The sequence below is a fragment of the Streptacidiphilus sp. MAP12-33 genome, from assembly GCF_041261265.1.
Classification (GTDB): domain Bacteria; phylum Actinomycetota; class Actinomycetes; order Streptomycetales; family Streptomycetaceae; genus Streptacidiphilus.
On sequence record NZ_JBGCCA010000049.1, the window covers coordinates 1 to 57,671 of the forward strand.

Sequence of the window (57,671 nt, forward strand, 5' to 3'; positions counted from 1 at the left end):
CGAGCGGGGCCGCAAGCTCAGGCTCGGACGCGAGGGCGAGCGGGGCCGCAAGCTCAGGCTCGGACGCGAGGGCGAGCGGGGCCGCAAGCTCAGGCACGGACGCGAGGGCGAGCGGGGCCGCAAGCTCAGGCTCGGACGCGAGGGCGAGCGGGGCCGCAAGCTCAGGCTCGGACGCCGCCGCAGGCGCGGCCCCGACCTCGACGTCGGCCCTGGCCCCCGCCCGGGGCTGGGCCACGAACGCAGGCGCGAGGGCGCCGAGGATCAACCGCACCGTCGCCAGTGCCGGACCGGCCTGGGTCAGGTCCAGCTCCGCGGCGAAGCCGCGCGGCGCCTCGCCTGCGGCGGCGCTCGCCGTCGCGTCCCGGCCGCCGGCCCGCAGCAGCTCGCCGACGCTGCGCCGGACCCCCGCCTCCAACCGGGAGAAGGTGCGCCGCAGCAGCGGCAGCACGTCGGGGAAGGCGGCCGCCGGGATCGAGGTGATCCAGGCGTCCAGGAGCCCGAGCAGCCGCTGGTCGTGCACCAGGAGCGCGCCACTCCCGGCGAGGAAGCCGTCGACCCAGGCTGCTCCCTCGGCCGGCGGCACGCCCGGCGTGAGGGCCAGGGCGAGCTGCCGCGCCACCTCCTCGTCGGACAGACCGCCGTCGTCCAGCAGCAGCCGGGCCGCCCTCCCCCGCACCACAGCAGCCGCCGACTCACGCGCCACCAAGGCACGCAGGCACGTCTCCCACCGCCTCCGGATGCTGTCCGCCCCGCCCTCCGCCACCCCCGCGGCCTGCGCCTCCGAGTCCTGCTCCGCCTCCCACGCCGCAGCCGAAGCCGAAGCCGAAGCGAGCAGGCCGACCGCCGCGTGGGTCGCGGCGACATGCTCGGCGAGTGTCTGCGCGGCCGCCGCGTCCAGCGACCCGGCGGCCGCCGGAAGGCCGATGCAGATGCGCGTCGCCAGCGAGTGCGCCAGCTCGGCGAGCAGCTCCGAGCCCGTCGCCCGGACGTCTCCGTAGCGCAGGGAGCGGACCAGCGCCGGCAAGGCCTCCGCGAGGTGCGCGACGTCGGTGTCCAGCGCGGCCCGGTCCGCCAGGCAACTCAGCACCACCGGCAGTGCCTGCGGCAACCGGGCGAGCAGGCAGCGCTCCGCGAGCGCGGTGACCTCGCCGAGCTGCCGCGCCTCGACCGCCCGAGCCGCCGTCCGGGCCGTCGCCGCGGCCTCGACCGTCGTGCCCCAGACCCCCGCCTCGGCCACCCGCACGGCCAGCTCCGGCTCCCAGGCGAGCTCCCAGGTCTCCCGGAACGTGCCCGTCGAGCGGGTCTGGGACGCGGCGGGTACGGCCCAGTCGACGCCGAGCAGCGCCAGCCGGTGCAGCAGCCGACTCCGCTCCGCGTCGAGCTCCTTGCGCAGGTCGAGGTCGAGGACGCGCACCCGCGCCTCGGGCTTGAGGCGCAGCGAGCGCTGACACCGCGTCAGATCCCGTTGCAGCGGGACCGCGGGCGCGTCCTCCGGCACCTGGCCGAGCGCGTCGCCGACGATCAGTCGCTCCTCGATCAGGCGCAGCGGCACGTCCGAGCCGTCACAGAGGACGGCCCGCGCGGCGTCGATCGTCTCCGTCAGGCCCGGCAGCGGGCGCCCGCGCACGGCGGCCAGCGTCGTGGCGAGCCGCACCGCCTCGATCACGTGGGCGGAGGAGACCGGTTGGTCCTGCTCGCGCAGCAGCGCGGCCATCCTGGTGAACCACGCCTCGACGACGTGCCGGCCACCGGCGTCGAAGAGGTGCTGGTACCAGCCCGGCGAGGCCACACCGGCCCCGTAACCGGTCTGCTGCGAAAGGCGCCGATGCGTCCACGGGACCCAGGTGACCTCGACCGCCGCCCTGGGCATCCCGCGCAGCACCGCGTTGTCCGCGCCGACCGGCACCTTCTCCGCGAGGGCCGGCACGTGCCAGGCCCCGCAGACCACCGCGATCCGCTCGAACCCGGCCCGCGACGCGGCCCGTATCTGACGTCGCATCCACGCCTCGCGGCGGGCGTCGTCCGGTGTCTCGGGGGCGTTCTCGCGCAGGGCCGTCATGGCCTCCGCGAGCACCCGGAACGGAGCGAGGGCGTCCGGTGCCCGTGCGGCCGCGTCCGGTGCTCCGGGCACCGCCCCCACGTCCGGCCCGATGTCCGACCCCTCCCCGCTCGCACGCGCCTCGTGGCCGACATGCTCGACCACGTCGTCCCACCAGCGTTCGGCGTCCTCCTGTCCTGCCGCGCGCGCGAGCTCGGCGATGGGATCGAACCGCTCCGCCTGCCACCGCTCGGCCTGCGACTGCTCTCGCTGGGACCGCCCTGCCGGGGACCCCTCTACCTGAGACCGCTCCGCCTGGGACTGCCCTGCCTGCCGCTGCTCCACCGGACCCTCGCGGTCCTCGTCGTCGCTGGTGACGGGGGCAGGCACGGGTTCGGCAGTGGACGGGCTCCCGGTCGGCGCCTCGGCTGCGAGGGCGAACGTGTGGGCGGCCGGCAGGTCGATGAAGCGGACCGGAATCTCGGCGTCGAGCGCGTACCGCAGCGCGACCCACTCCGGCGAGAACGCCGCGAAGGGCCAGAACGCGGCACGGGCGGGCTCGTCCACCACATGCGCGAGGAGTGCGACCGGAGGCGTCATCTCCTTGCTCGCGGCCAGCCGCAACAGGCCGTCGGCCTCCGGCGGCCCCTCGATCAGCACGGCGTCCGGCCGGAACTGGGCGAGCGCGGCCCCCACGGCGCGCGCCGACCCGGGCCCGTGGTGCCGCACGCCGAGCAGAGCGACCGTCGTCCCCCGTCCGGTTGCCACCCTTTCCCCTTTCGCAGCCGCCACGTCAGCAACCCCCGTTCTCACAGCGCCGCCGCATCGCGGCAGCCCCGGTAGAAGTCCTTCCAGTCGGCCCGCTCGCGCACCACGGACTCCAGGTACTCCTGCCACACCAGCCGGTCCGTCGCGGGATCACGCACCACCGCCCCGAGCAGACCCGCGGCCACGTCCGCCGCCCGCAGCTGCCCATCGCCGAAGTGGGCCGCGAGCGCCAACCCGCTGGTGACGACCGAGATCGCCTCGGCGGTGGAGAGCGTGCCCGAGGGGGACTTGAGCTTGGTCCGCCCGTCGGCCGTGACTCCTTCGCGCAGCTCGCGGAAGACCGTCACCACCCGCTGGATCTCCGTGAGCGCGCTCGGCAGCTCCGGCAGGTCCAGCGAACGCCCCAGCTCCGCGACGCGGCGGGCGACGATCGCCACCTCGTCGTCCAGCGTGGCCGGCAGGGGGAGCACCACCGTGTTGAACCGGCGGCGCAGGGCCGAGGAGAGCTCGTTGACACCCCGGTCGCGGTCGTTGGCGGTGGCGATCAGGTTGAACCCGCGCACCGCCTGCACCTCCTCCCCCAACTCCGGTATCGGCAGCGTCTTCTCGGAGAGGATGGTGATCAGGGTGTCCTGCACGTCGGCCGGGATGCGGGTCAGCTCCTCGACCCGCGCCGTCTTGCCCTCGGCCATCGCGCGCAGGACCGGACTCGGCACCAGCGCCGCCCGGCTCGGGCCCTCGGCGAGCAGCCGCGCGTAGTTCCAGCCGTAGCGGATGGCCTCCTCGGGAGTGCCGGCCGTGCCCTGGACCAGCAGCGTGGAATCCCCGCTGACGGCCGCGGCGAGATGTTCGGACACCCACGTCTTGGCCGTGCCCGGCACACCGAGCAGCAGCAGCGCCCGGTCCGTGGCCAGCGTGGTCACCGCGACCTCGACGATCCGGCGCGGTCCTACGTACTTGGGCGTGACGACCGTGCCGTCCGGCAGGGTGCCGCCGAGAAGATAGGTGGAAACCGCCCAGGGCGAGAGCCGCCAGCGCTCCGGACGCGGCCGGTCGTCCGCCGCGGCGAGCGCCGCGAGCTCGACGGCGTACGCCGTCTCGGCGTGCGGCCGCAGCACCGCGGCTGTCTGCTCGGTCCCGGGAGAGGACGGGGACGTGGACAGGGACGTGGACATAGGTCTCCTCAGGGAGGAAGGCACCAGGGCGTCAGGAAGAAGGCAGGTCAACGTCATCGGAAGGGCGCTCTCGGTTCGGAGCGCCGCCTGCGAGAACCACTCTGCACCGTGGGTCTGACAATCCCGGTCGAGAGGTGCGAGCCGGGGGCGGACCGGTCGCGACACCGACCGCGTTGTCAGTGGCGCGCCGTAGCGTCGACCACATGAACGATCGCTGGACCACCGATCACGTTCTCTCCCTGGCTCCTGACGCCGCCTCACAGAAGGCCGGGGCCAAGCTCTCCGGCCCCGGCCCCTGGGTGGAGGCGGGCGCCGGCGCAGAGGCGGTCTGGGGTGCCTGCAAGGGCAGCGGGTCGCGGCCGTACCAGACGGTCGTCGCCCTCGACGAACCCGCGTACCACTGCTCCTGCCCGAGCCGGAAGTTCCCCTGCAAGCACGCGCTCGGGCTGCTGCTCCTGTGGTCCACCGGACCGCTGCCCGGCGAGCACGCGGGCCAGGCGGCAACGGCACCGGAGTGGGCCGAGTCCTGGCTTTCGGGTCGCCGCCGCCGCGCGGCCCGGTCGGGGGCCGCCGATGCGGCCCCAGGCGAGGGCGCGGCCGGCGCCGAGGCGTCCGCTCTGGTCGCGGGGGCCGCCGGGATCGCTGCCGGCGATGTTGCGGGGGCCGCTGGTGCGGCACCTGAGAGCGTGGGGGCCGAGGGCGTGGGGGCCGAGGGCGCGGGGGGTTCGTCCGCGACCGCCGGTCGCGACGGGGCGGCGGCCGCCGCCCGGCGAAAGCGACGCGAGGACCGGGTCGCCTCCGGCGCGGAGGAGCTGCTGGCGCGCCTCTCCGACCAGATACGCGGCGGCCTCGCCGAGGCCCCGGCCCGTGGTTACGCGTTCTGGGACGGCGTCGCCGCCCGCATGGTCGACGCCCAGGCGCCCGGCCTCGCCTCCCGGGCCCGCGATCTGGGCGCGCTGCCCGCCTCGGGCGCGCAGTGGCCCGCCCGGCTGCTGGAGGAGTACGCCCTGCTCCATCTCCTGGCCACCGGATACCAGCGCCGTGACGCGCTCCCGGGGCCGCTGGCCGCGACGGTCCGCTCACGCGTGGGCTTCACCGTCGACAGCGCCGAGGTGCTGCGGAGGAGCCCGCTGGTCCGCGACCGCTGGCTGGTCCTCGGTTCCCGGGACGGCGCGGACGACCGGCTGACGACGCGTCGCCTCTGGCTGCGCGGCACCGAGTCCGGGCGCGACGCACTGCTGCTCTCCTTCGGCCGCCCGGGCGTCTCCCCCGAGCTCGCCCTGCCGACCGGCCTGGAGCTGGACGCCGAGCTCGCGTTCCATCCCGGCACCCCCGTCCTGCGCGCCGCCCTCGGCGCCCGTCACTCGGCCCCGTCCCGCCCGACGTCCCCTCACCCGCCCGGCACCTCGATCGACACGGCGCTCGGCACCTACGCCGCGGCACTGGGCGAGGACCCGTGGCTGGACTCCTGGCCCGTCGTCATCGCCGAGGCGACGCCGGTCCCGACCGAGAACGGTTGGCAGCTCGTCGACGCCACCGGCGCCGTCCCGCTGTTCACCCCCTCGCCGTGGCGCCTGCTAGCCGCCTCAGCGGGGCGTCCTGTCACCGTCTTCGGCGAATGCGGCCACCGGGGCTTCCACGCCGTCACCTGCTGGACCGGCACCGGCCACCCCCTCACGCTCTGACGCCTGCGCTCCCGTCCCTCCTGCCCGTGCCCGTCCTAGAGGGCCTCGCCTCCGCCGCAGGGACGTCCCGGGGCTCGACAGGTCTCTCCCCCGACAGCCATGGGGCCGCCGACTCCCGTGCTCCCGGCGGGCCGCCCTCCGCCCCGAAAGGACCGCCGTGACAACGATCAGGGTCACCTGGACCGATCTCGTCGAGGACGCACTGCTCGGAACCAATCGGCGACCGAGCCCCGACCTGCTCGACCGGGCCGCCGCAGCGACGCTGGCCCGGCGCGGCGGGCTGCGGCCCGCACCCGCGCCGCCGCTCCCGGTACCGGCCCCGCAGGACGACCGTCCGCCGCTGCCCGAGGCCGCCGCCCGAAGGCTCGCCGCGCTCCTCGCGGAGAACAGCAGCGAGTTGCTGCCCCAGTGGCTGGCCACCGCCCGGGCACGCGGCTTCGCCGCCCCGGCGGAGCTGCTTCCGGCCCTGCTCGACACCGCCCGGCAACGCAGCGACCTGCGCGGCGACGCCGTGGCCGTGGCCGGCCCGCGCGGCCGCTGGCTCGCCGCGCTCAACCCGGAGTGGCGTTACGTCCTGCGCATCGCCGCCCCGCAGAGCGACGCCACCCCCAGTGCCCCCGCAGCAGCCGCCGTCCCCCCGGACCCACCGAACCCGGATGCGGTCTGGCAGGAGGGGCTCTTCGCCGAGCGGGTCACCCACCTGACCCGACTGCGGCGCGTCGATCCAGCCGCCGGCCTCACGTTGCTGCGCTCGACGTGGGCCACGGAGCGCGCCGAGGACCGGCTGCTCTTCCTCGACGCCCTGCAGGACGGGCTCTGCCTGGAGGACGAGCCGTTCCTGGAGGCCGCGCTCTCGGACCGGGCGAAGAACGTCCGTGCCACCGCCGCCGAGTTGCTCTCCACCCTTCCGGGGTCCGCACTCGCCACGCGCATGGCCGAGCGCGTGCGCCACTCGGTCGCCGTCGGCCCGGACGGCGCTCTCGAGGTCGAGCCGCCGTCCGCCTGCGACGCCTCGATGCAGCGGGACGGGATCGCCGCGACCTCACCCACCGGGCGCGGCGACCGTGCCTTCTGGCTGGGTGAGATCGTCGCGGCCGCACCGCTCTCCTGCTGGTCGGCGCTGATCGACGCGGCCGGGACGACGACCGCCACGAGCACGGGCACGAGCACGCCCGCGCCCGATCCGGAGAGGTCTGGCACGACGAGCACCCCCGAGCAGATCCTCGACCGGGCGGCCGCTCCGCAGTGGAGCGACGAGCTGCGCGAGGGCTGGGCACGGGCTGCGGTGCGTCAGCACGACGCGGCGTGGGCGCGGGCACTCCTGGCCGAACACCCGGACGGTGCCGTGGGCCGGGCGGTGCCCGGCGGCGCGCCGTCGCGACTGCTCTCCGTCCTGCCCGGAGCCGAGCGGGCCTCCTGGACGGCCCGCTTCGTCGCCCGCCAGGGGCTGGCGGACGCGTTCCAACTGCTCGTCACCTGCGCGGCACCCTGGCCCGAGGATCTGTCCGGGGCCGTGCTGGACGCGCTCGCCAAGGCCGCCGACGCGGGCTCGTACCCGTGGAGCCACAGCGGCGTGCTGGGCGTGGCCGAGCGATCACTGCCGTGCTCGGCCGCCGCGCGGATCGACGAGCTCGCCGCGGGGGCGTCCTCCGCCTGGGCGGAGGTGCTCACCCGGCTCTCGTCGACCCTGCGCACGCGCGAGGCGATGCTGGCCGAGCTGGCGTAGCCGCCGTCCGGAAAACGAACGGACACGGCCCGCGCCGGACCAGTGGGATCACCGGACGTCGCGGGCCCAGCCGCGGGGCCCCAGCTGCAGAGGGCCGAGCCCCCGGGGGCCCAACCGGAGAGGGCCGAGCCGTGGGGCCCAGCCGGAGAGGGCCGAGCCGGAGGAGTGGGTCAGGCCGTCGCGCCCGCGCGCAGGTTGGTCTCGACCCAACTCACGACGTCACGGGTGGGCGTGCCCGGGGTGAAGATCTCGGCCACGCCGACCGCCTTGAGCTGCGGGATGTCGTCGTCAGGGATGATGCCGCCGCCGAAGACGACGATGTCGGCCGCGTCGCGCTCCCGCAGCAGCTCGACGATCTTGGTGCACAAGGTCATGTGCGCGCCGGAGAGGATCGACAGGCCGATGCCATCGGCGTCCTCCTGGATCGCGGTGTCGACGATCTGCTCAGGGGTCTGGTGCAGGCCCGTGTAGATGACCTCCATGCCGGCGTCGCGCAGCGCCCGCGCGATCACCTTGGCACCACGGTCATGGCCGTCGAGGCCAGGCTTGGCGACGACCACGCGGATAGGGCCCGAGACGCCCATCTTCTGCCTCCTGCGTCATTGCAGCTGCTGCGTTAACCGGCGTTACCACCCGGTGGTGGAACGTTATCGCCAGTGGGCCCGAATCGCCGTTTCGCCCACCCAAGGGAGGGGAGAATCACATCGATTCGCCTGTTCACCCACCCGTTCTCCGATCGTCCCCCACACGTTCGCCCGTCATTCCTCGGTCAGTTCTTCTCGCCGTCCGTCCGTCGTTCACTGCGCGTGGGGTCGTTCCGCGTCCAGCCTCGAGGCCGACCACCGTGCCTCGGCCCTGGACCTTCCGTGGCGCGCAGCGGGGAGCCGCACACCGCCGCGTGCCTGTCGTCGTGCCGCGCCGCCGTCCACGCGCCCGTGCCCCGGCACGGCGAGCGCGTCCGTGACCCGGTCGGACACGTCCGCCGCCCGCTTCCGCGCCGCCACTCCCCTCGATCAGTCCACAGGGGAGGTCGCCGCCGTGAGTGTCCCGTTCCGTCGCGCCGCCGCGCTGGCCCGCGGCATCGGCCTGGAGGGCGCCGCCCTCACCGGCCATCTGCTGCTCTACCCCGGCGGCGTCGCCCCCGAGCGGCGCCCCTCGCGGGCTGACCGGCACTGCGCGCACCCACCGGGCACCGAACACGGGCCGGTGCTGCTGGTGCACGGGCTGTTCGACAACCGGGCCGTCTTCACGGTGCTCCGCCACCACCTGCGCCTCCAGGGTCTGGAACACGTCCACGCGCTGAACTACAGCCCGTTCTGCCTGGACGTGCCGCGCGCCGCAGTACTGGTGGGCCGCCAGGTCGAACGTCTGCGACGCGTCTACGACGGCGAGCCGGTGACGCTGGTCGGCCACAGCCTCGGCGGTCTCATCGCGCGCTACTACGTGCAGCGTCTCGGCGGCAGCGCCTCGGTCCGTTCCGTGGTCACCCTGACCACCCCGCACCACGGCACGGAGGCGGCCCGCCTGCTGCAGCCCCTGCCGATCGTGCGGCAGCTCCGGCCGGACAGCGCGGTCCTGGCCTCCCTCGACGAACCGGCCCCGGGCTGTCGCACGCCCTTTCTCTGCTTCTGGGGAGATCTCGACCCGCTGATCGTGCCGGTCCGCAACGCCGCGCTGCGGCATCCGGATCTGCGAGCCGAGAACGTGCTGGTCCGCAATGCCGGCCATCTTTCCGTCCCCGTTCACCCGGAGGTGCTCACACGGGTTCACGCGTGGCTCGCCGGATCTCAAGATCCCTGCAATACAGGTGGTATGACCAGTAGTCAGATCGCCTGATCGGGCAAATGGTATGCGAGGGACAAAAGGCGGGATCTCTTGTTTCCTGTCGCCGTCTGGGGATACAGTCACGGTCACTTTCCCCGCTGTCGAGGTGGTTAGGATCCCGTGACCGCTGACACCAGTTGGTACGGCCAGCAGACCCTGGTTCACCCCGACTACAGCCACCAGCCGTACACGGCGTACGGGGATCCCCACGCGGGCCAGGAACAGTACGGCTACGCCACCCACGGGGACCCCTACGCCCCCTACGCGCAGCCGTACGCCGGTGTCCACCAGACGCAGCCGTCGTACCAGCACGGCGGCTGGCCGGAGTACTACCCCCAGCAGCCCGAGCCCACCCTGGTCGCCGAGTACGCGGGCTACACGCCGCACACGAGCCACCCGGGCGACGCCGGCTACTACGGATACCCCGACTACGGCTACAGCGCCTACGAGACCGTCACCGACGTCTCCTTCCCCGTCGTCCCCGAGCAGATCCCGTGGGACCTGGCCGCGACCACGTCCCTGCCCGAGTTCGAGACCGCCGGCTTCCCGGACGCGACAGAGGCGTTCTGGGCCGGCGCCGAGGCGGAGCCGGCAGTCGTACCCGAACCCCAGGCCCGCGCCGAGGCCGAACCGGCCCCCGCGCCGGCGGCCGACCCGGACGAGGGCTGGACCGCACGCAGCTCGCGGCGACGCCCCGCCCGTCGCCGGTCGGCCGTGCTGACCATCGCGGTGCCCTCGGTGGCCGTCCTCGGAGTGGCCGGAGCCGCCGCAACGACCATCGGCCCGCTGCGGGCGCACCACACCGCCACCACGGCCTCGGCCGACACCTCCGCACAGGCCAAGGCCCAGGCGCTCTCCGCGCAGGAGACCCGCGACGCGGCCGAACGCGCCGCCCGCGACCAGGCCCGCACCGCCCTGCAGCTGCGCAACGCCGCCGCCCGCAAGACTGCCGCCGAGGCACCCGTCTACACCCTCCCGATCGCCTACCACACGGGGCTGAGCGCCCTGTTCGGACAGGCCGGGACGCACTGGATGCAACTGCACACGGGGATCGACTTCCCCGTGCCGGAGGGCACGCCCGTCCACGCCGTCACCGGCGGCACGATCACCACCGAGTGGAACCCCTTCTACGGCTACATGGTCAAGCTCACCGCGCCGGACGGCACGGTCACCTGGTACTGCCACCTGAGCTCGTACCGGGTGCGCAGCGGCCATGTGAAGGTCGGCGACATAATCGCCTACTCCGGCGACACCGGTAACTCGACCGGCCCGCACCTCCACTTCGAGGTGCACCCGGACGGCGGCCCGGCCGTCGACCCGCTGCCGTGGCTGCTGGCCAGGGGTCTGGACCCGCGCTGAACGCGGGCCCAGGCCGGCTCCTGTGCCGCGCTCCGGGGTACTACAGCTTCTCGACCGGCGCGTAGCGCAGCAGCAGCTGCTTGGTGCCCTCGGCGCCGAAGTCGATGGTCGCCTTCGCGTCGTCGGCCGGACCGGCGACCGAGACGACCGTGCCGAGGCCGAAGCGGTCGTGGGTGACCCGGTCTCCCACCGCCAGCGTGATCACCGGGCGGTCCTTCATCCGCCCCGCGCTCTTGCCCCAGCCCGCCGCGGGCGACGAGCGCCGCGCGGAACCCGAACCACCGAAGCCCGAACCGCCCGACCCGGACCCGGACCCGCCGGAGCGGCTGCCGAAGCCCGCGGGCCCCGCCGCGCCGGCGGTGCGGCGCTCATCCACCAGCGTCGTCGGGATCTCCTCCAGGAACCGGGAGGCCGGGTTGTAGGAGGGCTGCCCCCAGGCGCTGCGCAGCACGGCCCGTGAGAGGTAGAGCCGCTCACGGGCGCGGGTGACGCCGACGTAGGCGAGCCGGCGCTCCTCCTCCAGCTCCTTGGCATTGGTCATCGCCCGCATGTGCGGGAAGACGCCGTCCTCCATGCCGGTGAGGAAGACCACCGGGAACTCCAGGCCCTTGGCGGTGTGCAGGGTCATCAGCGTGATGACGCCGCGGCCCTCGCCGTCCTCGTCGGGGATCTGGTCGGAGTCGGCCACCAGGGCGACCCGCTCCAGGAAGCCCGGCAGCCCCGGCTGCGTCACCGGCTCCCCGTCGGGGCCCTCGACCGGCTCCTCCTGCTCGAACTCCAGAGCCACGGCGGCGAGTTCCTGGAGGTTCTCGACGCGGGTCTCGTCCTGCGGGTCGGTGGAGGCCTGGAGCTCGGCCAGGTAGCCGGTCTCCTCCAGCACCGCCTCCAGGATCGCGGCGGGCCCGGCCCCCGACTCCACGACGCCGCGGAGTTTGGCCATCAGGTCGTTGAACTTCCGCACCGCGTTGGCGGACCGCGCGGCCATCCCGTACGCCTCGTCCACGCGCAGCAGAGCCTGCGGGAACGAGATGCGCTCCCGGCTCGCCAGCGCCTCGATCATCGCCTCGGCGCGATCGCCGATGCCGCGCTTGGGCACGTTGAGGATCCGGCGCAGCGGCACCGCGTCCTCCGGGTTGGCCAGCACCCGCAGGTAGGCCAGGACGTCCCGGACCTCCTTGCGCTCGTAGAAGCGGACACCGCCGACGACCTTGTAGGGCAGGCCGACCCGGATGAAGACTTCCTCGAAGACACGGGACTGGGCGTTGGTGCGGTAGAAGACCGCGACGTCACCGGCCTTGGCCTCGCCCTTGTCGCTCAGCTTGTCGATCTCGTCGGCGATGAACTGGGCCTCGCCGTGCTCGTCGTCCGCGACATAGGAGACGATCTTGACGCCCTCGGCGCCGGCCGTCCACAGGTTCTTCTTGCGGCGGTTGCTGTTGCGCTCGATGACCGAGTTGGCCGCGCTCAGGATCGTCTGCGTGGAGCGGTAGTTCTGCTCCAGCAGGATCGTGGTCGCGTTCGGGTAGTCCTCCTCGAAGTCGAGGATGTTGCGGATCGTCGCGCCGCGGAAGGCGTAGATCGACTGGTCCGCGTCACCGACGACGCAGAGCTCCGCCGGGGGGATCTCGGCGAGCTGCGCCTCGGCGGGGTTCACGAACTCGCCGTCGACGGTCTTCTTCGGCCCCTGGCCGCTCGCGCCACCGGTGAGCTCGCGCACCAGCATGTACTGGGCGTGGTTGGTGTCCTGGTACTCGTCGACCAGGATGTGCCGGAACCGGCGGCGGTAGTGCTCGGCTGCGTCCGGGAAGGCCTGGAGCAGGTTGACCGTGGTCATGATGATGTCGTCGAAGTCCAGCGCGTTGGCCTCACGCAGCCGCCGCTGGTAGAGCGCGTAGGCCTCGGCCAGCTTGCGCTCCATGGGGTTCTCGGCCTTGGCGGCGTAGGACTCCTCGTCGATCAGCTCGTTCTTGAGGTTGGAGACCTTGGCGCTGAAGGACTTCGGCGGGAACTGCTTCGGGTCGAGGTCGAGATCCCGGCAGCACAGGGCCATCAGCCGCTGCGAGTCGGCGGCGTCGTAGATCGAGAAGCTGGAGGTGAAGCCGAGGCGCTTGCTCTCCCGGCGCAGGATGCGGACGCAGGCGCTGTGGAAGGTGGACACCCACATGGCCTTGGCCCGCGGCCCGACCAGAGCCTCGACCCGCTCGCGCATCTCGCCCGCGGCCTTGTTCGTGAAGGTGATCGCCAGGATCTCGCCGGGCTGGACGTGGCGCGCGGCCAGCAGGTGGGCGATCCGGTGGGTCAGCACGCGGGTCTTGCCGGAGCCGGCCCCGGCGATGATGAGCAGCGGGGATCCCGCGTGCACCACGGCCTCGCGCTGCTGCGGGTTCATCCCGTCCAGCAGCGCCTCCGGGTCGATGACGGGGTGCGCGGCGCCGTTGCGGTAGTAGGTCGCGGGCACCGGCTCCGCCGGGTCGAAGGTCCGGAAGAGCCCGTCCGGGATCTCCTCCTCGTACGCGCCGCCCGGGTAGCCGTCGCCCTCGTACGCGTCGCCGAACGCCGGGCCGTCGTCGCCCTCGTAGGGGGGCGCGTCCTCGGCGGGCGCTGCGGGGGCGGGGACATCCAGGCCGGGCAGGGGGATGTCGTCAAAGAGGCTGCTCATCACCCACGAGTCTAGGACGCCCGACCGACACCCCGGGACGGCTTCACCCGACCCGGGTCCTGAGCTCGGCCAGCAACCCGTCACAGCCCGCCTCGCAGAGCCGCAGGACCTCCTCGAAGCCCGCCAGATCGCCGTAGTAAGGGTCGGGGACGTCGAGGTCGCCGATGCCGGCGGCGGGGTCGTAGGAGCGCAGCAGCCGGATCTTGGCCGTCTCTCCGGGTGTGCGGGCCAGCCTGCGCAGCGCCCGCTCGTGGCCCTGGTCGAGGGCGACGACCAGATCGATCCCGCGGAACCACTCCGCGTGGAACTGGCGCGCGACGTGATCGCTCCCGTATCCGGCCTCACGCAGCACCCGGACCGCCCGCTCGTCGGCGGGATCGCCCTCGTGCCAGGAGCCGGTGCCCGCGCTGTCCACCACGACCAGGCCGTCCAGCCCGGCCTCGGCGAGGCGTTCCCGCATGACGTGCTCGGCCATGGGCGAGCGGCAGATGTTCCCGGTGCAGACGAAGCAGATGCGCATCACCCAGCCCATGATCCTCTCCCGTGCCGTCGGCGGCGTCGATGGGGAGCGGTCGGAAAGTCATGCGACAAGCCCTGCGACGGCCCCTACCGTCGCGGTATGGAAGACAACCGAAGATTGATCCGGACCTCGAAGTTCCTCTCCCGGGTGCTGCGGCACGATCCGGGTCTGATCGGGGTGACCCTGGACAAGGCCGGCTGGGTCGGCGTGACCGAGCTGCTCGATGCGGCGGCCGCGCACGGGCGTACGCTCTCCCGCGCGGAGCTGGAACGGGTCGTCGCGGAGAACGACAAGAGGCGTTTCGCGTTCAGCGGGGACGGGCTGCGGATCCGGGCCAGCCAGGGGCACACCGTCCCGGTGGACCTCGGCTACGAGGAGGCCGCGCCCCCGGCTGTGCTCTTCCACGGCACCCACCCGGGCGCCGTGGACGCCATCTGGCGCGAGGGCCTGCGGCCGATGCAACGCCATGCCGTCCACCTCTCCCCGGACCGGGCGACGGCCGAGCGGGTGGGCGGTCGGCGGGGGCGTCCGGTGGTGTTCACCGTCGACACGGGGGCGATGGCGGCCGCGGGGTTCGCGTTCCGGGTGAGCGCCAATGGGGTATGGCTCACGGAGCGGGTCCCGCCGGAGTTCCTCGGCGGGGGCTGAGCCACCTGGCCGACCCGGCACCGCGGCGCCCGGCGGCAGTCACCGACTCCACGTCCGATGCTCGAACCCGTTCACGAAGCACGGTGCGATCGTCGGATTGATTTACTGATCGGTCGTCAAACGATCTATTTTCGCCCCCTTATGGCCACGATGGTGTGATCGGAACGGTCCTCTCCGTCTACTTCCGACCAGCCTCGTCAACCGCCGGGCGAACACCACCCGCCGGGGTCTAGCGTCGCCCTCCGACCACTCCTCCCGGCGAAGGGAACGCCCTCGTGGCGTCGCATCGAAAACCCCGGACCTCACCGCTGGCGGGCCCCGCCGCCCGCACCGCCGCCACCCTGGCGACAGCGGCAGCGGCCTCCGTCGTCGCGCTGGCCCAGCCGGGCCAAGCCGACCCAAGGCCCACCGCCGGCCAGGTCAAGGCGCAGGTCGACGCGCTGTACCAGCAGGCGGAACAGGCCACCCAGCAGTACGACGGCGCCGCCGCGGCCGCGCGGACCCTGCAGGCCCAGGCGGCACAGCTGCAGCAGGAGGCAGCCGCCACCGACGACCGGCTCAACACGCTGCGCGGCCGGCTCGGCGGCATGGCCGCGCTGCAGTACCGCAACGGCACCCTCGACCCCGAACTGCAGCTCCTGCTCTCCGCCCACCCGGACGACTACCTGCAGCGGGCCGGGGACCTCTCCCAGGCCCTGGCCTCCCAGACCGGCCTGGTGCACGAGGTCGAGGCCCAGTCGCGCGCACTCGACGCGCAGCGTACGGCCGCCCAGGCCAAACTCGGCGCGCTCCAGACCGAGCAGCAGCGCCTGGCCTCGGCCAAGGAGCAGATCCAGCGCAAACTCGCCGCCGCCCAGCAACTGCTGAGCAGCCTGGACGCCGCCACCCGGGATTCCGTCACCGCCGCCCTCAACGGGACGGGTGCCCCCGGCACCCCGGGCGCCACTGTCCAGCCCCCGCCCGGGCTCGGCTCCGTCGTCGCCACCGGCCGCGCCGCCCTCGCCGTGGCCTTCGCCCGTGCCCAGGTCGGCAAGCCCTACGTCTGGGGCGCCACCGGTCCGGACTCCTACGACTGCTCCGGCCTGGTCCAGGCCGCCTGGGCCGCCGCGGGCATCGCCCTGCCGCGGACCACCTACGAGCAGATCAACGCGGGCCACCGGGTCACGATCGCCGACCTGCAGCCGGGCGACCTGGTCTTCTACTACGCCGGAGTCAGCCATGTCGCGATGTACGTGGGCGGCGGCCAGATCATCCATGCTCCGCACCCCGGCGCGTCGGTGGAGTACGCCCCGGTCGGCGAGATGCCGATCGTGGGGGCGGTACGCCCGGATTGACGCCGCCCCGGCGCCCGCCCGGCCCTAGGGTCGAGGTATGACGACACCTCGTCCCCATGGGAGCGGCCGTTCGGCCGCGATACCCGTCACCATCGTCCACGCGTGCCTGCGCGAAGGCGGCGGCGGCAGCCCGACCGCCGTCGTCCCGGAGACCGGTGACCTCGCACTCGACGACGCGGCCCGGCGCCGGATACCCGCCCTCGTCGGCACCTCCCATGCCGTGTTCCTCTCGGCCGGGCCGGACGGCGGCACCGCCGTGCGCTTCTTCACCGCCGAGGGCGAACTGCCCGCGTGCGGCCACGGCACGGTCGCCGCCTTCGCCTACCTGGCCGACCGTGCGGGCACGCCGACCTACCGGGCCACTTTGACCGCCACCCACGGCGGACACACCCTCCGAGGTGAGGCGTCCCTCCACGAGGGCCTCGTACGAGCCGAGTTCGAGGTCGGGTCGGTGGCGCTGCGTGAGCCGACCGCACAGGAGCTTGGCCTGCTGCTGCCCGCCCTCGGCCTGCCGCTGGTCGCGGCCGCCCGTATCGCCACCCTCGGGCGGCCACGCCTGCTGGTCCGCCTGCCGAACCGAGGCGCCCTCGACTCCCTGGCTCCCGACCTGCCCGCGCTGGAGGAGGCCTGCCGCAGCCTGGACCTGCTCGGCTGCTACGCGTACACGGCCTTGCCGGCCGCAGGCCGGCGTTATGCCGCCCGGATGTTCGCACCCGCCATCGGCGTCCCCGAGGACATCGCCAACGCCAACAGCACGGCCTGCCTGGCCGCCCTGCAGCACGCCAACGGCGGCCCCGGCACCGGACTCACCGTCGACATGGGCGACCGGCTGGGCAGCCCCGCCACGATCAGCGCGAGCCCCGTCCCGGCGCCCACTGCGTCCTCGGCGGCTGCTCCGCCGACGAGCACGCCGCTCATCCGCGTCGGCGGCCTCGCGCGGGTCGAGACGCCCTCCCCGCTCGGCTGACGGCGCACGCCTGCGTCGGCCCCACGCGACCTGTGGCTCGGGTCAGTTGCCGTAGCTAGCCGGGGTCGAACGCTTGAGGGAGGCCGTCCGCCCGCGCGATCATGGCCCTGCTGAAGCTGCGCATGGCCGGGGGGACGATGGACGCAAACGTGGTCGCGCTACTCGTGGCGGTGGTCGGGATGCTGGGCACCCTCAGCTCGCCGATCGTCGGCCAGCGCCTCGCCGCACGCTCCCGGCAGGAGGAGCGGGAGGCCCAGCACCGCGACGCCGTCGACGCCCGGGTGCACCTGCGGTCGGAGTCAATCCTTCAGGAGAAGAAGGCCGCCTACGTCGCCTTCAACGGTGCCGCGCGCCGCTACCGCGCCCAGCTGATGACGCACCTCCACGCGGTGCACGAGGGGACTTTGGGCGAGCCGGACCGGACGGAACTCACCGAAACCCGTCGCACCTACCTCTCGGCGCTCGCCGAGGTCCAGATCGTGGCCCCGGACGAGGTGCTCGCCTCCGTCGAGGAGGTCATGACCCACCTCTCCTCGGCCTTCGACTCCATCAAAGCGCTGGAACGTGGCACCCCCAAGCCCGGCAGCTCGTTCGTGGAGGTGCGGGACAGGCTGCTCTCCGTCTGGGGGCTCTGGCACGCCATGCGCCGGCTCATCCGGATCGACCTCGGCCTGGAACCGGCCGACGCCGCCGCACCCGCCGAGCCGGCCGGAACCGCCGTCACACCAGACGTCGGGCCGTCGCCCAGCGAGTGAGCTCGTGACGGTTGCTCAGCTGGAGCTTGCGCAGCACCGCGGAGACATGGCTCTCGACCGTCTTGACCGAGATGAAGAGCTGCTTGCCGATCTCCTTGTAGGCGTAACCGCGCGCGATCAGCCGCAGTACCTCCCGCTCGCGCTGGGTGAGCCGGTCCAGGTCCTCGTCGACCGGCGGGGTGTCCGTGGCGGCGAAGGCGTCCAGGACGAACCCGGCCAGGCGGGGCGAGAAGACCGCGTCCCCGTCCCGGACCCGGAAGACGGCATCCACCAGGTCGGTGCCGGTGATCGTCTTGGTGACGTACCCACGGGCACCCCCGCGGATCACCCCGATCACGTCCTCGGCCGCGTCCGAGACGGACAGTGCCAGGAACTTCACGCCCTCCAGCGAGGCGCAGCGCCGCAGCACCTCGACGCCCCCGCCACCGGGCAGGTGGACGTCGAGCAGGACGACGTCGGGCATGGTGCTGGTGACCACGGAGACGGCCTGTTCGACGTCGGCGGCCTCACCGACGACGTCGACGTTGGTGCGCTCGGTCTGGCCGATCTCCGCACGGACACCGGTTCGGAACATCCGGTGGTCGTCGACGAGCACGACCCGCGCCGTGGGCTTGTCCATGTTCGCGCCGCTCATCCGCTCGCCCTCTCCATCTCCAGCTCGACCTCGGTGCCGCCCGCGGGGGCCGGACGGACGCGGGCGTGCCCGCCGTTGCGCTGCATCCGCCCGATGATCGAGCCACGCACGCCCATCCGGTCCTCCGGGACCGCGTCCAGATCGAAGCCGGGTCCGCGGTCACGGACGAACACCCACACCGTACTGCCCTCAACCTCCGCGTAGACGGAGACGGGCTCCCCGCCACCGTACTTGGCGGCGTTGACCATGGCCTCCCGGGCGGCCTGCAGCTGGGCGGCGAGCTTCTCGTCCATGGGGGCGTCCCCCACGCAGATCACCTCGACTGGGACCCCGTGGAGATCCTCCACCTCCGCCGCGACCTTGCGGACGGACTCGGCGAGCGTCTCCGGGGCGCCCTCGTCCTTGGAGGGGTCACCGGAGCGGTAGAGCCACTGGCGCAGGTCCCGCTCCTGGGCCCGGGCCAGGCGGGCAACCTCCTTGGGGTCGTCCGCGTGGCGGAGGATGAGGGTGAGTGTGTGTAGTACCGAGTCGTGGATGTGCGCAGCCACCTCGGCCCGCTCCTGGGCCCGGATGCGCTCACGCCGCTCGGCGGTCAGGTCCTGCCACATCCGCAGTAGATAGGGGCCGGCCAGCAGCAGCACCCCGGCCAGCACGACCAGGACCGCCTGCATCACCTTGCCGAACTCCGCCAGGGAGCCGGAGACCACCAGGAAGCTGATCACCCCGCCGGCGACCAGCACCACCCCCGCGCCCAGCCGCAGCGTCACCGCGCCCCGGCTGCTGTCGTCCAGCGAGAACCAACGCGCCCAGCGGGCGTCGTCGGCCTGCCGCCAGACCAGGGCCAGCCCGGCCCCGAAGATCAGCACCGGCCAGAAGTACGGATCGTCCTGGCCCGCGGTCAGGACGTTGACCAGCACCAGCACCCCCGCCAGCACGGCGGCCAGCACCAGCAGCCGGCCGCGGTCCCGCGCCCCGGGGCCCGGGCCACCCATCGCCTCGGGTGCGCCCTCGGGCTCTCCCCGGAAGAACTGCTGCAGTGCGGCCCGGGGACGTCGCAACGCGCCCCGCCGCCGCTCGCCACCGGTGGTCTCGGGCGACCCCGCCGGACGCCCCGCGACCCCGACCCCTCCGGCCCGGCCCATCGGCACCACGAACCAGAAGGCGGCGTACAAAACCAGCCCCAGACCCTGACCCAGCGTCAGCACCACGAAGGCGGCCCTCACCCAGAGCACTGGGATGCCCAGGTGGGCGGCGAGGCCACTGGCCACGCCACCGACCACGCGCCCCTCGGGGCGGCGGTAGAGCTTGCGGACCGGCGCCGCGGACGACGCGGCCGGATCGGTCCGCGGTTCCGGGCGGTCGGGGGTGAGGTCGCTGGTTGCCACGGACCGATCGTCACACGGCTCGCGGGCGAAAAGCATCAGGGTCGACCCCGAAGGTCGCCCTGGTTCCAGGTCGGCCCTGTGTCAGGGTTGGGCTCAGGGTTCGACCAGGGAGATGCCGGATGGGCACAGCAGCCGACGGCCTGCAGGATGGGGGCATGGACGCGACCACCAGCACGCACCCCCAACCGGACGGCGACTTCGTCCCGGACGGCGGCCAGGAGCCCGAGCGCTCCCGCCCGCCGCTCGAGCGCAGCGCCAGCCACCGGGTGGTGACGGGTGTCTGCGGCGGGCTCGGACGCCGGCTGGACATCGATCCGCTGGTCTTCCGCGTCGTCATCGCCGTGCTCTGTCTGTGGGGCGGTGTCGGGCTCTTCATCTACGGCGTGGCCTGGTTGATGATTCCGATGGAGGGCACGGGCAAGAACGAGCTGCAGCGCCTGATGTCGGGCCGGGTGGACGGACAGTCCCTCGGTGCGGTGCTGGTCACCGTGCTCGGCACCGGGATCTTCTTCTCCTACATGGGCGCCAAGGACCATGTGTTCCCGCTGCTGCTCATCGCGGCGCTGGCCTTCGCGGCTCTGCGCTACGACCCCAAGCGGCACCAGCTGCCGCAGCGCGAAACGGCTCCGCCGGTCGCGCCCGAGCCGCCCCCGGCCGCACCGAACTGGTGGCAGCGGCCCGATCCGCTGCTGAGGACCGCCGAAACGGCGGTCCCGGCCGACGAGGTCTCCCCGACCGATGCCGTGCCTGCGAGCGGGGTGCCCGACTGGGCGTACCCCGGGCAGTTCGAACCACTGCCCTTCCCCGCACCCGACCCAGGTGCACCCGACCCGGGTGCCGCCCGGTCCGCCGATCCCCGCCGGGTCCGCGGTCCCTGGGGCCTGCTCACGGTGCTGCTCGCAGCCGGCACGGCCGCCGCCGTCTACGGCGTCGGGAAGGCCCATCACGAGGTGAACGCCCTGGCCGTGCTGGCCTCGGCCCTCGTGGTCATGGCGCTGGGGCTCGCACTCAACGGGTTCCTCCGCCGGCGATCGACCGGCCTGACCGTGGTGGCGTTGCTGCTCTCGCTGGCCACGGTCACGGTCGGCGCCGCCCCCTGGCAGCACTGGTCCCACACGACGTGGGCCCCGGTCTCGGCCACACAGCTGCAGACCGACTACTCGCTGCGCTTCGGGGACGCCACCTTGGACCTGACCCAGGTCCGGCCCACCGCGGGCCAGACCGTCTCCGCCCACGTCAGCCTCGGAGCCGGGACCTTGCAGGTCCTGCTGCCGGGCACGGGGCCGGACGGTCCCGAGGTCAAGATCCACGCCCAGACCGGGGCGGGTCAGCTGCGGCTGCCCGACGGCACGAGGGTCTCGGGCGTAGGGGATTCGCACTCCATCGACCTCAACCAGGGTGGGGCGGCCGCGCACGGCACCATCCAGTTGGATCTCCAGATCGGTCTGGGACAACTGGAGGTGGTCCAGTGACGCCGCCGCCCGCACCCCGCCGGGTGCAGCTCTTTCCGGTGCTCGCCGGTCTGGTCCTGCTCGTCGTCGCGGTGCTCTACCTGCTCCAGTCGGCGGGGGTCCTGCGGCTTCAGGGCCGGGTGGTCCTGCCCCTGGAGGCGGCCGGCCTGGTCGTGGCCGGCCTGCTGGCCTCCGTCTACGCCCGCTCGCGAGTGCGCCGGGACAGGAGCCAGGCGTCCAGCGACAGATAGGGCGTGCCCGCGAGGACCAACGGCAACCAGGCCATCAGGTAGATCAGGTCGTTGCCGAGGAAGTACGGGTAGGTCTGCCAGCTGACGGTGAGAAACAGGCTGAGGTTCAGCAACGCCCCGCCGAGCGCCGCGACCCGGCCCAGCAGGCCGACGAGGGTGCCGATCCCCACGGCCAGCTCGCCGAGCGCGAAGACGACCGCGAACGCGGTCGGGGCCTTGAGGGCCAGGCTCAGCAACGGGCCGATCGGGCTGACGTCCTTGAGACCCTGGGTCATCGCGGCGAAGGAGGACGGGTCGGAGAGTCCGTGGAGGTAGTGCGGGTCGGTGAACTTGAAGAGGGCGGCGTAGATGAACGTCACCCCCAGGAAGACCCGCAGGGGCAACAGCGCGTAGGTGGTGCCTCGTGCCTTCAGACGCTCCCGCGTCAGTGTTCCACCCATGTCTGCGGCTCCTGGCCTTCCTCGACGGCGAACTCGGTCCCCGGTTACTACGCTGCGGCACCGGGGCCGGTTCAGCCCTCGTCGAATGCTCCGTCCAGGGCGTCGGCGTGTCCTGCGGCCAGGGGCTGGTAGTTGACCCAACCGGCAAGGTCGCTGCCGATCTGGTCCCGGGTCAGCAGGGCGCTCTCGTGGTCGATCGGGACGAGCTTGCCGGCCGCCTGCGCCAGGAGCTGGACCTGGCAGGAGCGCTCCATGGTGACGAACCACCAGGCGGCGGCGTCGACGGTACTGCCGACCGTCAGCAGCCCGTGGTTGCGCAGCACCACGGCCTTGTGGGGCCCGAGGGCGGCACCGATGCGGCGACCTTCCTCACGATCGAGCACGACCCCGGTGTAGTCGTCGAAGAGGGCGTGGTCCTGGTAGAAGGCGCACACGTCCTGGGTGATCGGGTCGAGCAGCTGCCCGAGCGCGGAGAAGGCGCGTCCGTGGGTGGAGTGGCTGTGGGCGGCCGCCACAACATCGGGGCGGGCGGCGTGCACCTCGGAGTGGATCGCGAAGGCGGCCTGGTTGACGTGGTGCCGACCGTGGACGACCCGGCCCTCGTGGTTGACCAGGAGCAGATCGCTCTCCTTGATCAGCTTGAAGGACATCCCGAACGGGTTGACCCAGAAGTGGTCGGTCCACTCGGGGTCGCGCGCCGTGATGTGCCCGGCGACACCCTCCTCGAAGCCGAACTTGCCGAAGAGACGGAGTGCCGTCACCAGCCGGGCCTTGCGGTGTGCCCGCTCCTCCTCCACCGTCGCGAAGCTGGGCGGCATGGCGAAGTGGAGCTGGTCCAGAGGGATCGGCTGCGGAGCTGGGTTCGTCATGAGCGGAAGTTACCGCTCGGTTGCGCAATGCACCAGAGGGCGGCCCGCCAACGGCAACGGGCCCCAGCCGGAACGGCTGGGGCCCGTCAAGCCAGGGAGGACTACTCCCACTCGATGGTGCCCGGCGGCTTGCTGGTCACGTCGACCACGACGCGGTTGACGTCACGCACCTCGTTGGTGATGCGGGTGGAGATCTTCTCCAGCACCTCGTAGGGCAGGCGCGACCAGTCGGCGGTCATCGCGTCCTCGGAGGAGACGGGGCGCAGCACGATCGGGTGGCCGTAGGTACGTCCGTCACCCTGAACGCCGACGGAGCGGACGTCCGCCAGCAGCACGACCGGGCACTGCCAGATCTCGCGGTCCAGGCCGGCCGCGGTGAGCTCGGCGCGAGCGATCGCGTCGGCCTCGCGCAGCAGGTCGAGACGGTCCTTGGTGACCTCGCCGACGATGCGGATGCCCAGGCCGGGGCCGGGGAAGGGCTGCCGCTGGACGATCTCCTCCGGCAGGCCCAGCTCCTGGCCGACCATCCGGACCTCGTCCTTGAACAGCTTGCGCAACGGCTCGATCAGCTGGAACTCCAGGTCCTCCGGGAGCCCGCCGACGTTGTGGTGCGACTTGATGTTGGCCGTGCCGGTACCACCGCCGGACTCGACAACGTCCGGGTAGAGCGTGCCCTGGACCAGGAACTCAACCGGCTCACCGGAGGCGCCGGCCTCGGCGATGATCTCCACCTGGGCCTGCTCGAAGACCCGGATGAACTCGCGACCGATGATCTTGCGCTTCTCCTCGGGGTCGGTGACCCCGGCCAGCGCGGTGAGGAAGCGCTCCTCGGCGTCGACGACCTTGAGCTTGACGCCCGTGGCCGCGACGAAGTCCTTCTCGACCTGCTCGGTCTCGCCCTTGCGCATCAGACCGTGGTCGACGTAGACGCAGGTCAGCTGGTCGCCGATGGCGCGCTGCACGAGGGCCGCGGCCACGGCGGAGTCCACGCCGCCCGAGAGGCCGCAGATCGCCCGCTTGCTGCCGACCTGGGCGCGGATCGCGGCGACCTGCTCCTCCACCACGTTGGTGGTGGTCCAGGTCGGGGCCAGGCCCGCACCGCGGTAGAGGAAGTGCTCCAGCACCTGCTGCCCGTGGGTGGAGTGCATCACCTCGGGGTGGTACTGGACGCCGTAGAGGCGCTTGGCGTCGTTCTCGAAGGCGGCGACCGGGACGACGCCGGTGGACGCCGTCACGGTGAAGCCCTCGGGCGCGGCCGAGCAGGCGTCGCCGTGCGACATCCAGACCGGCTGCGTGGCGGGCGTGCCCTCGAACAGGGTCGAGCCGGGCTGGGAGACGGCGAGCGGGGTGCGGCCGTACTCACGGGCGCCGCTGTTGTCGACGACGCCGCCCAGGGCCGTGGCCATGAGCTGGAAGCCGTAGCACATGCCGAAGACCGGCACGCCGGCCTCGAACAGGGCCTTGTCGACGGTGGGTGCTCCCGGCTCGTAGACCGAGGACGGTCCGCCGGAAAGGATGATCGCCTTGGGGTTCTTGGCGAGCATCTCGGAGACCGGCATGCTGTGGGGCACGATCTCGCTGTAGACACGGGCCTCTCGGACACGCCGAGCGATGAGCTGGGCGTACTGCGCGCCGAAGTCGACGACCAGAACGGTGTCGACGGCGCTGTCCGCGGGGTCGGGGGTCGCTGATGCCACAGTGCGGCCTTCCGGCGGTTGCTATGGGGGGTCGACCCTCATTCTAACGGTCGAGCCGCCGACCCCCGACACATCCGGGCGCGGCGGTGATCACACCCGGCCGCGGCAGAGCTCCAGCAGGAGCATGGCGATCTCGGTACCGGACGAACCGAGCTGCGCGCGGTAGCGGTCCAGGATCTCCATCTCGCGGGTCAACGACAGCCTGGGGCCACCGGCGGCGATGCGGGCCGTCTGCACCTCGGCCGAAACGGCGACCCGGCGGCGCACCAGCTCCAGGATGTCGGTGTCGAGTGCGTCGATCCGGCCGCGCGCGTCGGCGATGAGGGCCTCGGCCTCCTGCTTGGTCAGCACGGCGCTGCCGACGGCGGAAGAGGCCTCGGCAGCCGAGGGCGTCAGGGTCTGGGCGGTCATGATCTCGGTCATGGGGTGTTCTCCGGGGTTCGGCCTCGGAGCCGAGAGCCCGGAAACGATGAAGACGCCCCTGGGCCATCGGCCCGGGGCGCCTTCAGGGGTCTGCGTCAGTTCAGACGGCATCACCATGGCGACCGGAGCCTCCGGTGCCATAGGTAAAGAAGTAGGCCATCTGGAACATGCTGCGATGGTAGCGCGTGACCCGGCGACAGGAGAATCGTTGTCCCCCATGACCGCACGGGGTTCGCGTCTCCGCCAGGGACGGGTTCCAGCCTCCTTCCGGGGGCGATCGTGCGGCAGGCAGGACCACGCGTGGGAGTGAACCCAGTCCGTGGACGCGATGAGGCGTACGCCGTGGCGTGCGCCGTGGGACCTCGCGGCCACGCTGTGACCGGACAGCAGGGGACAGCGGCCCGGTTGCGACTGCGGAGACGGGGTGGCCGGCGAGGGGGACGCCCGGAGTCGGCCATCCCTGATCCCCTCCGTCCCGGAAAGTCCCCGCATCGGTTCGTCGTCCGCCCTGTCAGCGACAACGCGTACGCGGGGTGGCGCTGCGCCACCCCGGCGCATGGCGGGTTCCGCGCTACCGGCCCTCTCCAGGGGTCGATCCTTGCGGAGCGTGACGAAATTCCACCGTGCCGAAGTCTGTCGAACTGGTTGCGCCAAGCGGGCCATATCCCCCACGATGCTGGTGAGGGGGTGGACCACAGGCGGCGGAGACGCCCGGAGGAAAGCCGGTCCCGGCGGCCGTGCCAGGCTGGTCACCGACGGCATTCGGTGACGTTCAGTAGCGATTCAGCCTCAACCCGAGTGTGGCAGGCGCGCACACGTGTCGTGCGCCCCCACGTTCACCAGAGCCAACCATCCGACGGCACCCTCCCCCGGTGCCGTTGCCACAGCACCGACGCCGCCCTGACGTCGCGTGCTGACAGCAAGGGGCCCCGTCTTCCCCCGCGGGGCCCCTTGCCTCTTCTCCATGCGTCCTCTCCACCCTCCCGGCCACCGAATGGGCGCCCAAGGACCAGGCAGCCGCCGACCGGGACGCCCTGGTCAGATCGCGACGGTCAGATCGCGACAGCAGCCTCGTCGTCGGCCTGTGCGTCGGGCATGAGAGGGATGGGGAGCTGGTTGAAGGCGTAGTAGAGCGCCAGCACCAGATGCAGGCCCAAGGTGAGCACCGGGGAGACGAAGCTGAGCCCGACCAGGATCGGATAGACGATCGTGCCCGCGGCGAAGCGCAGCCGGGTGCGCCGGGCGGCCTCGGCGTCCACACGCTTGTCGAAGAGGTGTCCGGTCCGGGTCAGCCACCACCACAGCGACTGGAAGGTCACCGCGTGGGCGACCATGAAGCCGCTGAAGACGGCGACGGCGACCTCCGCCGGGCCCGGCTTGGTCAGCCAGTCCGACACCAGGGCGGTCGGGAAGGGCAGCGCCGCCACGACCAGGAGCAGCAGCAGGTTGAGCACCAGCAACCCCCGGTCGACCCGGGCCACGTAGCCGAAGACGGTGTGGTGGTTCAGCCACATGATGCCGATGACCAGGAAGCTGACGAGGTACGAGTCGTAGGCCGCCCAGATGTGTCCAAGGGCCTTCCAGGCATCGACGCTGGTGACCACCTTGGTGTGCGGGTCCACCGCGAGCTGCAGGACCAGCAGGGTGATCGCGATCGCGAAGATTCCGTCACTGAACGCCTCGACGCGCCCGGATTCGTTCATGAGCGGCAACTCTAGAGGCCGACCAGGAACTTGGTGGTCGATCAGCTCATCCGGGGGGACGCGTTCCGGGGCGGACGCGTTGCCGCGCCCGCCCCGACGCGGGCTACTCCGTCTCGCGGGCCGGCACCTTCGGCACCGCCAGCAGCGGCAGCCGCAGCGCGCCGAAGGCGCTCTCCGGCACGACCGGGCGGTGTGGGGCGACGGCGGCGACGCGCTGGTACTCCTCGCCCTGGGCGGGGCGCGGGTCGGCCTCGCCCTTGTTCGGCCAGAAGGCCATCGCCCGCTCGGTCTGCGCGGTGATGGTCAGCGAGGGGTTGACGCCGAGATTGGCGGAGACGGTGGAGCCGTCGGCCACGGTGATCCCCGGGTAGCCCCACAGCCGCTGGTAAGGGTCCACGACGCCGCGCTCGGGCGAGGCGCCGATGACACAGCCACCGAGGAAGTGGGCGGTCAGGGTCCGGCCCATCAGATCGCCGACGTTGCTGCCCGGGAAACCGCCGATCTCCGACGCGACAGCGCCGGCGGCCACCTCGGCGGCGGGGATGAACTTGGGGTTCGGCGCGCCGTGGCCCTGACGGGAGCTCAACTGCCCCTTGAGCAGGCCGCTCCTGCGGCGCGAGACCACGACGGAGTTGTCCAGCGACTGCATGACCAGGCCGATGATGGTCCGCTCGGACCAGCGGCGCTTGTCCAGCACCCGCAGCAGCAGGTCGGGGCGGACGATCGAGCGGCCGACGGCGCGCAGCAGCCGCGGCGCCCGGCCCTCCCCCGGCACCTGCAGCGTCGTCATCAGGCTCATCGCGTTCGAGCCCTTGCCGTAACGGACCGGCTCGATGTGGGTGTTCGCGTCGGGGTGGACCGAGGAGGTGATGGCCACGCCCTTGGTGAAGTCGGCGCGCGTGCCGTAGCGGCTGTCCGTGGTCATCGCCCCGACGATCGCCTCGGAGTTGGTGCGGGTCAGCTCGCCGAGGCGGGCCGAGATGCCCGGCAGCACGCCCTCGTCGCGCAGCTTGTGCAGCAGCTTCTGGGTGCCGTAGGTGCCGGCCGACACCACGACGTGCTTGGCGCGGACGGTCCGGAAGCCGTTCTTGGCGGGGTTCTTCGAGCGGGAGTCGGTGCGGCGGGTGTCGACGGCGTAGCCGTCGCCGTCGACGCGGATCGCGGCCACCGTGGTCATCGGGAGGATCTCCGCGCCCGCCTTCTCGGCGAGGTAGAGGTAGTTCTCCGTCAGCATGTTCTTGGCGCCGTGGCGGCAGCCGGTCATGCACTCGCCGCACTCGGTGCAGGCGCGGCGCTTCGGGCCGACGCCGCCGAAGTACGGGTCGTCCACGGCCGCGCCCGGCTCCGCCTTCGCGCCGTCGCCGCCGCAGTCCTTGCCGTCCCCGAAGAAGACGCCGACGGGGGCCATGTGGAAGGTGTCGCCGTAGCCGAGCTTCTCGGCCGCGGCCTTCAGATGCACGTCGGAGGGGGTGACCGTGGGGTTCTTGCGTACCCCGAGCATGCGCTGCGCCTGGTCGTAGTAGGGCGCGAGCTCGGCCGACCAGTCGGTGATCTCCTTCCACTGCGCGTCCTGGAAGAAGGCCTGCGGCGGAACGTAGAGGGTGTTGGCGTAGTTGAGCGAGCCACCGCCCACCCCGGCACCGCCCAGCACCATCACGTTGTCCAGCACGTGGATGCGCTGGATGCCGTAGAGGCCGAGGGCGGGCGCCCAGACGTAGTTCTTGGTGTCCCAGGAGGTCTTCGGCAGGGTCTGCGGCGTGAACCGGCGGCCGGCCTCCAGCACGCCGACCTTGTAGCCCTTCTCGGTCAGCCGCAGGGCCGACACGGAGCCGCCGAAGCCGGAGCCGACGACCACGACGTCGTAGTCGTAGCCCGCGTCGGCCGTCGGTGTCGGCTGCCCCTGGTCCTGAGAACTCATCTACGCGCCCGCTTTCGGAGGTGGGTGGGAGTGCAGTGCAAAGGAGTGCAGTGCAAAGAGGGGGTGCCTACTTGAAGCGCAGCGCCTTGAGCATCCCGAGGGACTTGCCGAGCAGCCTGGCGTAGCCCTCGTCGTCGAGGCCGAAGGACGGCGTCATCTGGATGAGCCGCTGCACGGCGACGGTCTGCACTTCGGTGTACTTGAGGATGCCCTCCGAGCCGTGACGGCGGCCGATGCCGGAGTCGCCCATGCCGCCCATGGGCGCGGCGACGCTCGCGTACGCCGGGGCGTAGCCCTCGTTGACGTTGACGGTGCCGCTGTGCAGCCGGGCCGCGACGGACTTGGCACGGCGCAGGTTCTTGCTCCAGACGCTGGAGTTGAGGCCGTAGGAGGTGCTGTTGGCGCGGGCGATGGCCTCCTCCTCGTCGTCGAAGCGGTAGATCGAGACGACGGGACCGAAGGTCTCCTCGTTGCACACGGCACTCTCGGTGGTCACGCCGTCGAGGATGGTCGGCTCGAAGAACAGCGGGCCGACGTCGGTGCGCGGCTTGCCGCCGGTCAGGACGGTGGCGCCGTTCTTGACGGCGTCCTCCACGTGACGGGTGACGGTGTCGAGCTGGCGCTGGGAGACCAGCGAGCCCATGTCGGCGCCCCAGGAGAGGCTGTTGCCGAGCTTGAGCGCCTTGGTGCGGGCGACGAACTTCTCCAGGAAGGCGTCCGCGACCGAGGAGGCGACGTAGAGCCGCTCGATGGAGATGCACAGCTGGCCGGCGGAGGAGAAGCAGGCGCGGGCGGCGCCCTCGGCGGCCTTGTCCAGGTCGGCGTCGGCGAGCACCAGCATGGCGTTCTTGCCGCCCAGTTCCATCGAGGCGCCGATCAGCCGGGCGGCAGCGCGCTGGGCGACGTCGCGGCCGGTGCGGGTGGAGCCGGTGAAGGAGACGTAGTCGGCGTGGGCGACGACCTCGGGGCCGACGACGGGGCCGTCGCCGATCACGATCTGCCACAGCTCCGCCGGCAGGCCCGCCTCGACCATCAGCTCGCGGGCGCGCAGCGCGGTGAGCGCGGTCTGCGTGTCGGGCTTGGTGACGACGGCGTTGCCCGCGACGAAGGCGGGGACGGCGTCGCCGGTGAACAGGGCGAGCGGGTAGTTCCAGGGCGAGATCTGGCCGATGACGCCCTTGGGCTGGCGCAGCTCCAGGACCTGGGTGAGCACCGGGAAGACCCCGCCGCGGCGGCGCGGCTTGAGGTAGCCGGCGCCTGCGCGCCCGTAGTGGCGGGCCTCGATGGCGGAGGCGAGGACCTCCTCGAAGGCGTGCGCGCGGGCCTTGCCGGTCTCGGCCTGGACCAGGTCGAGCAGCTCGTCCTTGTGCTTGAGAACGAGGTCGTGGAAGCGCAGCAGTACGGCCGCGCGCTCGCGCACGGGGCGCTTGGCCCAGTCGCGCTGGGCGGCGCGGGCACGCACGAAGGCGGTCGCGACGTCGGCCGGCGAGGACTCGGGGATCTGCGCGAGCACGTCGCCCGTGAACGGGCAGCGGCTGCTCGCCAGCGTCGGCTCGGCTCCGGTCACGACGGCACTGACCAGCCGGGCGACCAGCTGCGGCGGCACGGCGTCGGCGACGCTCCGCGCGCCGGGGGTGGCCACGGGGTTGCCCTGGACGGCAGTGCTGCTGCCGGTGCTGATGTCAGTCATGCCAGGCAGCGTAGGCGCTTTCGGGCCGTTGCGATACCCACCAGTAACAGAAACCGTTCCGGTTACGAACCGTTTGTGCGCACCTGATCCCGTCCCCGAGTTTCACGTGCCACCAGCCCTGCCACCACGCCCTGCCATCCAGCCCTGTTGCCCACACTCCGGCGCCCATGCCCTGTCACCCACGGGCCGCTCGCCGTCGCGCGGCCCTCAGACCAGCTCCGCCACGGCCGTGCCGACCGCGCGGTGGAAGGTCGGATAGGCCCAGATCGTCGAGGCGAGCTCGGCGAGCGGGACGCGTGCCGAGACGGCGAGCGAGAGCAGGCCGAGGACCTCGCCGCCGGTGGGACCGGCCGAGGTCGCGCCGACCAGCACGTCGTCCTCGGCGACCAGCTTGACGAAGCCCGCGTTGCCGTTCGTCCCGTGGACGAAGCCCCGGCTGCTAACGGCCAGGTCCGTCGTGGCCGCGCGGACCCGGCGGCCCTCCGCACGGGCCTGCGCCTCGGTCAGACCCACCGCGCCGATCTCCGGATCGGTGAAGGTCACCCGCGGCACCGCGTGGTAGCGGGCCGGGGCGCCGCCCCGGCCGAGGATCGCCCGCACGGCCACATCCGCCTGGTACATGGCCATGTGCGTGAACGCGCCCTTGCCGGTCACGTCCCCGATCGCCCACACCCCGACCGGCCAGACACCCTGAGTGCCGACCACCCGCAGCCGCTCGTCCACGGGGACGGCCCGCGCCTCGGAGCCGAGGCCCAGCACCCCGCCGCCGATCCGGTCCAGGGCGATCCTGCGGCCCGTCGCGACGAGCATCCGCTCCGCCGAGAACCGCTCCCCGCGCTTGCACAGCATCTGGAAGCGGCCGTCGCGGTACTCCACGCCCTTCACCTCGACGCCCGTGTGCACGGACAGGCCGTCGGCGGTCAGCACCCGCATCAGCAGGTCCCCGGCCTCGGGCTCCTCGCGACCCAGCAGCCGCGGGCCCACCTCGACCACGGTGACCGCGCAGCCCAGCCGCTGCCAGGCCTGGCCCAGCTCCAGCCCGATGGCCCCGCCGCCGAGGATCAACAGCGACTCGGGCAGTTCCTCGGCCTCGATCAGCTCGCGGTTGCTCCAGTACGGCGTGGCGGTCAGCCCCGGCACCGGAGGTGCCACCGGCTCCGACCCCGCCGCCAGCACGATGGCCTGACGGGGCCTCAGCACCGTCTCCCGGCCGTCCGCGCCGAGCACGGTGACCTCGCCGGGGGCGGTCAACCGGGCGGTGCCGCGCAGGAACCGGCCGCCGCGCCCGGTGAACCGGTCGACGGCCACCTTGTCGTTCCAGTCGTCGGTGGCCTCCCGGACCCGCCGGGCGACGGGCCGGAACTCGGGGTGCACCCGGACGATGCCGGCCATGCCGGGAATCCGCCGGGCCTCACCGACCAGGTCCGCCGAGCGCACCATGATCTTGGAAGGAATGCAGCCCCAGTACGGGCACTCGCCCCCGACCAGCCGCTCGTCCACACCGACCACGTCCCAGCCGGCGTCGGCCAGCCGTCCGGCCACGTCCTCGCCCCCGGGGCCCATCCCGATGACGACCGCGTCCGGGGTCTCTCGCACCGTTGACGGCATGACGGCCTCCCGGTGAGCAGGTGAACTTCGGGGGACGGCTCGGTTCACACCACGGTACCGGGCTACTGGCCGCCTGGCACGACGAGTGTCTGCAGAACTTCCTCGAACAGGGCGTAGCCGGCCTTCCACTCGGTGTCCGGGTAGGCGACGAAGAAGTCGTACTCGTTCCCGTTGGGCGCCTTGTAGAACTGGTACATCTCGTGCCGCAGCTCGTGGGTCTTCGCGTCGACGAACGTGAACTCGAACTGGGCGCCAGGGGAACCCTTGTAGGTGTTCGCGCCGAAGTTGATGTACTTGTACGAGTGGTCGTTCGCGACAACCTGGTCGCGGATGCCCTCGGCCTGCTTCAGCGCGGAGTGGGTGACCCCCAGGGTCACCCCGAACCGGATCAGGTACCTGCCGTTGTTCGGACTGTAGTCGATCCGGCCGAGGCCCTTGCTCGCGTCGCGGACCCAGTCCTGGCTGCCGGTCGGCACCCCGAAGGTGAAGCCCCCATCCGGGTCGGTGACCCGGATGTAGCCCTGCGGCACCGTCTGCGGGTCGGCGGTCTGCGCCGGGGCGGAGGGGCCGGTGTCGTTCGCGCTCGTGCTGCTCTGGTGGCGGTGGTTGTACCAGTACGTCCCGCCGGCCCCGGCCGCGCCGGCGACCAGCGCCGCCACCAGCAGCCAGGCCCAGCGCCGCCCACGGCGCGGACGTCGCGGCGCGACGCCGGCGACCGGGGCGGCCTCCCGCGGCGCACCGGACTCGGACCCGAGGCGCTCGGTGCGCGAGGTCCTGTACCCGGCGTCGTACCCGGATTCGTAGCCCGCCTCGTCCGCGAACAGCGGCCCGCCGAGTGCGCGCGGCGTGCCCGAGGCGGAGGCCGGGACGTGCGGAGTGTTCTGTGCGGGCACACGGGCCGTCGGCCCGGTGGGCAGACCACCGGCCCGCCCGGCCGAACCGGCCGCCGAACCGCCGGCCGCCGTGCCGCCCAGGGCGGAACCGTCCAGCGCCGTACCGCCCGGCCCGGCGCCGTCCGCCGCGCCGTTCAGAGCCGTACCGAGCGCGGTCGGGGTGTAACCGAAGTAGCTGGGGCCGGGGTCCGTCTCCGCTCCCAGCCCGCCCTGCCGGTCCACCAGAGGGACGGCCTGGGTCGGGGTGCGCAGCGGGCTGCCGCCCAGGGTGCCCAGCGTGATGTTGGTGGTGTGACCCGCCGCGATGCCCTCCAGCATGCGGCGCACGTCCGCCGCCGGCGGACGCTGCTGCGGCTCCTTGGCCATCAGCGCCTGGAGCACCGGCGCCAGCGCGCCGGCGTTGCGCGGCTCGGGGAGCGGGTCGGTGACGACGGCGGCGAGCGTGGTCAGCGGCGACTCGCGGCGGAACGGGGACTGGCCCTCCACCGCCGCGTACAGGGTCGCGCCGAGCGCCCACAGATCCGACTCCGGGCCGGGACGGCCGCCGTGGACGCGCTCGGGCGCCAGGTAGTCGGGCGAGCCGACCAGGTCGCCGGTGCGGGTGAGCGCGGAGTCGCCGACGAAGGTGGCGATGCCGAAGTCCGTCAGCACCACGCGGCCCGTGCCGCGCTCCAGCAGCACGTTGGCGGGCTTCACGTCGCGGTGGATGACCCCGGCCAGGTGGGCGCGCTCCAGGGCGGAGAGCACCTGCGCGCCGATCCGCGCGGCCTCGCGGGGATCGATGACCCCGTCCTGCTCGACGAGCTCGGACAGCGAGCGGCCGACGATCAGCTCCATCACGATCCACGGCTTGCCGTCCTGCTCGACGACGTCGTGGATGGTGATGACACCCGGATGCTTGATCCGTGCGGCCGCGCGGGCCTCCTGCTTCATCCGGGACTGGACGATCTGCAGGTCCTCCTCGGCCAGGTGGCCGACGGAGAGCTCCTTGACCGCGACCTCGCGGTCGAGCATCTGGTCCGTCGCGCGCCACACCGTGCCCATGCCGCCGCGCCCCAGGCGCGCGCCCAGCAGGTATCTGCCCGCGAGCACGCGGCCCGCCTCCGTACCCACCGACTGCCCCCTTGTCGCGAATCCTGCCGTCTTCCCGTTCCGCGGCAGGAACCGCGGTACGCGCACCCTATCCCTACCCTCGGACGCGGCGCCGTCCCGGGCACGGCCTTGAGACCGGGATGTGACGCTTCGGCAGCGAAGGTCCCGCCTCCCGTCCGGAGGACGGCCCGCGGACTCAGCCCTTGAGGCTCGCCGCCAGCGCCAGAGTGACCAGGACCACAAGGATAATCACACCCACGAGCACGGGTCCCAGCAGCGCGTTCCCACGTCTCGGGGCCGCGTGGTGGTGCCGCTCCGGAGTCCGTTCGACCGGTTCGTCCGGGCCACCGCCGAGACCGTGCGACCCGCGCGAGCCGCGTGCCCCGCGCGAGCGCTGCGCGGGCACTCCACCCGGTCGCGGCGCCGGAAGTCGCGTCCCGGTCGGAAGCTCGACGAAGCCGGCCCCGGCCCCCGGCGGCAACGCGTCGAGCTGCGCCTCCCGGTCCAGCGGCTCGGGGGCGCGCAGCAGCAACTGCCGCAGCGCGGCCCGTACCTGGGTGAGGCCGGGGCGACGCGCGGGGTCCTGGTCGAGCAGCCGGTCCAGCAGCGGACGCAACGGGCCCGCAGGGCGCGTGTCCGGACGGAAACCGGCCCGGACCGCACCGAACAACTCCTCGACGCTGCTCTCCGGGTACGGCGGCACACCGGTGACCGAGCGATAGAGCAGCACGCCGAGCGCCCAGGCGTCCGCGGCCGGGCCGACCGGCAGCCCCGCGCCGCCGACGATGCCCAACTGCTCGGGTGCCCACCGCTCCGGCGCGGCACCGACGATGACGGCCCGTGCGTCCCGCGCCCGCACCCGCGCCGGGCTCCACAGCGCCGTCGGCACCGAGGACCCCGCCTCGACGGTGCCCGGTCCCCCGCACAGCGCCTCCTGGGCGGCGGCGACCGCGAGGCCGCCGAGCAGGGCGGCGCCGTCCTCGCAGACGGTGACCGTGGACGCGGTCAGATTGCCGTGCACCAACCCGGCCCGATGGACCGCCTCCAGTCCGGCGCTGACGTCGTACGCCAACTCGGCCGCCCGGTACGGCGACAGGGGCGCGCGCTCCAGAACCTGCGAGAGCGGCACACCGGCCACCCACTCGCCCGCCACCCACAGGTAGCCGTCCTCGGCGAAGACCTGGAAGGCCTGGCTCAGCCGGGGATGGTCGGGCACCGCCTGGGCCGCAGCCGCCGCGTGCCGCAGGGCCAACGTCCGCGCGTCACCGCCACCGCGGCCGACGCCGCCACCGCCATCACCGACGCCGACGCCGACGCCGACGCCGACCGGCGGGCGTATCCGGGCCCCGGCCGGTGCCCCGGCACGCTCCGCGCCGTCGGCTGCCGCCGGGCCGTCGCCGAAGGCATCCTCGCCGAGGGCGTCCTCGGCGAAGGCGTCGTCAGCGAAGGCGTCGCTGCCGAACGCACCACCGTCGAGCGAGTCCTGGCCGAACACGTCCCCGCCGAACGCGTCCTGGTCGAAAGGCGTCACCAGCTCCGGCAGCGGCACCGCCTCCAGCAGCACCGGTGCGCCGCTGCGCAGATCACGGGCCTCGACCGCGCCGCCGCGGCGCCGCTCGGTCAGCTGGTAGCGCTCGGCGAGAAGCCGGCCACCGGACGCCTTGGCCATCGCTGTCAGCCCCCCGCCGGCTCGAAGCTCTTGAAGAATTCGTCGACCAGCGTGACGTTGCGCGCGCCCTGCCAGGTCAGCTGAGGCGCGGTCCAGTAGATCGCGTAGCCGTGCGTCGCGTCCACCACGAAACCACGGTTGAGCGAGTGGCGCTGGACCAGGCCGGAACGGAAGGTCCACTCCCAGTCCGCGGCGTCCCACCCGCGGTAGCCCACCTTGGCCAGGCGCAGCAGGTGGTAGTCGGTGAGGGTGGCCGCGACCCGCGGCTCCTCGTTCTGCCAGGCCGCCAGCGCACCGGACTTGGCCGGGTGCGCGGTGAAGTCGAGGACCAGCGTGCCGGCCGGACCGGTCCAGCTGACCCGGGTGGCGGTGCGCGCGGTCTCCCGCCACCCGACCGGGATCGCGATGCTGGACCCGCCGGGCCCGACGACCTGGTGGAAGCCGGAGGCGGCCGGGTTCTTGCCCCCGCTCGGCGCGGCGGTGCCCGCACCCGCGCCGGAGGAGCCCGGCGCGCCGACACCGGAGGAGCCCGCGCGCGGCGAGGACGAGGCCCCGTCCTGGCTCGTCCCGTTCCTGCCCGAGCCGGTGTTGCGGTTCAGTGCGGCCACGGCGGCGGTGACCAGCAGCACCGCCGCGACCACGATCACGGCGACCACCAGTGGACGGCGGCGCGCACCGGCCCGGGACACCGGGGAGGCGGGCGAGGCCGGGTCGGCAGCGGACCCCGGGTAGCCGGCGGACATCTGACGGGTCGGGTCTCCGGAGAACATCGGTACCCCGGACGACATCGGAGCCCCCGAGGAGGCCGTCGGGACAGGCCCGGCAGCGTGCGGGTGCGCGGCGGGCCGCGTGACCGGCTGCGTGACGGTGGGCGTCACACGGGTCGGCGGCGTGCCCGGCACCGGCTGGACCCGGGTCGGGTCCGGAACCGGAACCGCCTGCGTCGGTGCCTCGGCCGCCGTGCCCAGCTGCGCCGTCGCGCGGGCCCGGCGCTCGTACTCGCCGATGACGCCCCGCAGCATCGTCCGCGTGGTCGACGCGTCGAGCCGCTGGGCCGGGTCCTTGCGCAGCAGACCGGAGACGACGGGCTGGAGCAGCGTGTCGCCGGTCAGCAGCGGCACCGGCTCGGTGATCACCGCCGTCAGCGTCGACAGCGCCGATCCCTTGTCGTAGGGCGGCACGCCCTCGACCATCGCGTGGAGCGTGGCCCCGAGCGACCACAGGTCCGCCGGCGGGCCGGGGACGTGGCCGCGGGCCCGCTCCGGCGAGATGTACGAGGGCGCGCCGACGAGCATGCCCGTCGAGGTGACGGACGGGTCCCCCTCGACCCGGGCGATGCCGAAGTCCGTCAGCACGACCCGGCCGTCGTACCCGATCAGCACGTTGGACGGCTTCACGTCCCGGTGCAGGATGCCCACCCGGTGCGCCTCGGCGAGGACGCCGACCAGCTCCAGCGCCACCTCGGCGGCCCGCTGCGGCGGCAGGACGCCCTCGATGCGGATCACCTCGCTGAGCGAGCGGGACTCGACCAGCTCCATGACGATCCAGGGACGGCCGTCCTCCTCGACCACGTCGAAGACGGTGACGGCGCCGTTGTGGCGGATCCGCGCGATCGCCTTCGCCTCCGTCAGGGTCCGCGCGACGAGCCGGTGCTGCTCGTCCTCGTCCACTCCGGCGGCGAAGCGCAGCTCCTTGACCGCGACGTCCCGCCCGAGGAACTCGTCCGCGGCCCGCCAGACGGTGCCCATGCCGCCTTGGCCGAGGACCGCGGTCAGGCGGTACCGCGAGGCGAGGAGCATGCCGGTGCCGTCCGGTTGCGTGTCGCTCATCCGCGAGGTCCCTCCGGGGTGGGGTGCGTGCCGCTTGGCGCTCGGCGCTGTCGCGGACCATCCTGCCGTGAAGGACGCAAGAGTAGGCACTCAGGGTTCGGTTGCGATCCGCGAGGGCACGGGAGTCCCTACTTCAGCGGAACGATGTCCGGCGCTCCGAGGCGGGCCGCGTCGGCGGTGAGGTCGTCGGGCTGTTCCTGGGACTCCCGCTCCGCGGCGACGCGGACCCGGTAGTGCTCGATCTCCTTGTCGATCTGCGCCTTGTCCCAGCCCAGTTCGGGCGCCATCAGGGCGGCCGCCTCCGCCATGACCGCGGTGCCGCGGTCGAAGGTCTCGATGGAGATGCGGGTACGGCGCGCGAGCACGTCGTCGAGGTGGCGGGCGCCCTCCGCGCGGGCGGCGTAGACGACCTCCGCGCGCAGGTAGTCGTCCGCGCCGTTGAGCGGTTCGGCCAGGCCCGGTTCCTCGGCGATGAGTTGCAGCACCTCCTCGGCCAGCGCGCCGTAGCGGTTCAGCAGGTGCTCGACGCGGGCGACGTGCAGGCCACTGCTCCGGGCGAGCTCGCCCCGCGCGTTCCACAGCGCCCGGTAGCCCTCCGCGCCGGCCAGCGGGACGGTGTCCGTGCAGCAGCGCGCCACCCTCTGGTCCAGCCCGTGCACGACCTCGTCGACCGCGTCCTTGGCCATCACCCGGTAGGTCGTGTACTTGCCGCCCGCCACCACGACGAGTCCCGGCGCGGCGTGCTGCACCACGTGCTCGCGGCTGAGCTTCGACGTCGCCTCGGACTCGCCCGCGAGCAGCGGGCGCAGCCCGGCGTAGACGCCCTCGACGTCCTCCCGCGTCAGCGGCATGGCCAGGACGCTGTTCACGTGTTCCAGCAGGTACTCGATGTCCGCGCTGCTGGCGGCCGGGTGGTCCTTGTCGAGGGTCCACTCGGTGTCGGTCGTGCCGACGATCCAGTGGCGGCCCCACGGGATGACGAACAGGACGCTCTTCTCGGTGCGCAGGATCAGGCCGGTCGAGGAGTGGATGCGGTCGCGAGGCACGACCAGGTGGATGCCCTTGGACGCGCGCACGTGGAACTGGCCGCGCTCGCCGACCATCGCCTGCGTCTCGTCGGTCCACACCCCGGTGGCGTTGACGATCTGGCGGGCCCGGATGACGAACTGACCGCCCGTCTCCAGGTCGTGCACGCGCGCGCCGACGACGCGCTCGCCCTCGCGCAGGAATCCGATGACGCGCGCCCGGTTGGCGACGTGCGCGCCGTAGGAGGCGGCGGTCCGCACGAGCGTGGTCACGAAGCGCGCGTCGTCCATCTGCGCGTCCCAGTACTGGATCGCGCCGACCAGCGCGTCCTTGCGCAGCGCGGGCGCCTGGTGCAGGGCCTGACGGCGGCTGAGGTGGCGGTGCAGCGGCAGGCCCCGGCCGTGGCCGGAGGAGACGGACATGGCGTCGTAGAGGGCCACGCCGGAGCCGACGTAGGGACGCTCCCAGCCCCGCCCCACCAGCGGGTACAGGAAGGGCACCGGCTTGACCAGGTGCGGGGCGAGCCGCTCCAGCAGCAGGCCGCGTTCCTGCAGGGCCTCCTTGACGAGGGCGAAGTCCAGCATCTCCAGGTAGCGCAGCCCGCCGTGGATCAGCTTGCTCGAACGCGAGGAGGTGCCGGCCGCCCAGTCCCGTGCCTCGACGAGCCCGGTGACCAGGCCGCGTGTCGCGGCGTCCAGCGCGGTCCCGGCGCCGACGACGCCGCCCCCGACGACCAGGACGTCGAGCTCTCGCTCGGCGAGGGACGCGAGCGCCGCCGCACGCTCGATGGGACCCAGCTTGATGCTTCGCATGACGCCTCCGCTTATCCGCTCCGCTGATCCACAGTACGGAAGGCGTGGCGGGATACGGCTAAAGGCACGGAGTCAGTTGCAGGAACCTTCAGGGCCGCGAGGACCTGCCCGACGATCCCCCCAGCCTTCGGCCGGGACCTGCCCGACGATCCCCCCAGCCTTCGGCCGGGAGGCGCCCCGGAGGTGCCCCACCGACGAGCGGGTGGTCCCCGGTAACAGGGCCATCCGCACGCCGGTGGTTGCTCGCGCCCACGCAGGGCACCTCCCGGCCGAAGGCTGGGAAAGGAGCCGCAGATCGGCGGAGCCGCACCTCGGCAGGGCCTCGCGCCCCTTGAGCGCTACCGCGCTCAGCGCGCGACGGTGACCTCGACGCGCTGGAACTCCTTGAGCTCCGAGTAGCCCGTCGTCGCCATCGCGCGACGCAGCGCGCCGAACAGGTTCATGGTGCCGTCCGGGGTGTGGGACGGGCCGAGGAGGATCTCCTCGGTGTTGCCGACCGTGCCGAGGTCGACGCGCTTGCCGCGCGGCAGCTCCTCGTGGACGGCCTCGCTGCCCCAGTGGAAGCCGCGGCCGGGCGCGTCCGTCGCACGCGCGAGCGCCGCGCCGATCATGACGGCGTCGGCGCCGCAGGCGATCGCCTTCGACAGGTCACCGGAGAAGCCCACGCCGCCGTCCGCGATGACGTGGACGTAGCGGCCGCCGGACTCGTCCATGTAGTCGCGGCGCGCGGCGGCGACGTCGGCGACGGCGGTGGCCATCGGGACCTGGATGCCCAGCACGGTGCGCGTGGTGTGCGCGGCGCCGCCGCCGAAGCCGACCAGGACGCCGGCCGCGCCGGTCCGCATCAGGTGCAGGGCGGCGGTGTAGGTGGCGCAGCCACCCACGATGACCGGGACGTCGAGCTCGTAGATGAACTGCTTGAGGTTCAGCGGCTCGGCGGCGCTGGAGACGTGCTCGGCGGAGACGGTCGTGCCGCGGATCACGAAGATGTCGACGCCGGCGTCCACGACGACCTTGGAGAACTCGGCGGTGCGCTGCGGCGACAGGGCGGCGGCGGTGACGACGCCGGACTCGCGAATCTCCTTCAGGCGCTGCGTGATCAGCTCGGCCTTGATCGGCTCGCGGTAGATCTCCTGGAGGCGGCGCGTGGCGACGGCCTCGTCCTTGATCTCGGTGATCTCCTGGAGCAGCGGGCGCGGGTCCTCGTAGCGGGTCCACAGGCCCTCGAGGTTCAGCACACCGAGGCCGCCGAGGCGGCCGATGGCGATGGCCTGCTCCGGGGAGACGACGGAGTCCATCGGGGCGGCCAGGAACGGCAGCTCGAAGCGGTAGGCGTCGATCTGCCAGGCGATCGAGACCTCCTTCGGGTCGCGCGTGCGGCGGCTCGGAACGACCGCGATGTCGTCGAAGGCGTACGCCCGCCGGCCCCGCTTGCCCCGCCCGATCTCGATCTCGGTCACCAGAACTGCTCCCTCGGTTGTGCTCAGCGACTACCAGCGCCCAGTATCTCGCACAACGCCGGAGGGGCCGCCTAAGCGGCCCCTCCGTGAGATGACTCGTCGCGGACGCGGACTACTTCGAGGAGTAGTTCGGCGCCTCGACGGTCATCTGGATGTCGTGCGGGTGGCTCTCCTTCAGACCGGCCGAGGTGATCCGGACGAAACGCGCGTCGCGCTTCATCGCGTCGACCGACTCGGCGCCCACGTAGCCCATGGACTGACGCAGACCGCCGACCAGCTGGTAGATGACCGAGCCGACCGGGCCGCGGTAGGCGACCTGGCCCTCGATGCCCTCGGCGATCAGCTTCTCGTCGGAGGTGACGTCGCCCTGGAAGTAGCGGTCCTTGGAGAAGGACTTGGCCTGGCCGCGGGACTGCATGGCACCCAGCGAGCCCATGCCGCGGTAGGACTTGAACTGCTTGCCGTTGATGAAGAGCAGCTCGCCCGGCGACTCCTCGCAGCCGGCCAGCAGGCTGCCCAGCATGACGCTGTCGGCACCGGCGGCCAGGGCCTTGCCGATGTCGCCGGAGTACTGCAGGCCACCGTCACCGATCAGCGGCACGCCGGCCACGTTGGCCGCGACCGCGGCCTCGTAGATCGCGGTGACCTGCGGGACGCCGACACCGGCGACGACGCGGGTGGTGCAGATGGAACCCGGGCCGATGCCGACCTTGATGCCGTCCACACCGGCGTCGATCAGCGCCTGGGCGCCGTCACGCGTGGCGACGTTGCCGCCGACCACGTCGGCCTTGACGGCCGACTTGATCTTGGACATCCAGTTCAGCGCGTTGCGGTTGTGGCCGTGGGAGGTGTCCACCACGATGAAGTCCGCACCCGCCTCGGCCAGCGCGATGGCCCGGTCCAGCGCCTCCGCGGAGGCGCCGACGGCGGCACCGACGATGAGGCGGCCCTCGGAGTCCTTGGCGGCGTTCGGGTACTGCTCGGCCTTGACGAAGTCCTTGACCGTGATCAGGCCCTTGAGCTTGCCGTCACCGTCGACGAGCGGCAGCTTCTCGATCTTGTGGCGGCGCAGCAGCGCCATCGCGTCGACGCCGGAGATGCCCACCTGGCCGGTGATCAGCGGCATCGGGGTCATGATCTCGCGCACCTGGCGGCTGCGGTCCGGCTCGAAGGCCATGTCGCGGTTGGTGACGATGCCGAGGAGACGGCCCTCGCCGTCCGTGACCGGGACGCCGGAGATCCGGAACTTGGCGCACAGCGCGTCCGCCTCGGCCAGCGTGGCGTCCGGGGAGACCGTGATCGGGTCGGTGACCATGCCCGACTCGGAGCGCTTGACCAGGTCGACCTGGTTCACCTGGTCCTCGATGGACAGGTTGCGGTGCAGCACGCCAGCGCCGCCCTGACGGGCCATGGCGATCGCCATCCGGGCCTCGGTGACCTTGTCCATGGCGGCGGAGAGCAGCGGGATGTTCACCCGCACATTGCGCGAGACACGCGAGGAGGTGTTGACCGCATTGGGCAGGACCTCGGAGGGGCCCGGCAGCAGCAGCACATCGTCGTAGGTGAGCCCGAGCATGCCGAACTTCTCGGGGACTCCAGCTGCGTTGTAAGACATGACACCCTTCCCGAAGTGGATCCGCGGACCTGGGGCGGGGTGCTGGTGGCCGCACCCGCCCGACGCGGCACGGCGCCTTGCGGGGGCCGCGTGGGTGAGCAGCTCGGCACCGTTGACTAATTCTACCGGGCCCCGTGAGGCACCCTTGCGCATCCGTAACAACTGAGGTAGCAGTCACATTCCCGAACTTCGGACGATCCTCCAGTTGCGCAGCTCGGGCGGCGCAGCCGCCAGGGGCGCGGGGCTCGGCCGACGTGCGGCTCCGCCGGTGGGCGCGACAATCCCCCAGCCTTCGGCCGGGGACCCCCTGCCACGACGGTCAGATCCCGAGCGAGCAGAGCCGTCCGCCTCGGGCGGGTTGCCCGCGCCCACGCAGGGGGCACCTCCGGGGCAGCTCCCAGCCGAAGGCCGGGGGGAGGAGCCGCACATCGGCAGAGCATCGCGCCCCTGGAGGTGCAACTGCACGAGGGGGCGAACGGCGAGGCTCAGGCCGAGAGGCCCTCGGGGCCGTTCTCGGCGAGGGCGCGCAGGCGCGAGAGCGCCCGGTGCTGGGCGACGCGGACCGCGCCGGGCGACATGCCGAGGACCTCGCCCGTCTCCTCCGCGGTCAGACCCGCGGCGACCCGCAGCAGGACCAGCTCGCGCTGACGCTCCGGGAGGAGGGCCAGGAGCTCGCGCATCCACGCGGCGTCACTGCTCAGCAGCGCCCGTTCCTCGGGGCCCAGCGCCTCGTCCGGCGTGTCGGGGAGCTCCTCCCCCAGCGGGACGCTCTGCGCGGGCCCGCCGCGCATCGCCGCGCGCTGAAGGTCCGCGATCTTGTGTGCGGCGATGCTGTAGACGAACGCCTCGAACGGGCGGCCCTCGTCGCGGTAGCGCGGCAGCGCGCACAGGACGGCGAGGCAGACCTCCTGGGCCACGTCGTCGACGTGGTGCCGGGCGTTGCCCGGAAGACGGACCAACTTGGCCCGGCAGTAGCGCAGCACCAGCGGGTGGACCTGCGAGAGCAGCGCGTCGACCGCGTCCGGATCCCCCCCGACGGCGTGCTCGAGCAGCGGCCCGATGGGCATGCCGGAGCCCTGGCCCGGGCTCGCCTCGTCGTCACGCACTGGTCCATGGTGCCTGGTCACTGGCGAAAACGTGACACCGCACCCTGACTTGTGCATCGGAACGTTATCCGCCACGCCACCACCCCCGCCCTGCCGGACTCCGCGTCACACCACCCATGGTGCGCCCTCGGGTGGGAAGCGGGCCATGCCTCCTCCCACCCGGTAAGGGAATCAGCGGACCAGACCCCAGCGGAAGCCCAGCGCCACGGCGTGCGCACGGTCGGACGCACCGAGCTTCTTGAACAGGCGGCGCGCGTGCGTCTTGACGGTGTCCTCCGACAGGAAGAGCTCGCGGCCGATCTCGGCGTTGCTGCGGCCATGGCTCATGCCCTCCAGCACCTGGATCTCACGAGCCGTCAGCGTCGGCGCGGCACCCATCTCGGCGCAGCGCAGCCGGCGCGGGGCGAGCCGCCACGTCGGGTCCGCGAGCGCCTGGGTGACCGTGGCCCGCAGTTCGGCGCGGGACGCGTCCTTGTGCAGGTAGCCGCGGGCGCCGGCGGCGACCGCGAGCGCCACGCCGTCGAGGTCCTCGGCGACGGTGAGCATGATGATGCGCGCGCCCGGGTCGGCGGACAGGAGGCGGCGGACCGTCTCCACTCCGCCGAGGCCCGGCATCCGGACGTCCATCAGGACCAGGTCGGAGCGGTCCGCGACCCAGCGGCGGAGGACCTCCTCGCCGTTGGTGGCCGTGGTCACCCGGTCGACGCCGGGGACCGTCGCCACGGCGCGGCGCAGCGCCTCGCGGGCGAGCGGGGAATCGTCACACACGAGAACGGAAGTCATGACCCGCCTCCGCAGCTGATGAGCGTCACCTTGAGCCTCCTGGCTGGTACGAATCGTCACCGGCACGGCCTCCGGTGGACCGGCGTCTTCCCCGACGCCCGTGCCGTTTGCCGCCTCCGCACTCCCAACGACCGTCACCCGAATGAGTTACGGCCTGGCCGCAGCCTCCACCACTCTACGTGTCCGACCCGCTACGGATCATCCACCTCGCGGTGCACTTGGGCGCAAATGCGTCGCTCGTGCGACGACCGCGCGCCTCGTCGGGCTTGCCGTTAGGCCCAACGAGTGCACCCGCATGCAGGACACGCTTCCCCGCCACGTGGTGGATTAGTCCGTTTTCGTGGGATTTGATGGTTATCGGCACGTTATGCAACGCTGATGGCCTCTTGTCCGTTAGATCTGCATGAGTCATATTTCCATCAGTTCGTACTGAATCGCTAGCACCACTCAAGGGATCAACGACCATGGCCGACTACTCACGGCTCCCTGGCCCGAACGCAGACCTGTGGGACTGGCAGCTCTCCGCCGCATGCCGCGGCGTGGACAGCTCTCTGTTCTTCCATCCGGAAGGAGAGCGCGGAGCCGCACGGACCTCGCGGGAACAGTCCGCGAAGGAGGTCTGCATGCGGTGCCCGGTGCGCGCGGAGTGCGCGTCGCACGCACTGGCGGTACGTGAGCCCTACGGGGTCTGGGGCGGCCTCACCGAGGACGAACGCGAGGAACTGCTGGGGCGGGCCCGCCGCCGCACCCTCGATCCGCTCTCGCTGTTGCCCGTCGACTGACACGACCGCGACACGATCGATCTGACGGAACGTTTCTTCAAGATCCGTACATCCGCATCCGCATCCGCGCCGAGCTCACGGCGCGCCGACCAGGGCCTGTCTCCTACAGGCCCTTCAGCTTCTCCGGGCTCGTCAGCTTCTCGAGCATGAGCGCGACTGCCGGCACCCGTCCCAGGTCCGGCAGGGTCAGCGCGACGATCTCCCGGGAGACCTCCGCGGCGAGCGGGACGACGGCGACCCCGTCGGTCCGCGTCGCCGCGAGGGCGAGCCGCGGCAGCACGGCCACGCCCAGTCCCGCGGCGACCAGCCCCCGCACGGCCGGGTAGTCGTCGGTCGCGAAGTCGATGCGCGGCGTGAAGCCCGCGGCCTCGCACAGGTCCACCAGGTGCCCGCGGCACTGGGGGCAGCCGGCGATCCACGGGTCCGCCTTCAGCGACGCGAGGTCGCCGAGCCGCGGCTCTCCCGCGCGCGGGTGGTCCGGCGGGAGCAGTGCCACCAACGGGTCGCGGCGCAGCCGCGTCACCCGCAGGTCGCTCCAGTCCTCCGGCTCGCTGCCGCCCGGGTAGCGGAAGGCGAGGACGAGTTCGCACTCGGCGGCCCGCAGCATGGAGACGGAGGCCGGCGGTTCGGCCTCGGTCAGCGACACCTGCACGCCCGGCGCCTGGGCGCGGAGCGCGGCCACGGCGGCGGGGACGAGCGTGGCGCTCGCGGTCGGGAACGAGACCAGCCGCACCCGGCCCGCCTGGAGCCCCGCGATGCCCGCGACCGCGTCCTCCGCCGCGGCGAGCCCCGCGAGCACGCCTGCGGCGTGCTCGGCGAGAACCCGGCCGGCCTCGCTCAGCGCGACGCCGCGTCCGACACGGACGACGAGGGGGGTGCCGAGGGACTTCTCCAGCGCCTTCATCTGCTGACTGATGGCGGGCTGCGTCAGCCCGAGCTCGCGCGCGGCGGCGGAGAAGCTGCCCTGCCGGGCGACGGCCCGCAGCACGCGGAGATGTCTGGCCTCGATCACGGGGCAAGGATAGGCAGGACACGCGGTTGCGCCTCCCAGGGGCGCGGGGAACTGCGCGACAAGTCACCGCAGGCAGTGAGATCCCGGGCGAACTGGGCCATGTGCCTGGGGCGGGTTGTCCGCGCAGTTCCCCGCGCCCTGGGGCCTTCGGACCCCGGGAGGGTGCAACTACCCTCGTGCCCATGGGAACCCTGATCTCCGTCAACGTCGGGCGGCCGGAGCCGACCGTGTACTCCGACCCCGGTGTCACCGCCATCGGGAAGAAGCCCGTCGACGGGCCCGTCGAGGTCACCGCGCCGACCGAGCGCAAGGGGGTGAGTGGGCTGGCCGGGGACGCCATCTGCGATGTGCGGCATCACGGCGGGGTGGACCAGGCCGTGTACGCGTACGCGCGCGAGGAGCTGGACGCCTGGGCCGAGGAGCTCGGGCGGGAGCTGCCCAACGGGGTGTTCGGGGAGAACCTGACCATCACCGGCCTGCGCGTCTCCGACGCGCTGATCGGGGAGCGGTGGCGGATCGGCGAGACGCTGCTGCTGGAGGTGAGCGCGACCCGCATCCCCTGCCGGACCTTCGCAGGGTGGATGGAGCAGGAGCGTTGGGTCAGGACGTTCACGGACCGCGCGCGCCCCGGCGCGTACCTGCGGGTGCTCACGCCGGGCGTGATCCGCGCGGGGGACGAGGTCACCGTGGTGCACACGCCGGAGCACGGCGTCAGCTCGGCGGACGTGTTCCGCGCGCTGCACTCCCGTGCGCCGGAGGTGCTCCCGCTGATGCTGGATCTGCCCGCCCTCTCGGAGAGCCATCGCGAGTCGGCGGCCAAGCGCCTCGCCTGACCGAAGCCGGAAGCCCGGCACCCCCGAGGGGGTGCCGGGCTTCCGGCTCACCAGCGAACAGACTCAGTGCGAGTGGCCGTGGCCACCGTGGGAGTGACCGGCCGCGGCCGGCTCCTCCTCCTTCTTCTCGACGACCAGGGTCTCGGTCGTGAGCAGCAGGGAGGCGATGGACGCGGCGTTCTCCAGCGCGGAGCGGGTCACCTTGACCGGGTCGATGACGCCGGCCTTGACCAGGTCGCCGTACTCGCCGGTGGCGGCGTTGTAGCCCTCGCGGACGTCGCCGAGCTCGGCGACCTTGGTGGTGATGACGTAGCCCTCGAGGCCCGCGTTCTGGGCGATCCAGCGCAGCGGCTCGACCAGGGCGCGGCGGACGACCGCGACACCCACGGCCTCGTCGCCGGAAAGGCCGAGGCCGCCGTCGAGCACCTTCTGCGCGTGGACCAGGGAGGCGCCACCGCCGGCGACGATGCCCTCCTCGACCGCGGCGCGGGTCGCCGAGATGGCGTCCTCGAGACGGTGCTTCTTCTCCTTGAGCTCGACCTCGGTGGCCGCGCCGACCTTGATGACGCAGACGCCGCCGGCCAGCTTGGCCAGGCGCTCCTGCAGCTTCTCGCGGTCCCAGTCGGAGTCGGTGCCCTCGATCTCGCCCTTGATCTGGGCGACGCGACCGGCGACCTCCTCGGAGGAGCCGGCGCCGTCGACGATCGTGGTGTCGTCCTTGGAGACGGTCACGCGGCGGGCGGAGCCGAGCACGTCCAGGCCGGCCTGGTCGAGCTTGAGGCCGACCTCCTCGGCGATGACGGTGGCGCCGGTCAGCGTGGCGATGTCGCCCAGCATGGCCTTGCGGCGGTCACCGAAGCCGGGGGCCTTGACGGCGACGGCGTTGAAGGTGCCACGGATCTTGTTCACGACCAGGGTGGAGAGCGCCTCGCCCTCGACGTCCTCGGCGATGATCAGCAGCGGCTTGGAGGCACCGCCCTGAAGGATCTTCTCCAGCAGCGGGAGCAGGTCCTGGATGGAGGAGATCTTGCCCTGGTGCACGAGGATGTACGGGTCCTCGAGCACGGCCTCCATGCGCTCCTGGTCCGTGGTCATGTAGGGCGACAGGTAACCCTTGTCGAACTGCATGCCCTCGGTGAACTCGAGCTCCAGGCCGAAGGTGTTGGACTCCTCGACGGTGATGACACCGTCCTTGCCCACCTTGTCCATGGCCTCGGCGATGAGCTCGCCGACGGTCTGGTCCTGGGCGGACAGCGCGGCGACGGCGGCGATGTCCTCCTTGCCCTCGACCTCGCGGGCGACGGAGAGCAGGTGCTCGGCGACGGCCTTGACGGCCGCGTCGATGCCGCGCTTGAGGGCGGCCGGGCCGGCGCCGGCGGTGACGTTGCGCAGACCCTCGTTGACGAGCGCCTGGGCCAGGACGGTCGCGGTGGTGGTGCCGTCACCCGCGATGTCGTTGGTCTTGGTGGCGACCTCCTTGACGAGCTGCGCGCCAAGGTTCTCGTACGGGTCGTCCAGCTCGACCTCGCGGGCGATGGTGACACCGTCGTTGGTGATGGTCGGCGCGCCGAACTTCTTGTCGATGACGACGTTGCGACCCTTGGGGCCGATCGTCACCTTGACGGTGTCGGCCAGCTTGTTGACACCGCGCTCCAGCGAGCGGCGGGCGTCCTCGTCGAACTGCAGGATCTTGGCCATGCCTAGGGGTTCCCTCTCGAAACGACCGCGCCCCGGACCCCGTGGTACGGAGTGCCGGGGCGGGTCACGACTTTGCCTTGGCCGCCGGAGCGGTCAGCTGGTCAGGTCTTACTTCTCGATGACCGCGAGCACGTCACGGGCCGAGAGGACCAGGTACTCCTGGCCCTGGTACTTGACCTCGGTGCCGCCGTACTTGCTGTAGAGGACGACGTCGCCGACAGCGACATCGAGCGGAAGACGCTGGCCGTCCTCGAAGCGACCCGGACCGATCGCGAGGACGACGCCCTCCTGGGGCTTCTCCTTCGCGGTGTCCGGGATGACCAGGCCAGAGGCGGTGGTCTGCTCGGCGTCGAGCGGCTGGACCACAATGCGGTCCTCGAGCGGCTTGATGGCAACCTTGGAGCTGGTGGTCGTCACGATCCGACCTCCCCCTTCGGAGATCCGGGGTACACATGTCTTGGGGCGTGAGGACATGGCAAGCCCGTCGTCGCGGTGCCGGACGTACCGTCTCACGCTTAGCGCTCTCGTGTGGAGAGTGCCAACGACGACTGTAGGCGGCGGTTAGCACTCGGTCAACCAGAGTGCCAACGCGTCGCTTACATCTCCTCGCGAAACCGTCGGTCCCCTCCCGTCACAATGGACGAGTGCGCACCGAAGATCTCCACGCCCTGCTGACGCCCGAGGGCCAGGACCTGCTGGCCGAGCTGCGGGACCACTCCCCCGGCGACGAGCTCGCGCTGGCGACCCGCCTGCGCCGCACCCACGACGCGGAACTGGTCTCGGCAGCCCTCGCCCAGGCGCGCCTGCGCACCCGTGCGGCGGCGAAGTTCGGGGCGGACGCGGCGCGGATGTACTTCACGCCGAACGGGGTCGAGCAGTCCACCCGGACGAGTGTCGCCGAGTGGCGGGCGCGGCGGATGCGGGAACTCGGTGTGGCCTCCGTCGCGGACCTGTGCTCCGGGATCGGCGGGGACGCCATCGCGCTGGCACGCGCCGGGATCAGGGTGCTGGCGGTGGACCTGGACCCGGTCGCCCACGCGGTCGCCCGGGCCAACGCTGAGGCGCTGGGCCTGGCGGAGCTGATCGAGGCGCGCTGCGCCGACGTCGTGGACGTGGACACGGCCGGCTACGACGCCGTCTTCGTGGACCCTGCGCGCCGCGGAGGACGCGGCCGGATCTTCGACCCGGAGGCGTACGCCCCGCCGCTCAGCTGGGCCGTCCAGGCCGCCAGGAAGGCCCGGGTCGGGGCCATCAAGGTGGCCCCCGGCATCCCCCACGAGGCGGTGCCGACGGACGCGGAGGCGGAGTGGGTCTCCGAGGGCGGGGACGTGAAGGAGGCGGCCCTCTGGTTCGGTACAAGCCCCACGCAGCCGCACCGTGCGACGTTGCTCCCGGCCGCCGACAGCCTGACCGGCGGACGGCTGCCGGATCCGGCCGTCGGCCCCGTCCGCCGCTACCTGTACGAGCCGGACGGGGCCGTCATCCGCGCGCACCTGGTCGCCGAGGTCGCCGGGGAGCTGGACGCCACGCTGATCGACCCGACCATCGCCTACCTGACGACGGACCGGCTGGCACCGACCCCCTACGCGACCGCGTACGAGATCACCGACACGCTCCCGTTCAACCTGAAGAAGCTCAAGGCGCTGGTGCGCGAGCGTGGCATCGGCACGCTCGTGATCAAGAAGCGCGGCTCCGCGATCGAGCCGGAGGAGCTGCGCAAGAAGATCAAGCCCGAGGGGGTGAACTCCGCGGTCGTCGTGTTGACCCGGGCCGCCGGTGCGCCGGTGATGTTGGTGGGTCAGCCCGCCGGCGGGGCGATGTAGTCCTCCAGCCGCGCGACGGTGAAGCCCTGCTCCTCGATCCGCTTCACCATGTTCACGAATGTCATGTTCACGAACGTCGCGCGGTCGCCGCGCCCACGTACGCGCGACGACCCGGCCACTTCTTCGTTTCTTCGAACCCGGTGCTCTCTACTCCGACAGACGGTGCAGCTCGTCATGAGACGCCGGTACGTGCGTCTCGGTGACCGGCAGGGAGGAATCCGCGGAGAGATCGAACGCGGAGGGGGCCCGGTCCCGCCACACCATCTCCGCGCCGAGCGCCGCGACCATGGCGCCGTTGTCGGTGCAGAGCTTGGGGCGCGGGACGCGCAGCGTGATGCCCGCGCGGTCGCAGCGCTCCTGGGCCAGCGCCCGCAGACGGGAGTTGGCGGCGACGCCGCCGCCGATCATCAGGTGGTCGACGCCCTCGTCCTTGCAGGCGCGGATCGCCTTGCGGGTCAGCACGTCGACGACGGCCTCCTGGAAGGACGCGGAGACGTCCCGGACGGGCACCTCCTCGCCGGCCCGGCGCTTGGCCTCGACCCAGCGTGAGACGGCCGTCTTGAGGCCGGAGAAGGAGAAGTCGTAGGCGGGGTCCTTGGCGCCGGAGAGGCCGCGCGGGAAGGCGATGGCCGCCGGGTCGCCCTCGCGGGCGTAACGGTCGATCACCGGGCCGCCGGGGAAGCCCAGGTTGAGCAGCCGGGCGACCTTGTCGAAGGCCTCCCCCGCCGCGTCGTCGATGGTGGCGCCGAGCGAGCGGACCCCGCTGGTGATGTCCTCGGTGAACAGCAGCGAGGAGTGGCCGCCGGAGACCAGCAGCGCCATCGTCGGCGAGGGCAGCCGACCGTGCTCCAGCTGGTCCACGCAGATGTGCGAGGCCAGGTGGTTGACGCCGTAGAGGGGCTTGCCGAGCGCGTAGGCGTAGGCCTTGGCGGCGCTGACGCCGACCAGCAGCGCGCCCGCGAGACCGGGCCCGGCGGTGACGGCGATGCCGTCGAGGTCGCTCGCCTTGATCCCGGCCTCGTCCAGCGCCCGCTGCACGGTCGGCACCATGGCCTCCAGGTGCGCGCGGCTGGCGATCTCGGGGACGACGCCGCCGTAGCGGCCGTGCTCCTCGACGCTGGAGGCGACGGCGTCGGCGAGCAGCGTGGTGCCCCGGACGATACCGACACCGGTCTCGTCGCAGGAGGTCTCGATCCCGAGGACCAGCGGTTCGTCAGCGGCCATCGTCAGTGCTTCCCTCATGTGTCATCGGACCGTCGGACATCGTGCGGCGCATCACCAGGGCGTCGACGCCGGACGGTTGGTAGTAGTTGCGGCGGAAGCCGACCGGCTCGAAGCCGAAGCGGGCGTAGAGGCGCTGGGCGCGCTCGTTGTCGACGCGCACCTCCAGCAGCAGCTCGGTGCAGCGGGCGGCCTCGGCCTGGTCGAGCAGGCGTTGCAGCAGGCGGGCGCCGAGGCCGGTGCCCCACTGGTCCTGGGCGACGGCGATGGTCTGCACGTCCCCCTCGCCGGAGATGGCCATCAGGCCCGCGTAGCCGACGACGCGGCCGTCGGCGTCCTCGGCGACGGTGTACCAGCGGGTGGCCCCGGCATGCCGGGAGTCGGCGAGCTCGGACCAGAACATCCCGGCGGACCAGGCGTCCTCGGGGAAGAGTTCGCGTTCCAGCTCCAGCACCGGTGCGATGTCCCACCAGCGCATCTCGCGCACGGACACCCCGGAGCGCACCGGGCCCACGGAGAGGTCCGTCAGGTCCGTCATGACGGCAGCACCGTCTTGTAGTTCTTCGGCACCTCGGCGTCCGGGCGGCGCAGGTAGAGCGGCGTGCCCGGGGAGGGCAGCTCGGCGCCGGACGCGAGCGCGTCGGCGGCGACCGCGGCGAGGGCGGCGGCGGACTGGTGGGCGGGGGCGTCCTGGACCGCACCGGGGAAGGTCTCGGAGTAGAGCAGCACCCCGGCGCCGACGGCCGGAAGGCCGGCGACCTTCTCGGCGATGTCCGCGGGGCGGTCCACGGCCGGGCCCTCGACGCGGACGCCGTCGGCGTCGTAGCGGGCCCAGTAGACCTCCTTGCGGCGCGCGTCCGTGGCCACCACGAACGGCCCGCTGACGGCGCCCGCGTCGCGGGCGGCGCGGGCGATGCCGTCGAGGGTGCCGACGCCGTGCACGGGGATGCCGAGGGCGTGGCCGAGGGCGGCGGCGGTGGCCAGGCCCACGCGCAGGCCGGTGTAGGGGCCGGGGCCGACACCGACGGCGATCGCACCGAGGCGCTCCTTGGGGACGCCGGCCTCCCGCAGCACCGCCTCGATCGTGGGCAGCAGCAGCTCCCCGTGCCGTCGGGCGTCGATCTGGTCGGCGGACGCCAGGACCTCCCCGGTCGTCGTGTCGAGGACGGCGGCCGTGACGGCGGGCGTGGCGGTGTCGAACGCAAGCAGAAGCACGGTCCCAGGTTAGAGGGTCCGGCCGGAGGGGGTGGCGGGAGGAGCACCCGCCGCGGACCGGCTCTGCCCGCGGAGCGGCTGTGCCCGGACGGGAGCGGACGAAGGCGCGGCGAGGGGCTGCGCGGGCCAAGTCCGCGGAGCGGCTGTGCCCGGACGGGAGCGGACGAAGGCGCGGCGAGGGGCTGCGCGGGCCAAGTCCGCGGAGCGGCTCTGCCCGGACGGAGCGGACGAAGGCCAGGCGAGGGGCTGCGCGGGCCAAGTCCGCGGAGCGGCTGTGCCCGGACGGAGCGGACGAAGGCCAGGCGAGGGGCTGCGCGGGCCAAGTCCGCGGAGCGGCTGTGCCCGGACGGAGCGGACGAAGGCCAGGCGAGGGGCTGCGCGGGCCAAGTCCGCGGAGCGGCTGTGCCCGGACGGAGCGGACGAAGGCCGGGCGGGCCAAGTCCGCGGAGCGGCTCTGCCCGGACGGGAGCGGACGAAGGCCGGGCGGGCCAAGTCCGCGGAGCGGCTCTGCCCGGACGGGAGCGGACGAAGGCCGGGCGAGGGGCCGGGCGTCGCGGCGCCCGGCCCCTCCTGCCGCGCTTTCTCGGATCGCCCTGTGGCCCGGTGCCGCCCTGCCTTGGGCTGCGGTCAGGTGGAAGGATGAGAGGCTTAGGCCACTGCTGCTTGCCGCTCCGATGGAGGATTCCGTGGCGAAACTCGGTTCGGGCTCGGTCGTCACCGTGCTGACCGCCGGCGCACTCGCCGTCGTGGCCGTGCTCGCCGTGCAGGCCAAGAGCTCGGCGTCGACGACGACCGCCTCCGGTGCGGGCGCCAAGGCGCCCGGCGTCTCGGCGAGCAGCACGGCGGGGACCAAGGCGATCCCGGCGAAGCCCGTCGCGGTGCCGAAGGACTCCGGCACCGGCAAGCGCGTGGTGTACTCCGTGAGCCAGAAGCGGGTCTGGCTGGTCGACCCGGGCCAGTCGGGCCAGACGCGCACCTTCACCGTGCAGCCGGGCACGGTCGACCCGGCACCCGGCAGCTACGCGGTGACGAGCACCACCGCGGGCCCGACCCCCGGATCGGACGGCAAGCAGGTGAAGAACATCGTGCGGTTCACCACCCGCGAGGGCATCTTCATCGGGTTCAGCTCGGCGGTCGACGGCAGCACCCCGGTGCCGGACGCGAACAAGAAGACCGGCGGTATCCGCGAGACCGTCGCCGACGGCCAGGCCCTGTTCGACTTCGCGCCGTTCGACACCAAGGTCGTCGTCGTGGCGTGAGCCCGACGGGCACAACGGAAGCGGGCCCCTCACGCCGTCGGCGTGAGGGGCCCGTTCGTTCAGCAGGTGATCAGATCATCACCGGAAGTGGCGCCAGTTGTAGGACTCGATGTACGACAGCGACGGGCTGCCGACGCCGGTGACGTCGTCGTAGCCCTTCGTGGCGCTCAGCGAGGAGTCCTGGCCCAGGGTGCGGACCGAGACGACGAGGCCGTTGCTCGCGTCGACGCTGTTCGCGAAGTCGACGCGGGCGTCCGCCAGGCCGACCTTCGGGCCGAACGGGTGGTCCGTCACGTCGTGGAGCAGACCGTGGCGGGCGTAGATCGCCGGGTCGGCGAAGCCGAGCGGGAAGCCCTGCTCCTGCTGCGCCAGCGCCTGGATGGCCGTGAAGACCGGGGAGGCCAGGCTGGTGCCGCCGATGCGGTACTCGCCGTACTTGACCGTGCCGTTCGGCCAGGTCTGGGTCTGCCCGACCAGGAAGCCGGTGTTCGGGTCGGCGACAGCCGCCACGTCAGGAACGACGCGCATCGCGGACTTGTTGCCGTTGGCGTGCGCCAGCGCCGAGGAGACGATGCCGCGCTGGAACCACGGCTGCGCGACGCGCGCGCTGGTGCCGCCGCCCGCACCGCCGTGGAAGGCGCCGGGGAAGCCGGTCCAGCTCTTGCCGTCGGTGGAGAGCGCGGACTTGCCGGTGCCCCAGCCCGTCTCGAACTCGTAGTTGTTCTTCTTGCCGACGGCCAGCGAGGTGCCGCCCACCGCGGTGACCCACGGCAGGGAGGCCGGCATGTCGCTCTGCCTCGTACCGGTGTTGGCGACCTCGTCGCCGTTGTCACCGGAGGAGAAGTAGAAGCCGATGCCCTCGGCCGCGCCCTTCATGAACACGTTGTTGTAGACCGCGTCGTTCGCCGGGTCGCTCTGGTTCTCCGGGGAACCCCAGGAGTCGGAGACGAGGCTGGCGGTGTGGTGGTCCACGATGAAGCTGAGCGCGGAGATGAAGTCCGCGTCCTGGCAGGAGGCCGCGCCGACGTAGTGGATGTTCGCCGCCGGGGCGACCGCGTGGACCGCCTCGATGTCGAGCGTCTGCTCGCCGTACCAGCCCGACGCGCCACAGCCGTTGGGGTTGGCCTGGGACGGGTCACCGGTGTTGGTCCAGGTGGCCGCGTCGTACTGCTTGAACTGGCCCGCCTTGTACGCCGCGTCACCGTTGCGGTGGGCGTAGTTGCGGATGTCGCTGTTGATGGTCGGCGAGTCGTACGCGTCGACGATCGCGACCGTGACGCCCGCGCCGGTCTTGCCGCTGGCCGCGGCACCGTAGGCGGCGCGCAGCTGGTGGCCGTTGTAGCCCTTGACGACGTACGGCACGGTCTTGCCGTAGGCCTTGGGCAGGGACTTGGCCGCGTTCGAGCCGTAGTAGCTGGAGAACGGACCGGCGTTGACGAACGCGGCGCCGGGGCCGGGCAGCGTGTCGTCGTGCGTCATGATGGTCGGCTTGTTGCTGAGGCCGGACACGGCGACGACGCTCGCGGCGATGTCCGCCGGCACGACCGGCGAACCGGTCGGGGCGCGGTAGACGTGGCCGGAGACGGCGAAGTCGTGCAGCTTGACGCCGAAGGCCGACTGGACGGTGGCGGCGTCACCGGTGATGGCGACGTAGTTGCCGTCCGGGTCGACCGAGGTGCGGAAGCCGGCGCCCTTGAGCCAGGCGACGACCTTGTCGATCTGCGCCTTGGTGGCGCCGAACTGCTGCTTGACCTGAGCGGCGCTCAGGTAGTGGCCGTAGGCCGCGCTGGTCGGGTCGGAGACCGAGGCGGCGAACGACGCCAGACCCGCCTGGTCGCCCGACAGATAGACGCGCGCGGTGACGGCGTTGCCGGCCGCGGTCTGACCGCGGTCGACAGCAGCCGCGGTCCACGCCGGCTTGCCGCCTGCGACAACGTGGCCTGCAGGCGACGCAGCGATGGCGGGTGCTCCGGCCGCGACAGCGGCGGCGAGCAGCGGCAGTGTCGCCGCCAGTGCTACGCCGGCACGCCGATTGACTCCCCTGATGTGCATTAACGCCCCTCCCCGGGCCGCATGAACAGTGGGCTTCGCATTCCCCCTGTGGTGATAGGGGGAATCGAACCGGGGAATGAACCGTCGGTCAAGAGTGCGAGGTGGTGTGTTACTCAGCGGCGTGGTGACAGGCTGAAATTTTACGAAGCGCAACGGTTTCGGCACGAGTCGACAAATCCCTTTGCCGTGATTCCCTGCTCAAAAGGATTCTGACACCACGTCACTCAGGAGGATGCGAGACCGCCGCGACGGAGGCGTGGCAGGCGAGCAGCCGAGCCACCGTCACTTCGGGTGCCGGCGCCTCCTGCTGGGCGGCCGCCTCATGCCGGAACGGGACATCCCGGGCATCGGTGACGTGACGGACGGAAGGGGTCGTGCCGGGCATGCGATCTCCCCGAGGGGTGTCGTGTCGGCGCAGGGCAGGGCGGTGCCTGACCAGAAGTGCAGTCGGAACTGCAGCCATCTTCCCGACAGCGCGTCGGGAACACAACCGCCCACCGGCGGGCCTTCACCCCCTGGGAGGATGTCCCGGGCGCGGTTCAGGCGCGGGCGGCGGCAAGCGCGCCGAGGTCGACACCGGCCCAACGCGGGCCGATCCCGTCCAAAGTGACCGTGCGCTCGTCCGGGATGTCCGGGTTCAGGTCCTGCTCCAGCGAGAGGGACACCTCGTCGCCCAGCGCCCGGTCGATCCGCACCTCCAGCCGGGACTCCGAGAGCCCCTCGACCTTGCCCTCACCCCACTCGACGACGACGACCGACTCCGGCAGCGAGACGTCGAGGTCGAGGTCCTCCATCTGGTCCAGCCCGCCGCCCAGCCGGTAGGCGTCCACGTGGACCAGGGCCGGACCGCCGACCAGCGAGGGATGCACCCGGGCGATGACGAAGGTCGGTGAGGTGACCGCCCCCCGCACACCCAGGCCCTCGCCCAGACCCCGCGTCAGCGTCGTCTTGCCCGCGCCCAGCTCGCCGGAGAGCAGCACCAGGTCACCCGGGCGCAGCACGGTGGCGAGCGTGCGGCCGAGCTCCTGCATCGCGGCCGGGTCCGGGACGGTGAGGGTGGCGGCGTTGCCCATGGCGATCGGCGGTCCTTCCGTGGAGCGGGGTTCTGCGGTGGCGTTGCGGGGGGTGGATCAGTTGCGGGGTGCGGTGGCGTCGCGGGGTGTGGATCGGGCGTGCGGCTCAGCCGTGCCGCGGGTCGACGGGCTGGGCCAGCGCGTGGACGGGCGGCGGCAGGGCGGCGCCGCAGTACGCGGCGGCGCGCTCCAGCAGCCGCGCCAGCCGGGCGTTGACCACCTCCGGACGTTCCAGCATGAGCAGGTGCCCGGTGTCGGGCAGGATCTCCAGCTCGGCGTCGGGCAGCCGGGCGGCGATGGCCTCGCTGTGCGTGGGCGGGGTGAGCAGGTCCTGGTCCCCCGCGAGCACGAGCGTCGGCAGGTCCCGCAGGACGGCGAGCGCCTCGGTCTTGTCGTGGGCGGGGAAGGCCGGGAAGAACTCGGCCACCACGTCCACCGGCGTCGCTTCCAGCAGCTGCTGCGCGAAGCGGGCGCGGGCCGGGTCGACGTCGTCGGTGCCGAAGGAGAACCGGTGGTAGACGGCGGAGGTCAGCTCGCTGCTGAGGCGCCGGCCGCGCTCGACCAGACCCGCCTGACGGCCCAGTGCCTTGATGACCCCGGGGCCGACCCGGTGGAACACCTTGGCGCCGACGCCCGGCAGACCGAGGGTGACGTCCCGCCAGTTGCCCGCGGTGGTGCCGAGCAGCGCGACGCCGGCGACCCGCTCGGCGAACAGCTCCGGCCGCTGGTCGGCGAGCGCCATCACGGTCATGCCGCCCATCGAGTGCCCCACCAGCACCAGCGGGCCGGTGGGCGCGACTGCGTCGATGACGGCGCCGAGGTCGGCGCCGAGCTGGTCGATGGAGGCGGGCTCCCCGGCGAGGTAGCTGCGCGAGCGCTCGGACCGGCCGT

The 57,671-nt window shown here is 72.6% G+C and carries 46 protein-coding genes (1 of these 46 running past the window's edge); 14 read left to right on the forward strand and 32 right to left on the reverse strand.

What is annotated here, in order from left to right:
* Together ABH931_RS35615 and ABH931_RS35620 are read right to left on the reverse strand one after the other, a co-directional pair.
* Window positions 1-2,806: DUF5682 family protein (locus ABH931_RS35615; protein WP_370123054.1), on the reverse strand; the 2,806-nt coding region annotated here is incomplete at its 3' end.
* A gap of 41 nt (window positions 2,807-2,847) precedes the next feature.
* A complete protein-coding gene (locus tag ABH931_RS35620; RefSeq protein ID WP_370123056.1) occupies window positions 2,848-3,981 on the reverse strand; it encodes an AAA family ATPase in 1,134 nt (377 codons plus the stop codon).
* A gap of 203 nt (window positions 3,982-4,184) precedes the next feature.
* Here ABH931_RS35620 and ABH931_RS35625 point away from each other — a divergent pair, with 203 nt between their 5' ends.
* Window positions 4,185-5,666 (forward strand): SWIM zinc finger family protein, encoded by a 1,482-nt coding sequence (locus ABH931_RS35625; RefSeq protein ID WP_370123059.1) that lies wholly within the window; start codon window positions 4,185-4,187, stop codon window positions 5,664-5,666.
* Window positions 5,667-5,823: 157 nt separating this feature from the next.
* Complete coding sequence (locus ABH931_RS35630) at window positions 5,824-7,392, forward strand: DUF5691 domain-containing protein (RefSeq protein ID WP_370123061.1); 1,569 nt, start codon at window positions 5,824-5,826, stop codon at window positions 7,390-7,392.
* 170 nt (window positions 7,393-7,562) lie between these two features.
* Here the strand turns inward: ABH931_RS35630 and ABH931_RS35635 are convergent, their stop codons facing one another.
* Window positions 7,563-7,976: a cobalamin B12-binding domain-containing protein gene (locus ABH931_RS35635; RefSeq protein ID WP_370123064.1), complete on the reverse strand. Its 414-nt coding sequence runs from the start codon at window positions 7,974-7,976 to the stop codon at window positions 7,563-7,565.
* Between the two features lie 454 nt (window positions 7,977-8,430).
* Between ABH931_RS35635 and ABH931_RS35640 the strand changes: the two genes are divergently transcribed.
* Both ABH931_RS35640 and ABH931_RS35645 read left to right on the forward strand, forming a co-directional pair.
* Complete coding sequence (locus tag ABH931_RS35640) at window positions 8,431-9,228, forward strand: alpha/beta fold hydrolase (RefSeq protein ID WP_370123067.1); 798 nt, start codon at window positions 8,431-8,433, stop codon at window positions 9,226-9,228.
* Window positions 9,229-9,336: 108 nt separating this feature from the next.
* Window positions 9,337-10,575, forward strand: a complete 1,239-nt coding sequence (locus tag ABH931_RS35645; RefSeq protein WP_370123069.1) for a M23 family metallopeptidase — start codon at window positions 9,337-9,339, stop codon at window positions 10,573-10,575.
* A 40-nt stretch (window positions 10,576-10,615) separates the two neighbouring features.
* Here the strand turns inward: ABH931_RS35645 and pcrA are convergent, their stop codons facing one another.
* A complete protein-coding gene (gene pcrA / locus ABH931_RS35650) occupies window positions 10,616-13,234 on the reverse strand; it encodes a DNA helicase PcrA (RefSeq protein ID WP_370123072.1) in 2,619 nt (872 codons plus the stop codon).
* A 43-nt stretch (window positions 13,235-13,277) separates the two neighbouring features.
* On the reverse strand, window positions 13,278-13,766 hold the full coding sequence (locus ABH931_RS35655) for a low molecular weight protein-tyrosine-phosphatase (protein ID WP_370123073.1): 489 nt from the start codon (window positions 13,764-13,766) through the stop codon (window positions 13,278-13,280).
* 87 nt (window positions 13,767-13,853) lie between these two features.
* Between ABH931_RS35655 and ABH931_RS35660 the strand changes: the two genes are divergently transcribed.
* The 4 genes from ABH931_RS35660 (at window position 13,854) to ABH931_RS35675 (ending at window position 17,458) form a co-directional block, all read left to right on the forward strand.
* Window positions 13,854-14,402 carry an RNA 2'-phosphotransferase gene (locus tag ABH931_RS35660; protein WP_370123076.1) on the forward strand — a complete coding sequence of 183 codons (549 nt, stop codon included), beginning with the start codon at window positions 13,854-13,856 and terminating at the stop codon, window positions 14,400-14,402.
* Between the two features lie 275 nt (window positions 14,403-14,677).
* Complete coding sequence (locus tag ABH931_RS35665) at window positions 14,678-15,736, forward strand: NlpC/P60 family protein (protein ID WP_370123079.1); 1,059 nt, start codon at window positions 14,678-14,680, stop codon at window positions 15,734-15,736.
* A 37-nt stretch (window positions 15,737-15,773) separates the two neighbouring features.
* On the forward strand, window positions 15,774-16,703 hold the full coding sequence (locus ABH931_RS35670) for a PhzF family phenazine biosynthesis protein (protein ID WP_370123082.1): 930 nt from the start codon (window positions 15,774-15,776) through the stop codon (window positions 16,701-16,703).
* A gap of 137 nt (window positions 16,704-16,840) precedes the next feature.
* Window positions 16,841-17,458 (forward strand): hypothetical protein, encoded by a 618-nt coding sequence (locus tag ABH931_RS35675; protein WP_370123084.1) that lies wholly within the window; start codon window positions 16,841-16,843, stop codon window positions 17,456-17,458.
* On the opposite strand, the gene ABH931_RS35680 is transcribed toward ABH931_RS35675, so the two are convergent.
* Both ABH931_RS35680 and ABH931_RS35685 read right to left on the reverse strand, forming a co-directional pair.
* Complete coding sequence (locus ABH931_RS35680) at window positions 17,424-18,092, reverse strand: response regulator transcription factor (RefSeq protein WP_042451868.1); 669 nt, start codon at window positions 18,090-18,092, stop codon at window positions 17,424-17,426. The two genes, ABH931_RS35675 and ABH931_RS35680, sit on opposite strands and share 35 nt — an antisense overlap.
* Complete coding sequence (locus ABH931_RS35685; protein ID WP_370123088.1) at window positions 18,089-19,477, reverse strand: PspC domain-containing protein; 1,389 nt, start codon at window positions 19,475-19,477, stop codon at window positions 18,089-18,091. Before ABH931_RS35685 ends, ABH931_RS35680 begins: the two co-directional genes overlap by 4 nt.
* Before the next feature lie 155 nt (window positions 19,478-19,632).
* Here ABH931_RS35685 and ABH931_RS35690 point away from each other — a divergent pair, with 155 nt between their 5' ends.
* Window positions 19,633-20,949: a PspC domain-containing protein gene (locus tag ABH931_RS35690; protein ID WP_370123091.1), complete on the forward strand. Its 1,317-nt coding sequence runs from the start codon at window positions 19,633-19,635 to the stop codon at window positions 20,947-20,949.
* Window positions 20,946-21,179, forward strand: a complete 234-nt coding sequence (locus ABH931_RS35695; RefSeq protein WP_370123093.1) for a hypothetical protein — start codon at window positions 20,946-20,948, stop codon at window positions 21,177-21,179. Before ABH931_RS35690 ends, ABH931_RS35695 begins: the two co-directional genes overlap by 4 nt.
* Here ABH931_RS35695 and ABH931_RS35700 read toward each other — a convergent pair.
* The 16 genes from ABH931_RS35700 to ABH931_RS35775 all read right to left on the reverse strand — a co-directional run bounded on the left by ABH931_RS35700 (window position 21,125) and on the right by ABH931_RS35775 (window position 43,812).
* Window positions 21,125-21,619 carry a DoxX family protein gene (locus ABH931_RS35700; RefSeq protein WP_370123095.1) on the reverse strand — a complete coding sequence of 165 codons (495 nt, stop codon included), beginning with the start codon at window positions 21,617-21,619 and terminating at the stop codon, window positions 21,125-21,127. The two genes, ABH931_RS35695 and ABH931_RS35700, sit on opposite strands and share 55 nt — an antisense overlap.
* Before the next feature lie 71 nt (window positions 21,620-21,690).
* The gene (locus ABH931_RS35705) at window positions 21,691-22,488 is read right to left on the reverse strand and encodes a class II aldolase/adducin family protein (RefSeq protein ID WP_370123097.1); all 798 of its coding nucleotides are present in this window, start codon (window positions 22,486-22,488) and stop codon (window positions 21,691-21,693) included.
* 101 nt (window positions 22,489-22,589) lie between these two features.
* Window positions 22,590-24,185 carry a glutamine-hydrolyzing GMP synthase gene (gene guaA, locus ABH931_RS35710; protein ID WP_370123100.1) on the reverse strand — a complete coding sequence of 532 codons (1,596 nt, stop codon included), beginning with the start codon at window positions 24,183-24,185 and terminating at the stop codon, window positions 22,590-22,592.
* A gap of 90 nt (window positions 24,186-24,275) precedes the next feature.
* Complete coding sequence (locus tag ABH931_RS35715) at window positions 24,276-24,608, reverse strand: chorismate mutase (RefSeq protein WP_370123103.1); 333 nt, start codon at window positions 24,606-24,608, stop codon at window positions 24,276-24,278.
* Between the two features lie 1,052 nt (window positions 24,609-25,660).
* The gene (locus ABH931_RS35720; RefSeq protein ID WP_370123106.1) at window positions 25,661-26,311 is read right to left on the reverse strand and encodes a TMEM175 family protein; all 651 of its coding nucleotides are present in this window, start codon (window positions 26,309-26,311) and stop codon (window positions 25,661-25,663) included.
* Between the two features lie 103 nt (window positions 26,312-26,414).
* Window positions 26,415-28,229, reverse strand: coding sequence for a GMC family oxidoreductase N-terminal domain-containing protein (locus ABH931_RS35725; protein ID WP_370123109.1), 1,815 nt, complete (start codon window positions 28,227-28,229; stop codon window positions 26,415-26,417).
* 67 nt (window positions 28,230-28,296) lie between these two features.
* Window positions 28,297-29,919: a succinic semialdehyde dehydrogenase gene (locus tag ABH931_RS35730; protein WP_370123112.1), complete on the reverse strand. Its 1,623-nt coding sequence runs from the start codon at window positions 29,917-29,919 to the stop codon at window positions 28,297-28,299.
* Between the two features lie 207 nt (window positions 29,920-30,126).
* On the reverse strand, window positions 30,127-31,527 hold the full coding sequence (locus ABH931_RS35735; RefSeq protein WP_370123115.1) for an NAD(P)/FAD-dependent oxidoreductase: 1,401 nt from the start codon (window positions 31,525-31,527) through the stop codon (window positions 30,127-30,129).
* A gap of 62 nt (window positions 31,528-31,589) precedes the next feature.
* Complete coding sequence (locus tag ABH931_RS35740) at window positions 31,590-33,512, reverse strand: serine/threonine-protein kinase (RefSeq protein WP_370123117.1); 1,923 nt, start codon at window positions 33,510-33,512, stop codon at window positions 31,590-31,592.
* Between the two features lie 196 nt (window positions 33,513-33,708).
* Window positions 33,709-35,181, reverse strand: a complete 1,473-nt coding sequence (locus tag ABH931_RS35745) for a hypothetical protein (RefSeq protein ID WP_370123120.1) — start codon at window positions 35,179-35,181, stop codon at window positions 33,709-33,711.
* A 5-nt stretch (window positions 35,182-35,186) separates the two neighbouring features.
* A complete protein-coding gene (locus ABH931_RS35750) occupies window positions 35,187-37,010 on the reverse strand; it encodes a protein kinase (RefSeq protein ID WP_370123123.1) in 1,824 nt (607 codons plus the stop codon).
* A gap of 128 nt (window positions 37,011-37,138) precedes the next feature.
* On the reverse strand, window positions 37,139-38,848 hold the full coding sequence (locus ABH931_RS35755; protein WP_370123126.1) for a glycerol-3-phosphate dehydrogenase/oxidase: 1,710 nt from the start codon (window positions 38,846-38,848) through the stop codon (window positions 37,139-37,141).
* A gap of 347 nt (window positions 38,849-39,195) precedes the next feature.
* Window positions 39,196-40,308, reverse strand: a complete 1,113-nt coding sequence (locus ABH931_RS35760) for a GuaB3 family IMP dehydrogenase-related protein (protein ID WP_370123128.1) — start codon at window positions 40,306-40,308, stop codon at window positions 39,196-39,198.
* Window positions 40,309-40,420: 112 nt separating this feature from the next.
* The gene (guaB, locus tag ABH931_RS35765) at window positions 40,421-41,923 is read right to left on the reverse strand and encodes an IMP dehydrogenase (RefSeq protein ID WP_370123131.1); all 1,503 of its coding nucleotides are present in this window, start codon (window positions 41,921-41,923) and stop codon (window positions 40,421-40,423) included.
* A gap of 485 nt (window positions 41,924-42,408) precedes the next feature.
* Entirely contained in the window at window positions 42,409-43,029 is a 621-nt protein-coding gene (locus tag ABH931_RS35770; RefSeq protein WP_370123134.1) for a sigma-70 family RNA polymerase sigma factor, read from the reverse strand.
* Between the two features lie 171 nt (window positions 43,030-43,200).
* Entirely contained in the window at window positions 43,201-43,812 is a 612-nt protein-coding gene (locus tag ABH931_RS35775; protein WP_030251459.1) for a response regulator transcription factor, read from the reverse strand.
* Window positions 43,813-44,276: 464 nt separating this feature from the next.
* Here ABH931_RS35775 and ABH931_RS35780 point away from each other — a divergent pair, with 464 nt between their 5' ends.
* Complete coding sequence (locus ABH931_RS35780) at window positions 44,277-44,594, forward strand: WhiB family transcriptional regulator (RefSeq protein ID WP_042365498.1); 318 nt, start codon at window positions 44,277-44,279, stop codon at window positions 44,592-44,594.
* Between the two features lie 103 nt (window positions 44,595-44,697).
* On the opposite strand, the gene ABH931_RS35785 is transcribed toward ABH931_RS35780, so the two are convergent.
* Window positions 44,698-45,606, reverse strand: a complete 909-nt coding sequence (locus tag ABH931_RS35785) for a LysR family transcriptional regulator (protein WP_370123138.1) — start codon at window positions 45,604-45,606, stop codon at window positions 44,698-44,700.
* A 182-nt stretch (window positions 45,607-45,788) separates the two neighbouring features.
* Between ABH931_RS35785 and ABH931_RS35790 the strand changes: the two genes are divergently transcribed.
* A complete protein-coding gene (locus ABH931_RS35790; RefSeq protein ID WP_370123141.1) occupies window positions 45,789-46,439 on the forward strand; it encodes an MOSC domain-containing protein in 651 nt (216 codons plus the stop codon).
* 63 nt (window positions 46,440-46,502) lie between these two features.
* Here ABH931_RS35790 and groL read toward each other — a convergent pair whose 3' ends face one another.
* Together groL and groES are read right to left on the reverse strand one after the other, a co-directional pair.
* Entirely contained in the window at window positions 46,503-48,137 is a 1,635-nt protein-coding gene (gene groL, locus ABH931_RS35795; RefSeq protein ID WP_370123143.1) for a chaperonin GroEL, read from the reverse strand.
* A gap of 108 nt (window positions 48,138-48,245) precedes the next feature.
* Window positions 48,246-48,554, reverse strand: coding sequence for a co-chaperone GroES (groES, locus tag ABH931_RS35800; RefSeq protein WP_042451831.1), 309 nt, complete (start codon window positions 48,552-48,554; stop codon window positions 48,246-48,248).
* Between the two features lie 227 nt (window positions 48,555-48,781).
* Here groES and ABH931_RS35805 point away from each other — a divergent pair, with 227 nt between their 5' ends.
* Window positions 48,782-49,960: a methyltransferase domain-containing protein gene (locus tag ABH931_RS35805; protein ID WP_370123145.1), complete on the forward strand. Its 1,179-nt coding sequence runs from the start codon at window positions 48,782-48,784 to the stop codon at window positions 49,958-49,960.
* A 147-nt stretch (window positions 49,961-50,107) separates the two neighbouring features.
* Here the strand turns inward: ABH931_RS35805 and tsaD are convergent, their stop codons facing one another.
* Genes tsaD through tsaB form a run of 3 tightly spaced genes read right to left on the reverse strand, consistent with a single transcriptional unit; the run spans window position 50,108 to window position 52,396 of the window.
* On the reverse strand, window positions 50,108-51,184 hold the full coding sequence (gene tsaD, locus ABH931_RS35810) for a tRNA (adenosine(37)-N6)-threonylcarbamoyltransferase complex transferase subunit TsaD (protein WP_370123148.1): 1,077 nt from the start codon (window positions 51,182-51,184) through the stop codon (window positions 50,108-50,110).
* Window positions 51,174-51,719 carry a ribosomal protein S18-alanine N-acetyltransferase gene (gene rimI / locus ABH931_RS35815; protein WP_370123151.1) on the reverse strand — a complete coding sequence of 182 codons (546 nt, stop codon included), beginning with the start codon at window positions 51,717-51,719 and terminating at the stop codon, window positions 51,174-51,176. Before rimI ends, tsaD begins: the two co-directional genes overlap by 11 nt.
* Window positions 51,716-52,396, reverse strand: coding sequence for a tRNA (adenosine(37)-N6)-threonylcarbamoyltransferase complex dimerization subunit type 1 TsaB (gene tsaB, locus ABH931_RS35820; protein ID WP_370123153.1), 681 nt, complete (start codon window positions 52,394-52,396; stop codon window positions 51,716-51,718). The genes rimI and tsaB overlap by 4 nt, the downstream gene beginning before the upstream one ends.
* Before the next feature lie 686 nt (window positions 52,397-53,082).
* On the opposite strand from tsaB, the gene ABH931_RS35825 reads away from it, so the two are divergent.
* Window positions 53,083-53,655: a L,D-transpeptidase gene (locus ABH931_RS35825; RefSeq protein WP_370123155.1), complete on the forward strand. Its 573-nt coding sequence runs from the start codon at window positions 53,083-53,085 to the stop codon at window positions 53,653-53,655.
* A gap of 78 nt (window positions 53,656-53,733) precedes the next feature.
* Here the strand turns inward: ABH931_RS35825 and ABH931_RS35830 are convergent, their stop codons facing one another.
* The 3 genes from ABH931_RS35830 to ABH931_RS35840 all read right to left on the reverse strand — a co-directional run.
* Entirely contained in the window at window positions 53,734-55,707 is a 1,974-nt protein-coding gene (locus ABH931_RS35830; RefSeq protein WP_370123156.1) for a protease pro-enzyme activation domain-containing protein, read from the reverse strand.
* Window positions 55,708-56,246: 539 nt separating this feature from the next.
* Window positions 56,247-56,780: a tRNA (adenosine(37)-N6)-threonylcarbamoyltransferase complex ATPase subunit type 1 TsaE gene (gene tsaE, locus ABH931_RS35835; RefSeq protein ID WP_370123159.1), complete on the reverse strand. Its 534-nt coding sequence runs from the start codon at window positions 56,778-56,780 to the stop codon at window positions 56,247-56,249.
* A gap of 106 nt (window positions 56,781-56,886) precedes the next feature.
* Window positions 56,887-57,671, reverse strand: partial view of an alpha/beta fold hydrolase gene (locus tag ABH931_RS35840; protein WP_370123174.1) — the 3' portion only. The gene runs 418 nt beyond the window's last position; 785 of the gene's 1,203 nt are visible here — the last part of the coding sequence; the start codon falls outside the window, past its right edge; the stop codon is at window positions 56,887-56,889.

Bases quoted from the DNA above. Each gene is read 5' to 3' on its own strand.
- groL (WP_370123143.1), bottom strand. From the start codon at position 48,137: ATGGCCAAGATCCTGCAGTTCGACGAGGACGCCCGCCGCTCGCTGGAG.
- ABH931_RS35655 (WP_370123073.1), bottom strand. From the start codon at position 13,766: ATGGGCTGGGTGATGCGCATCTGCTTCGTCTGCACCGGGAACATCTGC.
- ABH931_RS35675 (WP_370123084.1), top strand. From the start codon at position 16,841: ATGGACGCAAACGTGGTCGCGCTACTCGTGGCGGTGGTCGGGATGCTG.
- ABH931_RS35755 (WP_370123126.1), bottom strand. From the start codon at position 38,848: ATGCGAAGCATCAAGCTGGGTCCCATCGAGCGTGCGGCGGCGCTCGCG.
- ABH931_RS35705 (WP_370123097.1), bottom strand. From the start codon at position 22,488: ATGACGAACCCAGCTCCGCAGCCGATCCCTCTGGACCAGCTCCACTTC.
- tsaE (WP_370123159.1), bottom strand. From the start codon at position 56,780: ATGGGCAACGCCGCCACCCTCACCGTCCCGGACCCGGCCGCGATGCAG.
- ABH931_RS35680 (WP_042451868.1), bottom strand. From the start codon at position 18,092: ATGAGCGGCGCGAACATGGACAAGCCCACGGCGCGGGTCGTGCTCGTC.
- ABH931_RS35725 (WP_370123109.1), bottom strand. From the start codon at position 28,229: ATGAGTTCTCAGGACCAGGGGCAGCCGACACCGACGGCCGACGCGGGC.
- ABH931_RS35620 (WP_370123056.1), bottom strand. From the start codon at position 3,981: ATGTCCACGTCCCTGTCCACGTCCCCGTCCTCTCCCGGGACCGAGCAG.
- ABH931_RS35730 (WP_370123112.1), bottom strand. From the start codon at position 29,919: ATGACTGACATCAGCACCGGCAGCAGCACTGCCGTCCAGGGCAACCCC.
- rimI (WP_370123151.1), bottom strand. From the start codon at position 51,719: ATGACGGACCTGACGGACCTCTCCGTGGGCCCGGTGCGCTCCGGGGTG.
- ABH931_RS35735 (WP_370123115.1), bottom strand. From the start codon at position 31,527: ATGCCGTCAACGGTGCGAGAGACCCCGGACGCGGTCGTCATCGGGATG.
- ABH931_RS35670 (WP_370123082.1), top strand. From the start codon at position 15,774: ATGACGACACCTCGTCCCCATGGGAGCGGCCGTTCGGCCGCGATACCC.
- ABH931_RS35780 (WP_042365498.1), top strand. From the start codon at position 44,277: ATGGCCGACTACTCACGGCTCCCTGGCCCGAACGCAGACCTGTGGGAC.
- ABH931_RS35830 (WP_370123156.1), bottom strand. From the start codon at position 55,707: ATGCACATCAGGGGAGTCAATCGGCGTGCCGGCGTAGCACTGGCGGCG.
- ABH931_RS35715 (WP_370123103.1), bottom strand. From the start codon at position 24,608: ATGACCGAGATCATGACCGCCCAGACCCTGACGCCCTCGGCTGCCGAG.
- ABH931_RS35635 (WP_370123064.1), bottom strand. From the start codon at position 7,976: ATGGGCGTCTCGGGCCCTATCCGCGTGGTCGTCGCCAAGCCTGGCCTC.
- ABH931_RS35690 (WP_370123091.1), top strand. From the start codon at position 19,633: ATGGACGCGACCACCAGCACGCACCCCCAACCGGACGGCGACTTCGTC.
- ABH931_RS35745 (WP_370123120.1), bottom strand. From the start codon at position 35,181: ATGGCCAAGGCGTCCGGTGGCCGGCTTCTCGCCGAGCGCTACCAGCTG.
- ABH931_RS35700 (WP_370123095.1), bottom strand. From the start codon at position 21,619: ATGGGTGGAACACTGACGCGGGAGCGTCTGAAGGCACGAGGCACCACC.
- ABH931_RS35625 (WP_370123059.1), top strand. From the start codon at position 4,185: ATGAACGATCGCTGGACCACCGATCACGTTCTCTCCCTGGCTCCTGAC.
- tsaD (WP_370123148.1), bottom strand. From the start codon at position 51,184: ATGGCCGCTGACGAACCGCTGGTCCTCGGGATCGAGACCTCCTGCGAC.
- ABH931_RS35775 (WP_030251459.1), bottom strand. From the start codon at position 43,812: ATGACTTCCGTTCTCGTGTGTGACGATTCCCCGCTCGCCCGCGAGGCG.
- ABH931_RS35790 (WP_370123141.1), top strand. From the start codon at position 45,789: ATGGGAACCCTGATCTCCGTCAACGTCGGGCGGCCGGAGCCGACCGTG.
- ABH931_RS35720 (WP_370123106.1), bottom strand. From the start codon at position 26,311: ATGAACGAATCCGGGCGCGTCGAGGCGTTCAGTGACGGAATCTTCGCG.
- guaB (WP_370123131.1), bottom strand. From the start codon at position 41,923: ATGTCTTACAACGCAGCTGGAGTCCCCGAGAAGTTCGGCATGCTCGGG.
- pcrA (WP_370123072.1), bottom strand. From the start codon at position 13,234: ATGAGCAGCCTCTTTGACGACATCCCCCTGCCCGGCCTGGATGTCCCC.
- ABH931_RS35660 (WP_370123076.1), top strand. From the start codon at position 13,854: ATGGAAGACAACCGAAGATTGATCCGGACCTCGAAGTTCCTCTCCCGG.
- ABH931_RS35750 (WP_370123123.1), bottom strand. From the start codon at position 37,010: ATGAGCGACACGCAACCGGACGGCACCGGCATGCTCCTCGCCTCGCGG.